The following is a 57,671-nucleotide window of genomic DNA, read 5'->3' on the forward strand; positions in this document are numbered from 1 at the left end:
GGGCTGATATCAACTCCTAACCGTTTAAACCGTTTGCATCTTCAAGGACTCTAAATAGCTACGTATGTTGGTTACATAGTCCATGCACTGGACATAGCGAGAGTTCTGACTGGCATGGTCTGACATATAGGCGTATACATTTGACCAACTATTTGGGTTTTTGCCGTCTTTCTCGATTTTTTTCTGAATGCTTTTGACCGCATTGGGACCCATGTTATAAGAGGCCAAAGCAAACCATAGGCGGTCTGGATTGGGCACTTCTGCAAAAGCCTCTTTCATCTGCTCTAGATAACGAGCACCACCGCCAATACTTTGATAGGGGTCTACTCGGTCTGATACGCCCATGGCTTTAGCGGTATTATTGGTCAACATCATCAGACCACGTACCCCAGTGGGAGAGATGGCATTGGCATCCAAATGCGACTCTTGATAGCCCATGGCCACTAATAGCTGCCAGTCATGATTATAGGCGCTGGCTTGCTGCTGAAATGAGGACTTATAGCTTGGCAGATTAGCTGTTAAAGTTTGTTCAAAATGCTTACGGTTATAATCATCTTTTAATAAAGTTTGATCATAAAAATTGGCAATTTTGGTGGTATTGATTAACTGACCATCGTCACATAAGAAGTGACTGGCTTTTACCGCTAAAGGGTCAGTGCTGCTTCTAAAGCTCCAATTGGTTTTGGGATGAAGTCCATTGGCGACCAAGGTGCTGTCAAAGCCGCAGCTAATATTAATGGAGGCCACACCAGACTCGGTGCTTAGCTTGGTACTGGCTGTGGTTAGAGCCATATCAGCCTCACCTTCGCGTACTGCAGCTAATGCGTCAGCATCAGAGTCATATTGTTTTACTTTTAAATCAACGCCCAAATCATGAGCGTAGGAGCGAGCGATATCAAAGCCAAACCCATGCTCGAAGCGGTCTGTTGAAAAATAAGTACTATTACCTTTTACCGAAGCTAGGGTTAAAGTTTGCGAGGCCATAACGGTCTCGTAAGCTTCCGCCTGAGTGGTGAATAGCGCTGTGGTCAGACTTTTCGCTGGCAACGATAACAGAGCAATGCCAGAGATTTGCGCTAGCATTTTGGTCTTAGCAAACTTCTTGTTCGCTGCAGGACGTTTGAAATTAGGTAGACTACGATGTAGGGGAGTTAAAAAATGACGAACATTTTTAGAACGGTTTAAAGGTGTGGTAAATACATAAGATGAGATAGAATGGTTGTCTTTGCGATTTATCCAATTCGATAGTCGTTGCATGGATGGCTCCGTTGTCCAACTATCCACACTGTGTAGAGTTTAATACACCATTGTATTAAAGTCTCTTTAAGCCACAGTCATGAGCAATATAGACGTTATATACAGCTTTTAGCCATCAAGCTACCTAGGGCCATTCAGCATCAATAAAGCGGGCAAAAACACAAATAGCCCTTATTATTGATCATATAACGTTTGATTTATCAAAGACGATGTGTGAGTAAAGCTATAGCTTATACCCTTTTGAAAAATCAAAAATATTGCTAACAAGACGAATTAAAGCACTCCTAAGCTAAATACCATAACTCATATCAATTTATGGTAAAGCCCATCCAGATATAAAGCAGCCGCTGTCTTGTCTCAACAAACGGCTAACTCTATAAATATAGGGTTTATGACCCAGTATTGAATATATTTAAATAAAAATATGTCTTTCTAAACTTACCAATACTGGATGGATTTAATGTTTGTTAAATCCGTTGTCACTTCTCTTAGGTTTACTTTTAATTATTGATTTAAGCGCTGACTATATAAGCTATATTTAATTAACTTATATGGTCAGTGCTAGACATCAACAATCACAAACCTACTTAAATAAAATCCCGCTCAACCCCGAGGCTCTAAGATAAGTACGTCATTTTATAATTTATAAGAGACAGTACCTTATGAAGCCAAGTGTCGAGATGTAATTTTATTTAAGCCAGGCTAAACCCGCGCTTGCGATAGTTTATTAAATTTGGCGGTCTTATCTTAATTATATTGTGCTATTAAGATAAAAATTCAACATTAAATCGCCAATTACTGATGAAAATATCAAAAGTTACCAACAATTGTTGATTTAATGAGGGGCGTCACATTTAGAAAGGCGCATATTATACTAAAAATTAGGTTTCAGGTATGTATGATAATATTTATCAGCTCATTCTAATTTTTTAATAGAGCTACATAAATGCTATTCCATAAGCTCTAGCCGCACAAATCTCAGATCATATAAATCACAGGTAAATAAGATCAAGTTAAGCAGGGTTAGGGTCATCAACAAAGCTAACTTGCACTCCCAAAGTGCTTTCAATCACCTCTCCTAAAGCTTGGATGCCGCCCATTTCGGTTGCATGATGACCACAAGCCAGATAATCAATTCCTAACTCTCGGGCTGAATGCGTAGTACGCTCTGAAATTTCTCCAGAGATATACAATTGACAGCCCATATTGGCAGCTTGTTCAATCATGTCTTGGGCGCCGCCAGTGCAGATCCCCACCTTTGAAATTACTGAGTTACCAGCACTAATATGGGTGGGGGTTCGCTGTAGTTTTTCACTAACTTTTTTAATAAAGTCTTCAATAGAGATAGGATCACACTGGGCAATATTCCCCACCGGATGCTTTTCATCTGGGTATAAGGCACCCATAATTTGTAGATCCAAAAGATTTGCCAGCACTGCATTATTACCAATGACTGGATGAGCATCTAGGGGTAGGTGGTAGGCCAGTAAGGAGATATGGTTTTGCAGTAGGCTACGGATACGTTTGCCCTTCATACCCGTTAGTGGCTCAGGCTCACCCTTCCAAAAATAGCCATGATGTACCAATATAGCGTCAGCGTTTTGCTCGATAGCCGCATCAATAAGATTTTGAGTAGCGGTAACTCCGGTAATGATTTTTTTGATAGGAGCATCAGCATCTACCTGTAAACCATTAGGGCAGTAGTCTTTAAATTCTTTGGCTTTTAGGTAATCATTGCACCATTGCTCGAGGGCTATTGGGCTTAGTTCGGTCATTACAAACTCCTTAATTAGAAATACTGTGTTAATAAATTTTCAATCAAATAATAAAGGACTTAACTTAGAATTATTTTATAAAATGAGCCGTTCAAAATGGGCTTAGTGGGCTACAAGTAACATGAATTGAACAATATAGCGGTGAAAAATAGAAAGGGGTGGGACAGTAAATGGCTAACAAATGTTAAACTAATACCATTTTAAGTGATTCTTAATCCATTAAACCATCTAAATATCCACCATCGCCTTAAAACGTAAAATATTGGTTGTCGCTAAAGTCATCTAAATTTATTTAAGGTTTGGTGTTCGTGCTATTTGCACGTTTTGACATTGAGGAGTGACATGTCTGCATCATCAAAAACCAGCGTTATCTGGAAGATTCTACCCTGGTTATTATTGATCGCTGTATTAGCAGCATTTATCTGGGTCTATATTGGGCAAAAAACCAGTCAACAACCCGCTTGGGAGCCGCCACGTAATGAGTCTGACTCTATTGCGCTAAACACCGGTAGAAACTCTGATAAGCCTGAGCCTATTGTGTCATATCATAATGCGGTTGCTAAGGCGTCACGCTCGGTAGTTAATATCTATACTACGCAGACCATTCAAAACCCTTATATGAATGATCCTATCTTGCGTCGTTTCTATGAGTTTCATGGCCAAAATCCTCAAGCTGGTCAAGAGACCAACTTAGGCTCAGGGGTGATTGTCTCAAAAGATGGCTATATTGTAACCAATGCTCATGTGATTGCCAAAGCGGATGAGATTGTTGTGGCACTTAATGATGGCCGTAAAGCTGTGGCTACAGTAGTGGGCACTGATCCTGACAGTGATTTGGCGGTTATTAAAGTCGACATGACAGGACTAGAGCCTTTGGCATTTAGAGAAACGCCTATTGAAGTAGGCGATGTGGCCCTGGCCATTGGTAACCCCTTCGGTGTGGGACAAACCGTGACTCAAGGTATCATCTCAGCTACAGGACGTACCGGTCTCGGGGTTAACACTTTTGAAGACTTTATCCAAACTGATGCAGCCATTAACCCAGGTAACTCCGGTGGCGCCTTAGTAGATGCTCGCGGTGAATTGGTGGGGATTAATACCCTAATATTCTCACGCTCAGGCGGCTCTATGGGGATTGGCTTTGCGATTCCAACCGCTTTAGTAGAACAAGTTATGAATGCCATTATCAAAGATGGTAAAGTCAGTCGTGGCTGGCTAGGTATCGAAGTACTGTCTCAGCTGCGCGATCCTTCACAACTTGAAACTACCACAGGGGTGGTAGTGCGTAACATTATCCCAGGTAGCCCTGCTGCTAAAAGTGGGCTGAAGGTAGGCGATGTTATTCTATCTATCGATGGGGTAGAGATGACCGATTCTAACGCACTGATTCAGCATGTCGCTCGCAAAATGCCTAATAGTGTATTGAAGGTACAAGTGGTACGCGGTTCAGAAAACATGAATATTGATATAGCTTTGGCGGAACGTCCTACCCAAACTGATGTGGTAGCGCCTATGGAAATGCCAACAGATCCAGAGCTGTTAGTTGAGCCTGAAAATGGACCCCCATTAACAGATGAGCAACGCGCCCAGCTTAGAGAAGAGTTGATTGAATTATTTGAAAATGGGGCCCGACCAAAAGTAGACCCGTTACCGCAATAACATTTTGTGAGTAGCTGAAAAGTTAAAGCTATAAGTACAAAAAAGTCCGCTATAAGGCGGACTTTTTTTTGGCTTTATAATTTTATATTTCTTTGTTTTATACAGTATATAGCCAGGCTATTACTTGACTTCTTTTAGATGAATCAATCCTTTGACTTTGCAACAGCAGGCAAGAATCTCTCCTTGCTCAATCATTGCTAAAGGGGGCTCTGCATAAGTCACTGGAAAGGAGGCGTGGCTCAAGGTAACCCGGCAGCTACCGCAATAGCCTTCACGACATTGATAATTAATATCATGCCCAGTACGTAATAAACCATCCAATAAAGTTTCATCATCATGCAGATAAAAACGTTTTTTTGAGGTAAATACCCAAGTCATAGTATTGAGTCACTTATTAATTGTTTATTTATAGAGTGATGCGTCTTAGCTTAGATAAAAAAATAGGGCAAAAAAGCGTGCGGTCATTTTCACAACAACGGCACGCTATTTTAAATAAGTTATTAAGCCTGTCGTCTCGATAGCCCTAACATGCTTATTACTTCTATCGAAAATTATAGTTCGAAATCATCAAAATCACTGTCTGATAAATCAGAATCAATCTGACCTACTAAGTAGGAGCTGATTTCTGTCTCTTGTGGCGCAACTTGAACGTTGTCAGAGGATAACCAAGTATTGATCCAAGGAATAGGGTTGCTCTTAGACTCTGGGAAGATGCCAGGTAGACCCACAGCTTCCATGCGTAAGTTGGTAATGTACTCGACATACTGACACAAGATGTCTTTGTTCAGACCAATCATAGAACCATCTTTGAATAGGTAGCCGGCCCATTCTTTTTCTTGTTCTGCTGCTTTACGGAAGATATCGATACTCTCTTCATAGCACTCTTCAGCAATTTCAGCCATTTCTGGATCATCTTTACCTGAGGCTAAGATGTTAATCATGTGCTGAGTACTGGTTAAATGTAGCGCTTCATCACGGGCAATAAGCTTAATAATTTTGGCATTACCTTCCATTAGCTTACGCTCAGCGAAGGCGAACGAGCAAGCAAATGACACATAGAAGCGAATGGCTTCTAGGACGTTAACCGCCATCAAGCATAGGTACAGCTGTTTTTTTAGTTTTCTTAAGTCAACATACTTCTCTTCACCATTAACGATATGAGTGCCTGGACCCAATAAGCTATATAGCTGTGAATGTTGGTACAAATCGTCATAGAAGAAAGCAATGTCTGAGGCACGTTGTAGGATATGCTCGTTCTCCATAATATCGTCGAATACCACACCAGGATCGTTAACGATATTACGGATAATATGAGTATAACTGCGAGAGTGAATGGTCTCTGAGAATGACCAGGTCTCGATCCAGGTTTCAAGCTCAGGGATAGAAACCAGTGGCAACAGCACCACGTTTGGGCTGCGACCTTGAATCGAATCAAGCAAAGTTTGATACTTTAAGTTACTGATAAAGATATGTTGTTCATGGCTCGATAAATTACTGTAATCGATACGGTCTTTTGAAACATCAACTTCCTCTGGGCGCCAGAAAAATGACAACTGCTTCTCAATTAGCTGTTCAAAAATAGGATGCTTTTGTTGGTCATAGCGCGCCACGTTTACGGGCTGACCAAAGAACATCGGCTCTTTGAGCTGATCATTTGGAGTTTGGCAAAAAATTGAGTACGTCATGATTCTACCTTTTATATTTATGAGAAGTTTTAAGTTTTAATAGGCAGCTGCGATAAAGTCGGATAGATTTTATCGCATAGTAGAGTTACAAAACTTAATGAGTAAAAGTGTTTTTTATATCCGAAATAACCCCCTTAACTTAAGGGGGTATTTCATTTAATTAACCATTGCTAGCTACGTAGGCTTTGAAATATTAAAGCTTACACGCACCGCTGGCACAGCCGTCATCGATATCGGCTTGAGCATCGTTAGCCCCATCACGAGTGTTGTGATAGTAGAGGGTCTTAACGCCCAGTTTATAAGCGGTCAACAAGTCTTTTAGCAGTACTTTCATTGGCACACGGTTGCCTTCAAAGCGGGTTGGGTCATAGTTGGTATTGGCAGAGATACTCTGATCAATAAACTTCTGCATAACCGCTACCAGCTTTAAGTAGCCATCATTATTTGGCATTTGCCACAACAGCTCGTAGTTGTCTCTTAAGTTTAAGATATCAGGCACTACTTGCTTTAAGATACCATCTTTTGATGCTTTCACAGACACTAGACCACGAGGTGGCTCAATACCATTAGTTGCGTTGGCGATCTGACTTGAAGTCTCAGAAGGCATTAACGCTGATAGAGTAGAGTTACGTAGGCCGTGCTCCTTAATCTCACTACGCAAGGCTTCCCAGTCCAACTGCAATGGCTCATTACATACTTGGTCTAAGTCAGACTTATAGGTATCAATCGGTAAGATACCTTGTGAATAAGTGGTCTCATTGAAGGCAGGACACGCGCCTTTTTCTTTCGCCAACTTGTTCGATGCTTTTAGTAAATAGTACTGTAGCGCTTCAAACGTTTGATGGGTTAAGCCCAGTGCTGAACCGTCTGAGTATTTCACTCCATTTTTGGCCAAGTAGTAAGCGTAGTTAATCACACCAACCCCTAGGGTACGGCGGTTCATACTGCCGTTTTCAGCGGCTTTAACCGGATAGTCTTGGTAATCTAATAGGGCATCCAAAGCACGTACGATTAACTCTGCTGGCTCTTCAATGTCTTTTAGGTCTTCAACTTCACCTAAGTTCACCGCAGATAAAGTACAAAGAGCGATTTCACCTTTTTCATCATTGATGTTATCTAGTGGCTTAGTCGGTAGGGCAATTTCCATACATAAGTTTGACTGACGGATAGGGGCCACACTTGGGTCAAACGGACTGTGGGTGTTACAGTGGTCAACGTTTTGGATGTAGATACGACCGGTGCTGGCACGCTCTTGCATTAATAAGCTGAATAAGTCGGCGGCAGGAACATGGCGCTTACGGATATTCTCATCTTGCTCATACTTGGTGTATAGCTCTTCGAACTTGTCTTGATCCGCGAAGAAAGCTTCGTATAGACCGGGCACGTCTGATGGTGAGAATAAGGCAATGTCTTGGCCTTTAATCAAGCGGGTATAAAGAGTACGGTTGATTTGCACCCCGTAGTCCATGTGACGTACACGGTTGTCTTCTACACCACGGTTGTTTTTTAGTACCAGTAGTGACTCTACTTCTAAGTGCCACAATGGATAGAATAGGGTCGCTGCACCCCCACGGACGCCGCCTTGAGAGCAGCACTTAACCGCAGTTTGGAATAGCTTATAGAAGGGGATACAGCCAGTGTGCTGTGCTTCACCGCCACGGATAGGGCTACCTAGGGCACGGATGTTACCAGCGTTGATACCAATACCGGCGCGTTGTGATACGTAACGTACAATAGCGCTGGTAGTAGCGTTAATAGAATCCAGGCTGTCACCACACTCAATCAGTACACAAGAGCTGAATTGGCGTGATGGGGTGCGCACACCTGCCATGATTGGAGTAGGTAGTGAAATCTTGAAAGTAGAGGCAGCGTCATAAAAGCGTTTGACGTAGTCCATACGTTCAGACTTATCGTAAGAGGCAAACAGACACATACCCACTAGCACGTATAAGAACTGAGGGCTTTCGTAAACCTTCTTGGTAACACGGTCTTGTACCAAGTATTTACCAGCCATTTGCTCAGCAGCAGCATAAGCTAGAGTCATGTCACGCCAGTGATCGATATACTCGTTTAGCTCGTCAAACTCTTCACGAGAGTAGTCTTGCAAGATATGCTGATCATATTTGCCAGACTCAGTTAAGTTGACCACATGGTCGTATAGATGGGGCGGCTCAAATTGATTGTAGGCAATCTTACGTAAGTGGAAAATCGCCAAACGGGCAGCCAAATACTGATAGTCTGGAGTGTCTTCTGAAATAAGATCTGCTGCCGCTTTTATGATGGTTTCATGAATATCACGAGTCTTAATGCCATCATAAAACTGGATATGAGATTTTAGTTCTACTTGAGAAACGGAGACGTTATCCAATCCTTCTGCGGCCCAAGTGATGACCTTATGGATTTTATCTAAATCGATTGGCTCCAGGCGGCCGTCTCGTTTCATTACTTTAATATTATCCATATTTGTCATTGCTGTCTCCGCTAGTTATTGCTCAGTGACACGATTATATCGTCTCACCACTAAAAAATATTACCTGGTACCTATAGTGCCTGTGTTTCAGATAAAACACAAGATATAGGGTGGTTTCTATGATGTAGGCACAATATAAAGGAAAAAAAGAAAATTTACTATCTTGACAAAGCGGCAGTTACTAGTTCAATTGAGAGAATTGAAATGAATAATTAGCCATGAAAAATGCTTGCAAATTTGCAACTACCGATAGGCTATTGCTTAGCGGTTATGTCAAGAAATTTAGTGGCTAAAAAAAGCTGAAAAAAACTTTTTTTACTAAATTGTAAACGAGAGTAAACGGGTTTAGATTTGTTCAGGTAAAAGTTTTAACCTGTAAATTAATTCAGTTTGAGTGGCTAAAATAGAACCTAAATAAAATCCAAATAAAAAGAGCAGGGAGGATGCCTGCTCTTTTTTTTAGCTATATTTTGAAGCTATGTTTTGGAAGTTCAGCCGTGGCTAATAAATAAAATAGTGACTCAGTTAATGTATTGTAGACTGTAGACGTAAAATATTTACACCACAGTACGAACTGTTTTTGCCTTGTCTAGAGCCGCATAAAGCTCATTCACTTGGTCTGCTTCGGTAAAGTATAACTTGGCACGGACTGAAGTGAAACGGCCGGTACTTGATTTTTTCACGGTTAGACTCTCAGTATCAAAGTCAGGAAACTGAGTACCTAAAATAAGCTTAACCTCATTCAGTAGAGTGTCATGCTCACCTTCGTGGCCAATAATACTCATAGGGTAGTCCATTGGGAATTCCCATAAGTGTAGATTTTGGATATCGGTCTTTTTGGCAAAAGGATTTCTGTTAAGAGTTAAGCTTTGAGTCATATCAATTTTTTTGTTAGCCATAATTGGCATCTCCCATTGTTTTTAAAGTATAAAAAAAGCTGAGAACCCCCAGCTTTTTTTAGTGAATAAGTAATGGTGTGGCTAATACTTAGTCATTTTCTAAAAATGAGCGTAGGTGCTCAGAGCGTGAAGGATGGCGTAGCTTACGTAAAGCTTTGGCCTCAATCTGACGGATACGCTCACGGGTAACATCAAACTGCTTACCGACCTCTTCTAGAGTATGATCGGTTGGCATATCAATACCAAAACGCATACGCAGTACTTTGGCTTCACGTTCTGTTAGATTACTCAACACATCACGAGTGGCTTCTTGTAGGCCGGCTGAAGTAGCATCTTCAACAGGGCTTGAGATGGTTTGGTCCTCAATAAAGTCGCCTAAGTGTGAATCTTCATCGTCACCGATTGGTGTTTCCATAGATATGGGCTCTTTGGCAATTTTCAAGACTTTACGAACCTTGCCTTCATCCATCTCTAAACGTTCGCCTAATTCCTCAGGAGTAGGTTCACGGCCCATCTCTTGTAGCAACTGACGCGATACACGGTTTATTTTGTTTATGGTTTCAATCATGTGTACCGGGATACGAATAGTACGAGCCTGGTCAGCGATTGAACGGGTAATGGCCTGACGAATCCACCAAGTGGCATAAGTTGAGAATTTATAACCACGGCGGTACTCAAACTTGTCTACAGCTTTCATCAAACCAATGTTACCTTCTTGAATTAAATCCAAGAACTGCAAACCACGGTTGGTATATTTTTTGGCGATAGAGATTACCAGACGTAAGTTGGCTTCAACCATTTCTTTTTTGGCACGGCGCGCTTTTGCTTCCCCAATGGCCATACGGCGAGCGACTTCTTTCATCTCGCTGATTTGCATGCCGAGTCTGTTTTCATGGTCTTTGATACGGCGCTGTAATACCACCACATCATCAACCACTTTGGCTAAGCTCTCAGCAAATTTAGGATTGCCTTTTAGACGGTCGGTTAGCCAATCAACGTTGGTTTCGTTGCTTGGGAAGGTCTTACGGAATTCAGCACGTGGCATTTTACCGCGGCGGATAACCAAACGCATGATTTGACGCTCTTGTTTACGCACATCATCATACACATCATGCATGATAGCCATTACGTTATCAGACATACGGTTATTAAGCTTTAATAGCATAAAGCGATCGGCCATTTTGGCATAGGCTTCTTCCGCTTGCGGACTACCACGACCATACTCTTCTAAAGCTTGTTTGGCAGTAGTGAATAACTCGCGAATCTCTTCGACACGCTGACGCACAAGCTCTGGATCTAGACCACCAGCCTCTTCTGCTTCTTCTTCCTCTTCTTCCTCAGCGTCTTCTTCCTCGTCATCATCCACATCTTTGGCTTTAGATTTGGTGGTAATAACGGGTACTTTTTCTTCGTCTTCTTCAACCGGCTCAAGCTCTTCTGGATCTAAGAAACCAGTGATAACGTCAGAAAGCTTCTTCTCGCCAGCTTCTACTAGGTCATATTCATCAAGAATAAACTGTACAGTGCCAGGCCAGTAAGCCATAGCATGCTGCACATCACGGATACCTTCTTCAATACGCTTAGCGATAACGATCTCGCCTTCGCGGGTTAACAAATCAACGGTACCCATTTCACGCATGTACATACGCACAGGGTCAGTGGTGCGGCCTGGTTCAGTTTCTACAGCGGCTAATACAGCGGCTGCTTCGTCAGTGGCCATTTCATCATCATTGGCCCCATCGTTCATCAAGATATCATCAGCATCTGGTGCTGATTCAAAAATTTTAATACCAACATCCGTAAGCATTTGAACGATGTCTTCAATTTGGTCGCTTTCGGTAATTGAGGCGGGAAGTTGGTCGTTCACCTCAGCATAAGTCAAATAGCCTTGCTCTTTACCCATTTGAATTAGGGTGGCTAGTTGAGAGGTAGATTGAGAGGCTGCCTTATCGGTCATAATATCTCGCTTGCAATAGAAGATGTGGGTTAAAGGTAGAGTGGGGGTGCATTCGCTTTTTAGTAGGCCAGATTGTTGTCTTATTGTTTTAGTTTTTGCAAAAGCTATTTACTGTAGGTTGAGCAACCAAATCTGCAGCCAAAGATTAAAAGATTTTAGTCCGATATTATAACATAATATCCAAATCAGCACCGCAAATACGACCCTCAGTGAGAAAAACTAACGCTGATAGGGGGTTAATATTTGCTTAGGTACTACCCGGTGATACTAATGATATGGGGCCATCCCCCGATTTTTAAAGCCTTAGGGCTCATTGTTTGCGTAAACAATAGGTTAATAAAGTTTTTAAAAGCCAAATACGCCACCTTAAGCCATCTTACTTGACTGCTCAGCCTGTTGCTGCTTGGACCAATTCAGTAAGGTCTGGCGTTGGCGGTTTAGATAGGAGGTAATAATAATATTTTTAAATTGTGACATTTGTTTTGATAGGGCTTGTAGCATCAGCTGAACCAATAAATCATCGAACAGCTCATCGACATCAATGATACCGCGCTTATTTAAATTGGACCAAAAAGGAAACCAGCGCTTAGCTAAGGTATGCTGCTGATTGGCCGGTAAATTGGCTAGGATGAAATGGGCAGCGGCATTGGTATCTTTGGGTAGATGAGGTGCCAGAGCGTTTATGGTCTCAGTGAGCTGCACCAAGCTAGGACTGTCAAAATCCTGCCAACTTGGTAGAGGCGGTGGCTGAATAGCTCCTTTAGCGGGAGACTTAATGGCAGAGTCAGAAACTTTGGCTGTTGGCTTGACAGGCGCCTTAGCAGAAGCTTTATCAGCATCAGTACTATTCTTATTTTTTTGTTTTGGGCGTGGAGGATACAGTTCAATATCTGCCACGCCAGACTCTTGCCATATGCGTGCGATAGGGTCTTCTTGCATTAAATTTGGTGAAAACAGCAAGCACAGCTCAAGCATGCGGCTGACCGTCATGTCGCTATCAAAATCTAACAATACATCATGAGCTGAGTTCTTTTGACCTTTTCGGCCCCCCAGTTTTTGATAGATGTCATTGTTAAGCAAGTATTTAAAGCTTGAGCCCTTGGGCAAGTTATTGGTCAACTGCCTAACTTGAGACATCAGTTTGGCTTTACCTTCAGCCAAGCTTAAATCATATCTCTCACTTAAGTAGGCGAAAATATATTGTGACAAAGGCATGGCATTTTTGATCTGCTCACGCATGGCCTCCACGCCTTGTAAGGCAATATAAGTATCTGGGTCGTGTCCACCAGGCAATGTTAAAAAGCGCAGCTCTTTGTCATCACTTAGCACGGGTAAAGCAACCTCTAGAGTACGCCATGCGGCTTTTTGACCCGCACTATCCCCATCAAAACATAAAGTTAGGGTAGGGTTTAATTGCAATAAACGCGAGATTTGGCTTTCATTAATGGCCGTTCCCATAGAAGCAACCGCGCCGTAGATACCTGCTTGATATAGAGCAATGACATCCATGTAACCTTCGACCACTAACCAGTCGTTGGCTCTATGTTGCCTAGACTCATAATAGCCATAAAGCACATGCTGCTTATGGAAGATAGGGGAGTCGCTAGAGTTGATATATTTAGGGTTTACCTCATTGTCTAGGGCACGTCCGGCAAACGCGATTACTCGGCCTTGATTGTCTCGAATGGGGAAAATAACTCGATCACGCAGCAAATCATAACCCCGTCCTTTTTCAGAATTACGCACCAAGCCCAAAGCTTTAAGACCCTCTATATCTCGAGGGAAAGCTTGCTCTAAATGTTGCCAGCCGCTTGGAGCATAGCCCAACTTAAACTCATCGATAATGCTATCGGTTAAACCCCGCTCTTTAAAATAAGCCATGGCCCGTGAGTTATTACGCAAGTTGTACTGATAAAACTCACTGATACTCATCAATAGGTCATACAGATCCCCTTCTTGACTATCTTGTTGACTGTCTTGAGGCTGGCTGTAGGGAGCACCGGAATGATAGTCAGGGGCAGAGCCCATGTCAGGGTCAAAGTGGGCAATGTCTTCAGGATAGAAGCCTGAATTCCAGTCGGCAGGAGGCGCAGAGTTATAATAGCTGGCCTCATCGAAGTAGCCGGTACTGTCATCAGAGACAGGGGCCGAGTTAGGGCTATTCGAGCTGCTATTACTTAGATTGTTATTATTATTAGGCCCATTATTAGTCTGAAAGGTAATGCTACTACCGTTTGAATTACTTGAGCTACTTGTCGTAGAAGGTGCTTTAGGCTGTGCGACTGGCGGCTGAGGTGGTGGTGGCGCACTTTTCTTGGGCGTTCTTTTATAGCGTAAATTTCTATTGTCTTCTTTGGGTATTTCGATGCCTGTCTGACGTGAAAGCTCTGTTACGGCCTCCATAAAGGTTTGGTTTTCGTAGTCACGCAAAAAGCTAATGGCATTGCCACCCACACCGCAACCAAAGCAGTTATAGACGTTTTTTTGGGGATTGACATAAAAAGAGGGGGTTTTTTCACCGTGAAAAGGGCAGTTGCCTTTAAACTCTTTTCCGGCGCGTTTTAAAGTAGTGTGCTTCCCAATAATCCCTACCAGATCGGCTTGGCTATTTAGTTGATCAAGAATATGGTTAGGGATGCTCATAATTGCGTTTGGCCTTACCAAATAAAAACGGATTCTTTAGACGGATAAGCCACTTTAAAGGGGTTAGCTTATAAAGTGGCTCAAAGGTATTGCTTAAACAATGTAATTTTAGCTAAGTGTTTTTAGCTAAGCAGTTACTTATTCATTGTTGCTGCTATCGGGATACATCTCTTTTGGACTAGAAATGCGAGTCTGTGGCTGAGTGCCTGTTGCCTCATCAGGTAAGCCAAGACCTAGGTTAACCCCACGGCGACCGGTATTGATTGTCGGTAAAGTTTGGTCAGATAAAGTAGCATTGTCTGTAGGCAGCTGTAGTTGAGCCGCTTCATAAATGACTTGCTGCTTAGTTGGCCCCGTATATTCAGAGTTTTGAGTAGCATTAGAGTCTGTACGCTTGTCTGAGCGACCCAGCTTGCCATAAGTCATTCTGCTTAATAAGCTACCCGCACGATTATTGCTAATACGTACTTTACCATCAGCAGTTAACCATTCAGGATAGTTGATTTGTAACAAAGTTTTGTATTGCTGTGCCAAATCATTTAGACCTAATTGCTCATTGCTATAAGCCAAAATTGCAATGGCTTCGGGAATTTGTTGGCTTTGAGGATAGTATTGGAATACCCATCTTGCACGGTTAGCAGCGGCAACATGAGCTTCACGTTTAATATACCAGCGTGCTGCTGTTAGCTCACTTTCAGCAAATTGGTTATAAATATAAATCATACGCTGAGCTGCGTCTGGAGCGTAGCTACTATTTGGGAATTTGGTCAGTAACTCTTGGAAGTTGCTAAAGGCCAAACGATAGTAAGAAGTATCACGATGGGCTTGCTGCAATTTCACCGCATTTAATAAGCTACTAGTGCCGGTTTGCATATTGGCTACGCCGCGGACATAGTAGGCATAGTCTACTTGAGGATTGCGAGGATATAGCTTAATAAACTGTTCAGCGCTGGTCACTGCTAAGCCATATTCATCCGACTGAAACTGGCTGTACATTAAATCTAATAAAGCTTGTTCGGCATACGGGCCAGTAGGATAAAAAGTACGTAGTTCCGATAATTGCTCTGAAGCATAGATATAGCGTCCTTTTTCCATAGACTCTACTGCTTCTTTATAGTACTGAGCATCCGATTTCTCTGCAGAAGCTACTGCGTCAGTGTCTTTGCCAGTAATATTTTTTAGAGTCTGACAACCAGATAAGCTAAGCATACCGGCAGCTAATAGTGCCAAAGTGAACTTAGTCTTACGAGAAGAATGAGATGGATTAGGGGTTAATGCAGTAAATAAAGAAGTTGAAGCACGCTGCATGGAAATCTCCGCAGAATATTTTAGTAAAATTTTAGTGGCTCTAGTGTAGCACGCTACACTAATATTTTGGTATAGGATTGTAGAGTGAATGCTACCTTAATGTTGTTAGCGCTTCAATTTTGACAGTTATGAGGCGTTATTGCGGACATAATTAACAGATTTTGGGTACTAAATACACTGTGTTTAGGGGGACAGTTATTACGCTAAAATAAGGAGAATAAGTCAAACCATGCTACACTTAGCTTATTAATAAAAAACTCAATTTGGTCCAAATAACTATGTCGTTTAATATGTCCTCTAAAACCCTCTCCTCTAATATGTCTTCTGAAGCGTCATCTATACCTTCGGAAAATAGCCCAAACCTGAGCAACAATCAAGCAGGAGTTGTAGATAATACAGCTCAGAATGAGCCGGATAGTCAGTCAACCCTTGCTAACCATACTATAGAGGGTAAAGCTATGGAGGATAAAGCCAACTCTATGCCAAGCTCGGCAATTGAAAATTCAGAGTCCTCTCAATTGTCGTCAATAGCAGATTATGAGGCAGAGATTGAGCTGGAAGATTTCGATGAAGACGAAGAAGAGAGCAGCGATAATCAAACGTTAGAAGTACATGCTGAGCATATAGTGACTAAAGATGAAGCCGGTCAGCGTATTGACAAGTTGGCAGCAGAGCTTTTTGCCGATCACTCTCGTGCTCAGCTGCAAGAATGGCTGAAGTCGGGTAACTTGACTATCAATGGCAAAGTAGAAAAACCGAAATATCGGGTCAAGGTCGGAGATAGCTTGTTGCTACAAGCTAAACTTGAGCAACATGGTAATGATCAGCCAGAAGACATAGCTTTAGATATTGTTTATGAAGATGACAGTGTGTTGGTGGTGAATAAACCGGTGGGTATGGTGGTTCACCCTGGTGCTGGTAATTGGACAGGAACTTTAGTTAATGGACTGCTGTTTCATTATCCCAACCAAGCGCATTTGCCGAGAGCTGGCTTGGTACACCGTATTGATAAAAATACGTCAGGATTATTGGTTATTGGTAAAACCAAAACAGCACAGCTTGAGCTGCAAGAACAGCTAAAAGATAAGAGCGTCTATCGTCATTATCAGTGTATTGTCGCAGGGGATGCAGCAAGTCTAGCCCGCCAGCGCACAATAGATGCCCCAATAGGTCGCCACCGTACCCAGCGTACGAAGATGACAGTGACCAGTGTGGGCAAGCCTGCTGTGACCCATATCATGACTATTACTCCGTTAAATGAAAACTATAGTTTGCTTGATGTGCAATTAGAAACGGGCCGTACCCATCAAATTCGTGTCCATTTAAGTCACATAGGCCATCCTATCATTGGCGATGATGTCTATGGCAACCGTCAGCAGCTTAGAGCAGGACTGACCCAAGAGCAGCGTGATGCCATTCAAAACTTCCCCCGTCAAGCGCTACACGCGTATCAATTAGGGTTTATACATCCAGAGACTGGGGAAGATATCGAAGTCACAGCGCCTTTACCGGATGATATTGTTGAACTGGCAGAAATCTTGAGTGAGTAGTGCTTATGACGTCCAATCCCATTACATTAAATATAAGCCATAAAAAGCCGTTTCAAGTGTTGGCTCATACCGATGAGATATTAATCATTCAAACCAATGCTGGAGTTGACTTGGCTGCTGCTGACACACAAACAGCGGCTAACAAACAAAAAGGCCAGAACAACAGTTACGGTTGCTTTAATTTAGGTCTGCATGTCAATGATGATCCGGCTCAAGTGCTGCATAACAGAGCGCAGCTACTTAGTCTGATTAATGAATATTTGGCTCAGCAAAACAAAGACTCTGGGGTTGAAGCTATTTATTGGTTAAGTCAGATTCACAGTAACCAAGTGATTCGTATCGAGGATGAGTACTTAGATAACTTGTCCTTAATCCCACCTGCAGCGGATGCTTTGGTCACAGCTAAGCCCAATCAAGCCTTGGCCATTATGACCGCAGATTGTGTGCCCATTGTGATTTATGACCCAAACTCGCAGCAAGTTGCAGCGATTCATGCCGGCTGGCAGGGGCTGGCCAATGGGGTTGTTTTTGAGACTTATAAAGAGCTTAATAAATTTAAATCGCCAGCTACTAATCCAGCCTCTGAGGATTTGTTAGATACTAAACCTATGCAAGCTTGGATAGGCGCCTGTATCACTCAAGCCTGTTATGAAGTGTCTTGTGAGGTAGTGGATAAGCTGCTGCTTGGCTGTGAAAAAATGGGCATGAAGGCAGAGGATATTAGGTCTCAAATTGTCGCGGAGCATGAGGAAGCCAATAAAGCTTGGTTAGACTTGCCTAAGCTGGCACAATTACAGCTCAAGCAATTAGATATCTCAGTTGAGCGACTTACAACTTTGGGATATGAATCAAAAGCTAGTCCTGCTTTGGCTTGTAGCTATCAGGATAGCAAATATTACTCTTATCGTAGAAAGACTCATTTAGGCGAGGCCAATACCGGCCGTATGGCGCTATTAATTGTTAAACTTAACAGCTAATCTTTTAGTCTAAGCGGTTAGTAAAAACAGAACCAGCCATATACTTGAGCCTATTGTGTTGTAGATTGTTGGCTAAATTTGCAAATTGGGTCTAGGTTAGGTTAAATAGGCTCTTTATCTAATATTAGGATGTTTACCACTCATGACTGATAAAGCTAGTATTGTAAACTCCAGTCCGCTGGATGAAGGGCTGAAGATGGCTGTTATCTACCATAGTAATTATGGACATACCCGTAAAGTTGCCCTGGCTATCGAACAAGGTGCCCGAGACTATGCCCAAGATAAAGTAGAAGTCCGAGCGTTAGACGTAGATGATATGGACTGGGAATTTGCCGATGCTGCCCAAATGATGGTCTTCGGTAGCGCAGTTTATATGGGCAGTATTACCGCTGAGTTTAAGACCTTTATGGACAGTACTTCTAAGCGCTGGTTTCATCGTAAATGGCATGGTAAGTGGGCAGCAGGATTTGCCAACTCGGGCGGGCTAAGTGGAGATAAGTTGGCTGCCCTACAACAGATTTGTGGCTTTAGCATGCAACATGGTATGAATTGGGCAGGCTTTCCGGTAATGCCTACGGGTCATAGCGAGCAAGACATCAACCGTTTATCAAGTTTTATGGGCTTAATGACCCAGTCGGGTAACGACTCACCAGAGGTGACCCCAGGGGAGGGAGATATTAATTCAGCCAAGTTATTTGGCGAGCATCTGGCACAAACCTTGATTAATCAGCCCCCAAAACTGCAACTGAACAAAGAAGACTAGCCTCTAATTATGGTTTAGAGCTAGAAACCAGCGGTAGTTCTTGGTTGTCAGTAGGAATTAAATTTGGATTTGATGGGCTACTGACGATTAAAGGACTAGGAAAATCGGCAGTAACAGGAATGGGGCTTTCTGCCATTTGAATGTTTTGACACCCAGTCATAATGACGGTCAAACCCGTTAGCCCTAGTAATAATATAGATTTTTTTAGCAATAAAAACATAAAGAATCACTATCATAGATTATTGAAAAGTGTTGTAGCATCAAAAATATTTTAATTCTGCAACCATTGAACATAGTAAGCGTTAAGTAAGACAGAGTGCAATGGCTTTCTCCTAGTCTGATTAAATAAAAGTCTGATTAAATAAAAAAATCTCAGTTCAAAACTGAGATTTTTTTTGCTTAACTGAAAACGAGTATAACTAAAAAAGGGAAATACTAGCTATTTGGCGCTAGGGACCCAAGTTGGAGATTTGGCAATCCCCTCAGTAGGTAGAGTAATTACTTTGCCGCCTTCTACATAACGGATAACCAAGTTACCTTTTTTGGCCCCTTGAGAATACACCACACGCTCCCCACTCGGTGAGAATCTAGGCGCTTCATCTAAGCCAGTAGCCCCAAAGTTGGCAATAATAGAACCATTATTGCTCATGATGGCTGCACTGCGTCCACTTAAGAAGCCAATTTTTGTGCCATCAGGACTGTAACTGGGGTTGGTAGCATAGCCGCCTCGTGAGATTCGTACTGGTGAGCCGGAGAAGTTATAGCGATAAATGCTCGGGCGGTTAGGGCTGGCGTGATCCGAAGCATAAACGAAGCTGCCATTAGGTGCATAGCTTGGCGTGACCTGCTCATAAGGGCCAGACATCACCAACTCTGGTTTACCGCCATTGCTATTAACGCGATAAATGTCTGCATCCCCATTCACTGTGCTCGAGAATAAAATCTTTGAGCCATCGGAGGAGAAGCTAGGGTTTAAGCTGCTGCCTTTCATGTCAACTAAGCGAGTCAGTTGGCTGTTCTGAAGATTATACTTCCATAAGTGAGCACTGTTGTTTTTTAACTGCACAGAGTAGGCAACTGAACGACCATCAGGAGACACAGCGGGGCTATAAATAGTAGCATCAGTGACGCGGGTTAGAACACGTTTGTTACTGCCGTCAGCATCTATTAATACCAAAGCAGAAGTTTTTGATTTACCGCTGCCTTGTTCTTCTACATAGATGATTCGAGCATTTAGGTCTAACTTCTTACCGGTAATTAGCTCATAAATAAGGCTTGAAGCTTTGTGAGCAGCTGTCTTACTGTCAGCTGCTGTGACTGTCTGAGTGCCTTTGATAATTCTACCTTTGGCCACTTCAATAACTTCAAAAGTAATGGTGGTATTCCCAGCCACACTTTTGCTGCTACCAATCACCATATAAGGAATGCCCAGTTGCTGCCAAGCCGGTAGTGTTGCCGCTAAATCATCGCGAGTGTGGGGTTGACCAATTAAGCCTTCGCTGGTCACTTTTAAAGGAGTGGCCTGTAAATCTTTTTGGATAATTTGAGAGGTATTGCTATCACCAGCAAAAGGGACGAAGGCCACTTGGTTTTGATTGACTTCTCCTTTTTTGGAGATGGTAACCTCTAAGTCGTAGTCTTCTTCTGCGTGTGCGGTTACGCCGCCTAACAGGCCTAGTGATGCCAAGAGGGCACAAGACAAGCTGGTAGTTAAGTGTTTTTGAGAGCGAGGGGTTAGGGTCTCAGCATTTATCATTTTATTTTTTTTCATGGAGTTATAAAGCCTATCTTAAAATTTGAATAAGAGGAGCATATAAAGGACAGAGCAAGAAGTAAAGCTAAAAACAGTAACTTACAACCTCCGCCTGCGTCAACCAATCCACATACTAAGGATATATTATAAGTCCTTAATATTACCCGCTTTAGCAAAGTAGAGTATCAAGAAATTCGACTTGGCAAGATAAGCAGTTAAAGACAATCTGATTGAGGATAAATCTTTTAAGGGTTAAATGTTAAATATTAAAAGTTAAAGCTAGGCCTAAACCCTAAGTTGCTATTTAAGCTATCCATTTAACTGACTTATCGAACGACGAAGTTAAGTTTCAGTCTACGTTTGTTGGTGCCGATAACTGGGGTAAGTGGACTTGCTCGGTTGACTGCAGATTCTAAAGACTCCTTTAGTGCTGCATCAGAGGTATTGGCATTAACACTCAATACATTCCCGTTTTCATCTACCGTTACTGAAACCGAGACAGCAGCGCCAACCTTGCCTACTGGTGGGTTCCAATGTGGTTCAATTAAGCTTACCAAAGCGCCACTGACATCACCACTACTGGCTTTGCTGTTACCACTGCCTGTTGATTGTGAGGCAGTTCCTGTGCCAGAAGTGGATTTGTTTTTATTGCTATCAGTCCCAGAGGGGAAGGTGGCACTAAGCTGACCTTGGTTGGTGGTGTTGGCAGTCACTTTTGGGGCGCTGTTTATCGGTTTTGACTCCTCAATAGCAGAGGTCACTTCTGTAGTATCTGAAAAATCTTCTGCGCCGCCAATATCCGGAAGTTCATTTAATTCACTAAAGACAGGGTCACTACTGTCATTAGCCCCCATAGGCTCAGGGGTAGGCTCTACTGATCTATTAAAGATAGAAGATATGCCTCTTGAGAAGGCAGAATCACTACCAATATAAGATTGGTCATTTTGGGTAGCTGGCTGTTGCTGGCTAATTTCGGGAGTCGCAGGAATCCCGCCGGCAGCAAGAGTCTCGCGATTGGCTTGAATGTCCGCTTGCAAGCTTGCCAACTCCTCAGGGGTGATGATAGTGGTCTCAATAGCCTGATTGTCTTCAATTTTAGGCACTTGGTAAGACAAAGCAATAAATGCCAATATAGAGCCATGCACGATTAAGCTTAAGATAGCTGGCAGGGCGATGCCATTATCTTCAGGCTCTACAGGAACGTAAACACTGGGCGCTCGATTTAGCAAGGTAATAGTCTCAAAATTTTAGTTTATATTACTAGGTAGGGGCTGACCGGTTAATAAGCCTACTTTTTTCACCCCTGCTTTTTGAAGGTTGGCCATCAACTGCATCACCATACCATACTGATTATTTTGGTCAGCATTAATCATGACTTGCACCTCATTGCCTTGCGCATTGTTTTGTAAACCAATAAGGGTTTCAATCAATGCTTCTTCAAGTACAGGGGTATCGATGTTATTCTCATAGCTCATATAAATCTCCCCATTACTTTTTAGGGAGATAATCACCGGCATTTGAGCCCCCGTGGCAATGTTTTCGGTACTGGCTTTGGGCAAGTCAACGTCAACGCCTGTGGTCAGCATTGGGGTTGTCACCATAAAGATGACCAGCAACACCAACATCACATCAATGTAGGGCACTACATTCATTGAGGCATTTAGCTCTTTTTTATGTCTTGAAAAGGGGCTGGCTTTCATAACGTGCTCCTTTTATACCAGAGGGGACTGAACATTTTGAGCAACAACCGCAGGATCATCTTGAGTAGAGGTAGCTGTTTCGTGAGTCTCACGCTGTAGCATACCGGTCATTTCGTCACAGAATAGGGCACGGCTGTCATAAATACCAGCAGCCTTACCTGTAAAATGGTTGTAAGCTAAAACGGCTGGGATAGCCGCAAATAGACCCATAGCGGTGGCAATCAAGGCCTCGGCAATACCTGGGGCAACCGCAGAAAGACTAACTTGAGACGCTTCAGATAGACCAATAAAGGCATTCATAATCCCCCAAACGGTCCCAAACAAACCAATGTAAGGCGACACTGAACCGATACTGGCCAACACGCCTAAGCCTGATTCGAGTGATTGTTGTTGGCGACCCAGTCCCACACGAAGTTTACGCTCAACGCCATCAATAATATGATCTTTAGGTTGACGTTTTTTATTCATGCGTAAGAATTCAGAGAAACCGACATAAAATATGTTGGCCAGACCATGACGATCCGGTGAGTTCTGAATGCCTTGATACAACTTCGCCAAATCTTCTCCTGACCAAAACCAGTTTTCAAAATGCTGATCTTGGCGTTTGGCTGTCCCCAGTCGTGCGCTCAAACGGAAAATTAGCACCCAGCAAATAATGGAGGCTAATAATAAGATACCCATAACAATTTGAACCAATAAGCTGGCATTGGTGATAAGACTAATAAGGTTGATAGAATCTGACAGCTCTGACATGAATAACTCACTTGAGGTTATAAAGGCTAAATAAAATAGAACGTAAGGGAAAATAGTGGAGATAAGGCTAAATTTGGAGTAGCTGCTAGTATCATTTTAAATATGATTTTTTAAGTACCGGTTGTAGTTATAAACGTTAGTAAAAATAAAAATACAAGCGGGTCTAATATAGCAGGGCTACATTATACCTTAACCAAGGCTGATTCTACTACTTTCAAATAACCTTATAAACTAAAGCAATAATTAGATTCCCTTCAAATACTGCTCCTACTGATTAATAATATAAAAATTTGCATAGAATTTGATGAATTGTTGGTCAAAGGTGTACTAGTTTTAACGCGAATCCTATATAATCTGTCCTTTTTTTATTATATTAATGCAGTATTTCTCATTGTCTGTTTTTGGTTAATCAAAAAGCAAGGTTATTTTATTTTCCCTAAGCAGCACCACCTTTTGGTTTTTCAACGCAAATATACTCAGGCTACTACCTATGAATGCAATTGAGCGCTATTTTGGCATTGACGGTCAAAACACCACGATAAGAACCGAAGTTCTAGCAGGACTTACTACGTTTTTAACGATGGCATACATTATTTTTGTTAACCCAAACATTCTTGCAGATGCAGGCATGGATAGAGGGGCAGTGTTTGTGGCCACCTGTTTGGCTGCAGCAGTAGGCTGTTTCATTATGGGTATTTATGCCCGTCTTCCAGTAGCTTTGGCGCCAGGTATGGGGCTAAATGCCTTCTTTACCTATGGCGTAGTACTGGGTATGGGGTATACCTGGCAGACGGCCTTAGGGGCGGTCTTCTTATCAGGCTGTATCTTTGTTTTCTTAAGCTTATTCAAAATTCGTGAGTGGGTTATTAATGCCATTCCAAATAGCTTAAAGCAAGGTATTGTTGCTGGTATTGGTGCTTTCTTGGCTTTTATTGCCTTGAAGAGTTCAGGCGTTATCGTAGCTAATGAAGCCACTTTTGTCAGTCTAGGGGACTTACAACAGTTCTCTCCTATGATGGCGGCTTTGGGCTTCTTTTTAATCATTGGTTTGGTCTATCGTAATATCCCAGGTGCGGTAACTATTGGTATTTTGGCAGTGACCGTTATTGGGGTTATTACTGGGAATGTGCCCTTTGATGGTGTAATGTCCATGCCACCTCCTATTGCACCTACTTTTATGCAGCTAGACATTGCGGGTGCGTTTGATATTGGCATGATCAGTGTGATTTTTGCTTTCTTATTCGTAGACCTGTTTGACACCTCAGGCACCCTAATTGGGGTAACCAACAAAGCAGGCTTAGTGGATAAAAATGGTGACATCCCTAACTTAGATAAAGCTTTATTAGCGGACTCTACGGCGACCGTGGCCGGCTCATTACTAGGAACGTCTTCAACCACGAGCTTTGTTGAAAGTACAGCAGGTGTAGCGGCTGGTGGTCGTACAGGGCTTATGGCTGTGACGGTAGGCGTGTTGTTCCTATTAAGTATTTTCTTTGCTCCATTGGCTGGCATGATTCCCGCTTATGCTACCGCAGGCGCTATTTTCTATGTTTCGGTACTGATGTTATATACCCTGAAAGACATTGATTGGGAAGACTTAACTGAAGCGGCTCCTGTGGCAGTAGTACTGCTATTGACTCCATTAACTTACTCAATTGCGGATGGTATCTCGTTAGGCTTTATTACTTATACCGTGGTAAAAGTATTAACTGGTAAGTTTAATCAAGTAAGTGTGGCAGTCTGGGTACTGACCATTATCTTATTGGCGAAAATTGTATTTTTATAATCAATAGCCTTTTCTAGCCATGGGCTTGGTAACTATGCTAATATTTGGTTATCAAGCTCATAACCTCAAGCAACGCCGTAGAGGTTTTTCTTTTTAGGTAAGTTTCGACGTTCTGTTGATAACTTAACCTTCATCAAAAAAAGAAGAAGGCATTAGTGAGTTTGTTATTACCTATTCACCTTTGAGTATTTATTACGATAACGTATTAATTACCCAGTGGTTAAAAAGTAAGACAGCTTGAGTTCACTAAGCCGCAACATTCTTAATTCCCTATTTTTAATTCCCCTTAGAATGAACTAGAACCGCCGTCTTACCTCCTAATTAGGTTGGGTATGAGTTTGGCGGTTTTTTTATGGGCATTCTACTTGATTTAAGAAATTAGCCTTAGCAGTTCTCGCATTAGCTGTAAAAATAGCTTGGCATTTTGCCTGTAATATCAATATTTTTTAGTATCAATGGAGTTGATATGAGTTTGAACAATCCTTTTTATCCACAAAACCCTATTCAGTTTTCAGCGCAGGAAGTATTGAATCCAGAATTCATCGACCGCCCCTCAAGGGAGTTATTTAAATTAATATCGCCTCTTTATAGTGCCGATGAAGATGAGTGGTTGGGTCATTTATTGCCTTTAGCAGAGCCTAGAATTAATAACGGCGTTAGTGAACGTGAGACCATTAGTGAGCAAACCAAAAGCTTGGTTGAACATGTTCGCAGCAATGACAAAGCTGTGAAAATGGTAGATTCATTACTATTAGAATACAGCCTTGATACCCAAGAAGGTATTCTATTGATGAGTCTGGCTGAGGCTTTGATTCGAGTGCCAGATAACGCCACTGCAGATGCCCTGATTCGTGACAAAATGAGTGTGGCAGACTGGAAAAAACATCTAAAAGATGACAACGGCTTTATCGTCAATGCTTCAACGTGGGGCCTAATGATGACAGGCCGTGTGGTGAGTATTGATAGCTCGACCACAGCCGCCGGCTTCTTGGATCGTATGACGAAGAAAATGGGTGAGCCGGTGATTCGTAGCGCCATGCAAAGGGCTATGAAGATTATGGGTCACCAGTTTGTCTTGGGTGAATCTATTGAAGAGGCCAACCGCAACAGCCAGCCTTATCGCAATAAGGGCTATACCTATTCATTCGATATGCTTGGGGAAGCTGCGGTTACTCATAAAGATGCCGAGAAGTACTTTAGTGACTATCTACACGCCATTCGCTCTACCGCCAATATCAAAGTTAAAGAGGGCATGCCTAAGCCTTCAGTATCTATCAAGCTGTCGGCACTCCACCCTCGTTATGAAGCCACACAGATCGATCAGGTCTTAGGCTTATTGCGCCAACGCTGTATCTTGCTGATTGAAGCTGCGCGTGAAGTCGATGTTGATATCAGTATCGACGCAGAAGAGGCGGATCGTCTTAAGGTATCTTTAAAACTATTTGAATCCTTATATCGTGACACCATGACCCAAGGCTGGGATGGCTTAGGACTGGTGGTACAAGGCTACTCAAAACGAGCTTTGTCTGTATTAACTTGGCTGGCCAGCCTGGCAAAAGAGGTGGGTGACCGTATTCCAGTACGCTTGGTAAAAGGCGCTTACTGGGACTATGAAATTAAGTTAGCACAGCAAAAAGGAATTACCGGCTATCCGGTGTGGACCCGTAAAGAAGGTACAGATGTGGCTTATCTGGCTTGTGCCAGATTCTTATTAACCGAGCAAATTCGTGGGGTGCTTTGGCCACAGTTTGCCACCCATAACGCTCATACTTTGTCTTCGGTAATGACCATGAGTCCGCACAGAGACTTTGAATTTCAGAGACTACATGGCATGGGCGATGCTCTTTATGATCACATTCTGCAAGCCTACAACATCCCGGTGCGTATCTATGCGCCAGTCGGTGCGCACAAAGACTTGCTGCCTTATTTGGTTCGTCGTCTATTAGAAAATGGTGCTAACAGCTCATTTGTGCATCAGTTATTAGATAAGAGTCACCCAATTGAGCCGTTGACTGTGCACCCGTATGACACGCTGACCCAGCATGAGACGCTGCATAACCCACGTATTGCAATGCCATTGGAGATTTATGCTGATAGGCAGGCAAGCTTTGGTCCTAATATCTTCGTTGACTCGCAGTGGCAACCGTTTAGAGCTCAAGTAGACAGCCACCTACAACATAGTTGGTCAGCCAATCCTATTGTTAATGGTCAGCAAATTGATAAGACAGTAGCGCAAGAGCTCACCACTCATACTGTAGTAGCCCCTTGGGATCATGAGGTGGTAGCTGGTGAAGTGGTCTACGCTGATGCGCAGCTTGCAAGCCAAGCGATCGAGGCCGCAATAGCCGGTCAAAGCCAGTGGCAGCAAGTGCCTGTCGCTGAACGCAGTGCTATCTTAAAGCGCATCGCTGACTTGTATGAACAAAACTACAGCCAGCTGGTAGCTATGTGTCACAAAGAGGCGGGTAAGACATTACAAGACAGTATTGATGAGATTCGTGAGGCCGTAGATTTTTGTCGTTATTACGCTAATGAGGCTGAGCGCTTAAGTCAACAAACCCATACTTTTACCGATATTGCAGGCAATGAAGTTAATCAAAAGCGCACTGCTCGCGGTACAGTAGTGTGCATTAGTCCTTGGAACTTCCCATTGGCAATTTATACCGGACAAATTGTCGGTGCCTTGGCCGCAGGCAATACTGTGGTTGCTAAGCCTGCGGAGCAGACCAGTTTGATCGCCTATTTTGGGGCACAGCTGATGTATCAAGCCGGTGTTCCTGAATATGCCTTACAGTTTGTCACTGGGGCAGGCGAGGTAGGCGCAACATTGACCTCATCACCCTTAATTGATGGCGTGGTATTTACGGGTTCTACCCAGACTGCGCAACACATTAATAAGTCGCTGTATTCTACTGAGCGAGTGGTGCAGGCCGGCTCTGAGCAAAATACGGCTAAAGAATTGCCTATTTTGATTGCAGAAACGGGCGGTCAAAACGCGATGATCGTTGACTCAACCGCACTGCCTGAGCAAGTGGTAAAAGATGCGGTGTTATCAGCCTTTGGTTCAGCAGGGCAGCGTTGTTCAGCGTGTCGTGTGTTGTGTTTACAGCAAGACATTGCTGATTCTGTCATTGAGCTGCTAAAAGGCAATATGGCTGAGTTGGTGGTAGGTAATCCTTCAAATGTGACCACTGATGTGGGGCCAGTTATTGATAAGGATGCTCAAAAAGGTCTACGTGCTCATATTGAAGCCATGCGTAATGACAGTCGAGCCCGTGTAATTGCTCAAACCCCTATTAGCTCAGAGTCTGCAAATAATCTAAGTAATAGTACTTTTGTCTTGCCGACCGCTATTGAAGTGGACGGTATTGACGTGATTGGCGGTGAGCATTTTGGACCCATCTTGCATATCTTACGTTATGAGGCTAGTAAGCTAGATGAGCTTATAGAGGAAATTAATGCCACAGGTTATGGGTTAACTTTAGGCATCCACAGTCGTATTGAAACCGTGGCTGATCATATTGAAAGCCGCACTAAAGTGGGCAATACCTATATAAACCGTAACCAAATCGGGGCCGTAGTAGGTGAGCAGCCCTTTGGTGGTTGTGGGTTATCAGGGACAGGACCTAAAGCAGGCGGTCCACGTTATGTGGCTAGACTGATGAAGTGGCAAAACGTTTAAAACAACGCCAATCCACTTTTGATGTGACACAAGATATCTCATAACAATAAGTAATGACATTAAGGATAAGCTCATGAATAAAGTATTTAAAGAAAATCAGGCCCAGCAGTGTGAAGCTTGGGCGCAATTAGGGGCTGTAAAGCGCAGCATTATTTTGACAGAAGCGAGTAGAAAGTTAGCCGATATCAGCCCTAATGGAGAACAGGCACAACATCTATTTAATCATTTGTTGGCTCAAGCCCAAAAACTAGAAGAGGTCATGTGTTTAGAGGGCGCCACAGGGGAGTCTAATGATTTGTATTTAGCTCCTCGCGGAAAAACTATGGTATTAGCCACTGAGTCGGCCAATCCTATTGCTTTCTTGGGTACCCTGGTCGCAGCCTTGTTGACCGGAAACGAAGTGTTTTTGCGTTATCCAAGTCGTCAGCAGCTTTGCGAAGAAGCTATGGCTGTTCTTAATGAGTCTGGGGTTTATGCTGGTGTAATGAGCATTACCAACGACTCAGAGCTGACCACACTACTCAATATCAGTCGTTTGGCCGTTGTGGGTGCTGTGGGTACGCCGCAAGAGCTATTACAAATTGGCAAAGATCTGTCTGAAACAGATGGGATTTTAACGCAGCTGGTAGCAGTAACCGATCTAGAAGGCTGTAGCGAAATGTTCCAACCAGACTATCTAGAACGCTTTTGTACCGAGCGCGTTAAGACTGTGAATACCACAGCCATCGGGGGTAATGCGAGCTTAATTGAGTTAGGTATGGGCTAGCGGTTTTAGGCGATGATTTATTTTTAGCCTATGATTTATTAAGCTGAGGTCGCAAGACTGGACAAGCTTAATAAATAGCCTAAGCAAAAAAAGCAGCCATAATGGCTGCTTTTTTTAATTAATTCTGCCTGACTTAAGCAATTAGGCTCTGCGAGCAGGCTTCTCTAAGGTGATATTTAGGAAGTGCTCTAAAGAGTCATCCATAATTTTTAGCCAAGGCTTAGGTAATTCAGGGGCCAAGGTACCGGTTAGAGTAGAACGGTAAGATTTCTCGCGGAAGGTCATGATGCCTTCTTTTTTGTCTTTCTTCCACTGTTTGAAAATCTCGCCCTGCTTTTCAACCTCAAACTCTGGGTAATCTGTGGCGTTATATAAATCACGGATATAGCTGGCTTGAAAGTCAATTTCGCTGTCAGCATCGGTCAGCTTAGCATGACGCTCTAACCACAGTTTTTCATCTTTTTGACGCTCCTCTAAGCTAGGCAATTCAATCTTACCTAGGATGACATCACGAGCGTACCAAGCTTGCGCATCAAACATATTAAAGGTGAAGTACTGATCTTGCATGCCTAAATATATAAGCTGTGGGTTAGGCTGCCAGAAGATACCTTTGTATAGGTTTGCCGGATATAAACAGTTGTGAGTCTGTAGACGAAGCTCATCGGGTAAGAATGGGAAGTGGAATAAATACCCGGTGCACATAATGACCGCATCAAACTTTTGGTTGGTGCCGTCTGAGAAATAGGCTTTGTCGTCTTCAAAATGGGTAACTAAAGGTTTTTCAGAGATGCCTTCAGGCCATTCATAGCCAAGAGGCTGGGTACGATAGCTGATGGTGACTGATTTTGTCCCATATTTATAGCACTGGGTACCGATGTCTTCAGCCGAATAGCTACTGCCAACCAGTAGAATGTCTTGACCTTCAAATTCTAAAGCATCACGGAAGTCGTGAGCATGTAGCACCCGTCCAGTATAGTGCTCTAAGCCTTCAAAGTAAGGCATGTTTGGGGTCGAGAAATGACCTGTGGCCACGATGACATGATCGAACTCATTGGTTTCTTGTTCGCCTTTTTTGTGATCCATGACCGTGACCGTAAACTTCTTGGTCTCATCATCGAAGGTCACCCAACGTACAGGACACTCAAAGCGGATGTATTTGTTGATATCTTGTTTTTCTAGACGACCCATAATATAGTCGCGCAGAACTTCGCGAGGAGGGTAAGAAGGGATGGGGGCGCCAAAGTGTTCTTCGAATGAATAATCGGCAAACTCTAAACACTCTTTTGGGCCGTTTGACCATAGGTAGCGATACATACTTCCGTGCACAGGCTCACCGTTTTTATCTAAGCCAGTTCTCCAGTTATAGTTCCACATGCCACCTATTGCATTTTGTTTTTCGTAACAGACGATTTCTGGTAGGTTTTTAACGCCTGCTTTACGAGCAGCTTCAAAAGCTCGCAATTGAGCCAGACCACTAGGACCTGCACCTAATATTGCAATCTTTTTATGACTCAAAATTATCTCCTATATAATTAAAGTTTATTAGTGGGGTTTGTAACCATAACATTTTTGCAACAGTTTTTTTAGGGTAATGACTGCCCAGTTTTGACTTGAGGTCGAATAAATCTTGAGTTATTTCTGACGACACTTGCTGACGCAAATAAACCAAAGTTAACGATTGTTCTCTTGTTTACTAACTAGAAATTGCTTAACCTGATAGCCATACGTAAGGTTAATAATACGAAATAATAAAAAAAGATAAGGCTAAATTATGGAATTACTTTCATTCATCCCTATGACTCTAGCATCGGTCTTAGCATCGTTTTCGACAGACAGTGCCAATATAGAAGAGGCGGTTATTAGCACTCATGTCAGTCCGGAAATTGCAGGGGTGTGGGAATTGGATCTTACGGCCGCGCCTGATTTTGCTTTGCCTAATCCCACCATTAAGAGTCAAGATAATAAAAGCAATGCTAAAAATGAAGATTTAGAAAATCTAATACTGGCCATTCAAGAGTCCAGTCGCATTGCTTATGAGGCTCAAGCTGCTGCTGATGAAGCAGAGGCTATGAGTGGTTACCAAGAGGGTGATCTTGATAATAGGGTGGATGAAATTAACAGCGCTACCCAAAATACGCAGTGCCGTGAGCGTTATAACTTTGGGGCCGATAATGTGGTACTGACCACCAGCGGTGAGGAGTGGACCTATGGTAAGTATGTGTATCACCATCAAGAAGAGGGCCTACCCATTATTGCCATTACCACCACTTATGATAATAATGAACCTGATTGCTCGGGCATGCAGGTTGATCAAAAGGGTGAATCTATCATTGCCTACGTTGATTATCAGCCTGAAAAAAATAAAATGCGTTGGTGTATCGATGGAGAAGGGGATAACTGTTTCTTAACTTTTAGACAGTTACTGCCTTAGTAAATGCCAATCTAGTAAGCCAGCCTATGAAGCTTATCAGGTTAGTGTTATAAGCTTTATGACGATTTAAAGATTTGGCTTTATAGCTTGTACTTTAGACTTAGTGCTTTAAAATGGGCTTTTCCCTAAAAACTATCATTGACTACTAGGCCCTTATAACTAGCCTTTGGCGCTATATGGTGTCGGCGAATTCCTCACTTTTACGAGGGAGGTCAAGTAGAAATATTTTATACTCCATAATATAAGATCGTACTCATGAAACAAGCGACCGCACTCGATATTTTAAAAACCGGAAAAAATGTATTCTTGACAGGTTCTGCAGGCTCCGGAAAAACCTATACGCTAAATGAGTACATCCATTATCTACGCGCCCGACGTGTGCCAGTAGCCACGACAGCGAGTACTGGTATTGCTGCCACCCACATGAACGGCATCACCATTCACAGCTGGTCGGGTATTGGTATTAAAGATGAGCTAAGTGAGCGAGATCTTGCCAACTTATCACGTAAGAAGATTCTAAAAGACCGCTTGAGAGAGACAGCGGTGCTTATCATAGATGAAATCTCCATGCTGCATGCCAAGCAATTGAATGCGGTCAATCAAGTGTTAAAACACATGCGTCAGAGCGAAGAGCCTTTTGGCGGTATTCAGCTGGTGGTCGCGGGAGACTTCTTTCAGTTACCTCCTGTGGGCAATCGCGGTGAGACCAATCGTGAAAAGTTCGCCTTCATGTCTGAGGCTTGGTTAGAGGCTGGGTTTAAAATTTGCTATCTGAGTGAGCAGCATCGTCAAAATACTGATGAAGAAGAAAGTAACATTAGTCTTGATAATATCTTGAATCAAATACGAGGTGAGGAAGGGGTAAGCTTTGAAGCCATTGAAGCTCTACAAAACACCTTTTACCAAGATGTGGATATCAATAGAACTCGACTATTCACCCACAACGTCAACGTCAATAAGATTAATGAGCATGAGCTGGCCTTATTAAACGGAGAGACGGTTACCTATAATGCGATAGCTCACGGGGATAATAAGCTGGTCGAAACCCTTAAGAAGTCAGTACGCACTAGTGATGAGCTGACCTTAAAGGTGGGCGCTAAAGTTATGTTTATCAAAAATAATAACGAGCTTGGCGTCTCTAACGGTACCATGGGGGAGTTGGTAGGATTTACCACCATAAAGCCGTTGAAATCTAGCAATGATCATAGCGCCATAAGTGATGATTCAGAATCTGATGACCTAGAAGTTGAGACTACGGATATTGATAATGAAGAAACAGACGAGACGATAGTTGCGATCGATGGCGAGGAAGAGTCAGAGAGCACGGCTTTGGTTTCTACAGATCGTTATCCGGTTATTAAGCTCAACAATGGCCGGCAAGTTATCGCTGAGGGAGAGGAGTGGGTAGTAGAGGATGAAAATGGCGAGATTTTAGCCAGCTATACCCAAATACCCCTAACACTGGCTTGGGCGATTACTATTCATAAGTCTCAAGGGATGACCCTAGATGCCGCTGAAATTGATTTGTCTAAGACTTTTGAGCTGGGCCAAGGCTATGTAGCCCTGTCCCGTCTTAAATCTTTAGAAGGGTTGAAACTGTTGGGTATGAATGACCTAAGTTTACGCTTAGACCCTCTGGCTCGAGGAGCAGATGCAAGGTTTAAAGTTCTCTCTTCCGAGGCTGAGCAAACCTTTGAGAAGATTAAAGTAGAAGTGTTAGAAGAGTCACATGAGCGATTTGTCTTGGTATCAGGTGGTACTTTGAATAAAGCTTATATTGAAGCTTTTGAGAAGAGTTTGAAAAGCCGCAAAAAGAAACAAGCTCAAATGCTGACACAAAAAGACAAATTGAGTAATCAGTTAAATGATCACTCAGACAGTACCTTAATGGCTACCAAGTTATTGTTAGAGGAGAGCTTAACCATTGCTGAGATTGCTGAAGCTAGAGGTCTGGCTCAGGCGACCATTATGGGACATGTAGCCCGCTTAAAGCGTCAATATCCAGAGCTAAACTGTGAGCACTTACGTCCTGATGTGCTGACCTTAGATAAAGTGAGTGAGGCTGTAGAAGCGATTATAGCCGCGGCTGATCCTAATGACTTTCAAGAAGGTTCTGAAGACAGTAGCGCTACTGCTGACAGCAAGCAGGGTATCAATCCGTTTAGTAAAGACAGAATTAAGCTTCGTCCTATCTATGAATATTTAAAAGAGCAAATAGACTATAATACTATTCGCCTGGCTCTAATTTTCATTGATTAATCCTCAATATTTCATGGCTTTGTTGTTTTGTTTACTTCTTAATTTTAAGTAGCTTCTATGTCATTTTCTGCAGTATCAGCGGTTAACCTTACTAATAAAAAAGCGCCTTTGCGTGTCGCCATCAATGGCTTTGGACGTATTGGGCGTAATGTGCTTCGGGCTCTAATTGAGCGTTTTGAAGTGCTAGGTACCTTGGTGCATATTGTGGCCATTAATGATATTGCAGATGCCGATACCTTGCTGCATTTACTGAAGTTTGACAGTACCCATGGCAGACTCAGTAGGCTAGGGGTAGAAGCAAGCATACAGTCAACTGAGTCAGGTACGGCTCAACTGTGTCTAACGAAAGAGGGTGAAACCTACTGCATAGATTTACTGGGGCTATCGGCTCCAGAACAGCTGCCTTGGCAAGCTTTGAAGGTGGATGTGGTGCTTGAGTGTACCGGTCATTTTAGATCTTATGAGGATGCCAGTCGTCACCTTAGTGCCGGTGCCAAGCAAGTTATCATTGGCGCTGCTCCCTTTGATAAAGTCGATGCCAGCATCGTCATGGGCGTCAATGATGATTTATTGACGCGAAATCTGCCTATTATCTCCAGTGTCTCCTGTACCACACAGGCACTGGTACCGCTGATTTATGTGCTGGATAAGGCCTTTGGCACTCAGTCAGTGATGATGACCGAGATTCATGCGGTAACTGCTGACCAAAATGTGCTAGACCAACCGCACCGAGACAAGCGTAGAGCGCGAGCCTCAGGGCACAATATCATTCCCACTACTTCCAGTAGTATCGCTGCCACAGAGCGCACCTTGCCCAATATGCTGGGAAAAATTAATGGGCACTCAATTAGAGTGCCGACCATTGATGTGGCCGCAATCGATGTGAATTTCATTTTTGAGAAGCAGGTGACCTTAGAGCAAGTTAGAGAGGTGTTAAAAGCCGCCTGTGAGCCAGACAGCTCTCTTTATGGCATTATGGGTTATACCGACCTGCCATTGGTCTCTAGTGACTTTATACACCAGCCTGAGTCGCTCATTGTAGATGGTCAGCAGTTGATGCAAGTCGGATCGCAGGTGAAAGTGTTTGCTTGGTATGACAATGAGTGGGGTTATGCCAATAGACTGCTAGATATGTGTCTGTACTTACATCAAGCTAAATAACCATCAGGCTAAATAGCAGACGAAATAGGGTAGGGTTCACGTTTGCTTAAGGTGTAAAGATGAAACGTTCTATAATTACAATGATTGCTAAAATCTAGACCATAAAAAAGGGCCAACTTATCACTAAGTTGGCCCTTTTAATATCTGGCGGAGTCGGAGAGATTCGAACTCTCGAAGGGCTATGAACCCTTGCCGGTTTTCAAGACCGGTGCATTCAACCGCTCTGCCACGACTCCAATAGGTTGACTATTATAAGCATTTTTCGAATGAATGCAAGGGCAACAGACCCAGAATTTTAATAAAAATTTATTATGGTTTATAGGGAGCTCATCACCCAAATCTTGGGCATAAAAAAAGCCAACTTATTGCTAAGTTGGCTTTTTAATATCTGGCGGAGTCGGAGAGATTCGAACTCTCGAAGGGCTATGAACCCTTGCCGGTTTTCAAGACCGGTGCATTCAACCGCTCTGCCACGACTCCGTAGGTGCAGTATTATAGAGGGTTTGAATTTGATTGCAAGTGTTATTTTTGATTTATCACAAAAAAATAATTTTTACTTGTTATTTTTAGGCTCAAGCTGTTCTTCTAATAAGCCTTTGGTTGCAAAACTGCTGTGGGTATCAATAATCGCCTTTTCAATAATTGAAGCACTTACTCCATTGGCACGAAGTTTTTCGATGAAGACTTCATCATCGGCTAGGGTATAACCATCATTATCACGGTCTAAACCCTGGCGAATATATAAACGAATCAAACCCTGGATACGCTTAAAGCCATGCTCTTCTGCGGTCTCTTTTAGCAGCCTGATCATCTCTTCGGATAATCTGATGCTAATTGGACGGGTAATCTTTTGCGGATGGTCAGAGAACTTATTACGAATATGTGGAGGAATCATAGCCATGTCATTTCTTATAGTAAATTTGAGTCAATTGAATAAATTATAAACTAACACAATCTGTCAGTCTTAACTACCTAAGGTGACAGGTTTTAGGGCATAAAAAAAAGTCCTAATCAATGATTAGGACTTTTTATAAGATTTTAAATTGATTTATAAGTCTTTAAAATCTTTTAGAATTTGGCTCCCTAACCTGGGCTCGAACCAGGGACACACGGATTAACAGTCCGATGCTCTACCAACTGAGCTATTAGGGAAGAACTTGTTTGACGCCTATGTTTTGCAAGGGGTCTTAACTAAGTGATGCGTATTCTAGGCAATCTTCGGATGGGTGTCAAGCCTTAAAGTCAAAAAAAATGCAAAATCTTCTATTTTTTTGATTTTATCCTCAAAATTAGGGGTTATTGCTTGATTTAACAAAGATTTTTGACCAATTTGGTATCGCTGTCTCAATAATAGCAAAAGAGAAATCACTTAAAAGATTAATCTAAACAAAGATTGCGCTGAATAAAAACCATCTCACTCGCCAAGCTAAATAAATGACTTCATAATTAATAAAGTGGCTGAATAACATAGCCAGGGTATTGCACTTAAATTAGGAGTGCTTTAAAGAAAGCAATTTGTTTAAAAAGCAATCTGGTTTTACAACAGCTCGAATTGTGGCCAAGACTAAATTCGGCACAAAAAAAAGTCCCTATCTATTAAGATAAGGACTTTGGCATATGCCATAAAAGTATTGCTTGGTAGCAATGTAGCATGAGGTAAAATAAAGAGTCATGCTAGAATTTGGCTCCCTAACCTGGGCTCGAACCAGGGACACACGGATTAACAGTCCGATGCTCTACCAACTGAGCTATTAGGGAATAGCTAGGTTAACGCGCTTATGTGTTAAGCTGTTTGCGTTAAGTGGGGCGTATTCTATCAAATATTTTTTATCCGTCAAGCCTTTTTTGAAAAAAAATTGAAAATTTATCAAATTTTATCGATTTTGACGGTTTTTGGACTTTTTAGCTATAAATTAGCAGGTTTTGATTGCGGTAAAGCAGTTTTAGGTGCTCTGTCTGTATACAGCCTAGTATAGCAGATAAGCCGCGACAGTCAGTAGAGTTTAGCCTCAGTTTTGATAAAGTAGTATACTTGAAAGCATAAAGTGCGGTAAATCAATAGAGCCTTACCCCATATTTTTCGTTTATATATAGGAAGATTATGTCACAAATTAATACCTCAACCAGTTCAGTTAGAGCTCCTGTAAAAAATGAGTTATACATGTCAGTATTAATGACACCAGATATGGCTAACTTTATTGGCAATGTGCATGGGGGTGATTTACTCAAGATGCTCGATCAGGTGGCTTACGCTTGTGCTAGCCGTTACAGTGGCGGTTATGTTGTGACTTTATCTGTGGATCAGGTCATGTTTTTAGAGCCTATTTATGTGGGTGAGTTGGTTACTTTCGCCGCCAGTATTAACCATGTGGGCAGAACTTCGATGGAGGTGGGCATTCGAGTAGAAGCTGAAAATATCCAGCAGCGTACTGTACGTCATACCAACAGCTGTTATTTCACTATGGTTGCAGTTGATGAGAACGGTAAGCCAACCCCTGTACCGCCGCTAGAGATTAAGAATGAGCTAATGCAGTGTCGATTTGAGGCAGCGGAACAGCGAAAAAAGATGCGCATGCAACAATCCAATCGTCCCAGTTGTGAAGCTCATAAATCGCCCAACGAAGAGTTAACAGGGGCTCATAAACCTAGTGATGATTTAAAGGACGAGTAAGGTGTTGAGTAGTAGTCATTGCCTGATGCTTTTTAAAATCTAAAACAATCCAAAGGTATTACTTAATTACTAAAAGGTACAACGAGGTATTTATGAAGCATTATTCAAAAAGTATTAGTTTTTTGAAGCTATTTACTATCGCTAGTTTTAGTATTATGGCTTGGCAATTACCTGCGCATGCAGAGCTCAAAAATAATAGCTCTACTGTCACTATTACTCATGTCGGCTCTGTCAATACTAAGAGTATTATAAATGGTAAAAATAAACAGCAGGTACCTTCAGATACCTCGTTAATTAAGCTACTTGAAATCACTCGTATGGCAGATATGATGCAGTCGGTATCTGGTACACAAAGTGATATGATGGCGTCTATCATCGAATCTACGCTTAAGCAAGAAGACTTAGAGCAGATGACACCAAAGCAAAGACAGGAAATGATGCGAGTGCTAACCCAATATTCTCAGCAGATGCTTGCAGAGACCAACAAAGCGACACTAGAGATGGCACAAAAGCACTTTATTACTGTGGCAAAAAATCACTACACTCAAGCTGAAGTGGATGCTCAAATAGCTTTTTACAGTACGGAGGTGGGTCAAAGCATATTGGATAAACAGCCTAAACTGATGCAAGAATATATGAAGGTTCTAACACCTGAAGTTATAAAAATAGCCAATGCTACCCGTGAGAAGCTAACCCCGCAGTTGGAAAAAGACTTAGAGGCTATTTTTAGATAGATTTTACTGTAATAGTTTCCAATAGCGTTAATATTTGAGCAGCAAGATATTGTAACTGTCCTTCAGTAGTAAAATGAACAGTGACCCCCTAAAATTGAGCACAAACTCTGTAATAAAATTATTTAGGTCATTATTTATGTCAACTTCTCGTCCATTTTTAAAGTCTGCTTTTAAGCCACTGCTATCTATAAGTGCGATGGCATCTCTAACTGCTGCATTGGTAATGCCTGCGCAAGCTGAGCTTATTATCAACAGTGGTGCAGGCAGTTCTGGTTCTGCTATAACTGCGACTACAAACTCTCAGAATACTGCTTCTATGCAAAGCAATATGGGGGTTAGTCAGCAAAGACCTACCGATGCTTCAGTTGTTAAGCTTATGCAGGTTATGCATGTGGATGAGCAAATAGAGACAATCATAAATAGCCAACAAGCTATGGCGGATATCCTTGAGCAGCAGGGAGATAAGGCCTCTGTAGACGACAAAAAGCTCAATAAACGCCAGCGTGAAATGGCTCAAAGTATGCAAGGGGTCTTAGAGCAATACACCAAAATCTTAGCAGGTGGTATTCAAAGTACAGTGACTAAAGAGGAGATGGTTGAAGCTTATAATGCAGCTGCCAAAGCCCACTATACTCAGCAAGAGGTTACTGCCTTAATCGACTTCTATGACACGCCGATGGGTCAAAGTATTTTAGAGAAAAATCCCAAGGTAACTTCCCAGTTTCTAAAAACGTCTCTGCCAGATGAAGATGAAATGAAGCAAACGACTAAACAGCTTGAAGAATTAATGCCTCAAATAAAAGATATTTTTAAAGGCATCTTTTAAACAAAAAACTTTTAAGCAAAAAACTCAAAATTTGTTGTAGAACACAAAAGGAAGGTAGCTATTTGGCGCCTTCCTTTTTTATAGGTTTAATTATAGAAGTTGACGTTATGTAGAGGCAGTAAAGGGCTTTAAATTATTGGATTTATCCCCATAATAACAACTATAAACAAACATAATAAATTAAAAGATACTCATTATGCGAATGCCTGAACCAAGATCTTCAAGACAATTAAACCAATTGGCGACTCAGCTACAAGACGAAGCTGAAATTACTGGAGTCAATGCCTCCGGTACCTTAATCTCCAGCCGTGCTTTTGAGATGGTAACTGACTTTGAGCCTGCCGGCGATCAGCCTCAAGCCATTGAAAAATTGGTAAAAGGGGTAGAGTCGGGTATGGATGCCCAGCTGTTACTGGGGGTAACCGGTTCTGGTAAGACTTATACCATGGCCAAAGTGATTAGTGAAACTCAGCGTCCGACCATTATCATGGCGCATAATAAGACATTAGCGGCTCAGCTGTATGGCGAATTTAAGTCTTTTTTCCCCAATAACGCGGTTGAGTACTTCGTTAGTTATTATGACTATTACCAGCCCGAAGCTTATGTGGCCGCCAGTGATACTTTTATTGAAAAAGACAGTGCCATTAATGATCACATTGACCAAATGCGTCTGTCAGCTACCCGAGCCCTACTTGAGCGCCGTGACGCAATTATTATCTCCTCGGTATCCTCAATATATGGTCTAGGGGATCCAGAAAGTTATCTAAAAATGCTATTGCACATTGTGGTCGGTGATGTCGTGGATCGTAATGCCTTAATTAAGCGATTGGTGGCCTTACAATATACTCGCAATGAGTTAGATTTTGAGCGTGGTACTTATCGTCTGCGTGGCGAGCTATTGGACATATATCCTGCCGAATCAGAACAATTGGCTGTGCGTATCAGCATGTTTGATGATGAAGTGGAGAAGATCAGTTGGTTTGATCCATTAACTGGTAAAACCGTACGCAGTGTGCCGCGCATTACCATTTATCCTAAGTCGCATTATGTGACACCGCGTGAGAAGCTTGAAGCGGCCAGTAAAACCATTCGGGCTGAGCTCGATGAGCGTCTCAAGTATTTTCGTGATAATGATAAGTTGATCGAAGCTCAGCGTATCAAAGAGCGTACCCAGTATGATTTAGAGATGATTCAGCAGTTAGGGTACTGTAACGGCATTGAAAACTACTCACAGCATTTATCAGGTCGTCCTGCTGGCGAGGCACCCCCAACTTTGTTTGATTATATTCCTCCTGATGCACTGCTATTCATCGACGAATCTCATGTGACTGTGCCTCAAATCGGGGCGATGTATAAAGGAGACCGCTCGCGTAAAGAGAACTTGGTTAATTATGGCTTCCGCTTGCCGAGTGCCATGGACAACCGTCCTATGAAATTTGAAGAGTGGGAGAAGATTAAACCAGCTACTATTTTTGTCTCGGCGACACCCGCTCAATATGAGCTTGAACACAGTGAACAAATTGTTGAGCAAGTAGTGCGTCCGACCGGTCTGATTGACCCTGAGATTGAAATCCGTCCAGTATTAACTCAGGTCGATGATGTGTTATCAGAGATTACTAAGCGTCGAGCTGTTAATGAGCGGGTATTAATTACCACGTTAACCAAACGCATGGCTGAAGACTTGACGGATTATCTAAAAGAATATGATGTCAAAGTGGCTTATCTGCATTCAGACATTGATACAGTAGAGCGGATGCAGATTATTCACGAACTGCGTACGGGTGTTCATGACGTATTGGTGGGTATTAACTTGCTACGTGAGGGCTTAGATATGCCCGAAGTGTCTTTAGTCGCCATCTTTGACGCGGATAAAGAGGGCTTCTTACGCTCAGAGCGTTCACTGATTCAGACCATTGGCCGAGCAGCGCGTAACTTAAATGGTAAAGCCATTTTATATGCGGATCGGATTACGCCAAGTATGGAAAAAGCGATTGAAGAGACTGATCGTCGCCGGGAGAAGCAGATTGCCTTTAATGAGGAGCATGGCATTATCCCCAAATCGGCCACGCGTAGTATTACCGATAAGATTGATACCGGTGAGGACGAGGAAGATCTGAATGACAATCAGGCCATTCCAAGCAGCAGTGGTTTGCCAGATGTGGATATTGAAATTCTACGTAGCCCAGACTTGTTGGCAAAAGAAATCAATCGTTTAGAGAAGCAAATGAAGCAGCTGTCTCGTGAATTGAAGTTTGAGGAAGCTGCCAAAGTGCGCGATACTGTGCTACAGCTCAGAACTTATATTGTTCAGTAGTATTTAGGTTTAACGATATCAGGTTTAACAGTATTAAAAGACGTACCTAATTAATTAGGTACGTCTTTTTTTATTGTTTTTACTTTTATTGTTTCTATAGCTCTTCAATCTGTCTGGCCAAAGCCTGCAGGTGCGGCACAATATAGCTTATATAACTGTCGGCTTCCCACAACGCTCGCGGCACACTGGCATTCAAGGAGTGAGTGTATTTACCTTTAATACTGTCATATAGCGGAATTGCCACTGCCAAAATATCGGGTGAATATTCCCCATCGGATAAACTATAACTATGTTGATGATAAAAGTCAGCTGCTATATTAAGCTTATCTATGGCTTCGATCTTTTGCTGAGAGTCATCAGTGTAAGGTAAGCTGTTTATAACTTGCTGCTGCATAGATGGGGTAATTGCAGCATAATAAGCTCTACCCAAAGCCGTCCTCTCAAGTGGCACCGTCGAGCCCACTGATAAATTTACCGCTAATCGTGCCGGACTGCGATAACAAGCCACATAGCGCATTTCGCCCTCATCTTCGGTAGCAATATTGACCGATACCTGATGGGTGAGTGCAAACTCTCGCAGTAACGGTAGCGCCTCTTCAACGATATCTTGTCCTTGCCAGACACTACTGCTTAGTTTGAGTAGATTTTTGCCGAGCTTATAGCTGTCATTCTTATTACGCTTGATAAAGTTTAACTGTTGCAAAGTATGCAATAGGCGGCTGACAGTGGCTTTAGGCAGAGCGGTCTTGTCACACAACATCTGATGGGTCAGTTCTTGCTCATCTTCAAAGGCACTTAGCAACAGCAGCCCTCGTCCTAAAGCGGTAATAAAGGCTTTGTCATCCTCCTGTTTGGCTGTGTCTAAATGATCTTTTATTTCTGAAATTAATGTATTTTTCATCAGCCTTATATCCATTGTATTGTTTTTTATAGAGATAAAGAATAGGTTTTTTCGACTATTTAAGCTCTTATCTTTTTAAGCTCTTAGTTCTTATATTCGTAAAAAACAAAAATATCTTTACTTCAATAATTAATTCTGTTTTAATTAATTCAATAAATGAAACAAAGTTTCACTATGCGAAACAGGATTAAGTTTAGCAGTTTTATTTGAACTAATCTAGATTTATTAAAACTAGATTTATTTGAAGTAGACTTATTAAAAATAGCTAGCGCTTTTGATTCGCAGTCTCATCAAGCCAAGTTGTACAAATGACAGTTTATAAAAACAAGGAGTTCGTTATGTCAAACAATGCCCACGCCACTCACAGACCTTCTTTTGAATGGTCAGACCCTTTTTTATTACATGACCAATTAACCGAAGAAGAGCAAATGGTGCAAAGATCGGCGCATGATTTTTGTCAAAGCGAGCTTATGCCAGGGATTTTACAAGCCAACCGTCATGAGAATTTTGATCGCAATATCATGCGTCAAATGGGTGAGCTGGGTCTACTGGGTGTAACCATTGAGGGTTATGGGTGTGCCGGTTTATCAAGCGTGGCCTATGGGGTGATTGCCAAGGAAGTAGAAGCAGTCGATTCAGGCTACCGCTCTGCCATGAGTGTGCAATCAAGCCTAGTGATGCACCCAATCTGGGCTTATGGTACAGAAGCACAAAAAGAGAAGTATTTACCTAAGCTTGCCTCAGGCGAATACGTGGGCTGTTTCGGACTAACTGAACCAGACGCTGGCTCAGATCCAGGCTCAATGAAAACCCGTGCCAAAAAGGTAGATGGTGGCTATCAGCTTAAAGGCAGCAAAATGTGGATTACCAACAGTCCAATTGCTGATGTGTTTGTGGTGTGGGCCAAAGACGATGAAGGTGATATCCGCGGCTTTGTATTAGAAAAAGGTATGAAAGGCTTATCGGCACCGAAGATTGAAGGCAAGTTTTCACTGCGAGCTTCTATCACCGGTGAAATCGTAATGGATGATGTGTTTGTTCCTGAAGAAAATGCTTTCCCAGATATCCGTGGTCTAAAAGGACCGTTTGGCTGCTTAAATAAAGCGCGTTATGGCATTGCTTGGGGCTCTATGGGCGCAGCAGAGTTTTGTTGGAAAGCGGCCCGTCAATATACCTTAGATCGCAAACAGTTTAACCGTCCATTGGCTGCCACTCAGTTAGTACAGCTAAAGCTTGCTGATATGCAAACTGAGATTGCGCTAGGATTGCAGGCAGCACTACGTGTCGGCCGTTTGATGGACGAACACAATGCTGCGCCTGAGATGATCTCCCTAATTAAGCGTAACAACTGTGGTAAGGCGTTGAACATTGCTCGTGTGGCACGTGATATGCACGGTGGTAATGGTATCAGTGATGAGTTCCACGTAATTCGTCATGTGATGAACTTAGAAGCAGTGAATACTTATGAAGGCACACATGATGTTCATGCGCTTATCTTAGGCCGTGCTCAAACGGGTATTCAGGCCTTTGGCTAGATAGCTTTTATTTGGCTAAATAGTTTTTATTGGCCTAAATAGCTTTTATAGCCATATAGATGGAAGGCAACAGCCGCCATAAGAGAGGTTTTGTTTCGGCTGTCATCAGCTGGCCAATCCTAACTTATGGCGGTTTTTTTATCGCCAAAACAGACATGAGGGATGATATGTTAAACAGTCAATCAACTGAGCCAGAGAGCACAGGGCAAAATTCGCAAGCCTTAAGTGGGATTAAGGTTTTGGATTTATCGCGGGTATTGGCAGGGCCTTCTAGCACCCAGATTCTTGCAGACTTAGGTGCTGAGGTAATAAAGGTAGAGCGTCCTGTGGTCGGTGATGAAACTCGGCACTGGAATCCGCCAAGTTTTATCGATGACAACACGGGGGAGCAGACAGCCGCTTATTTTGCCACTGTCAATCGTAACAAGAAGTCTATTACCGTAGATATCACCACGCCTGAAGGTCAGCAACTGATTAAGAAATTGGCAGCAGACAGTGATGTGTTGGTAGAAAATTTCAAAGTTGGGGGCTTAAAAAAATACGGGCTAGATTATGAGTCCTTAAAATCAGTCAATAAAAGGCTGATTTATGCCTCATTAACAGGTTTTGGACAGACTGGTCCTGAAGCGCATAAGCCGGGTTATGATTATATTATTCAAGGCTTATCAGGTCTGATGAGTATTACTGGCCCTAGTGATGGTGAGCCGCATAAAGTAGGTGTGGCTGTGGTAGATTTGTTCGCCGGTTTGCAGCTGACTGTTGGCATTCAAGCCGCACTTTTGGCACGCGCCAATACGGGAGAGGGACAGCATGTGGACGTGGCTTTACTCGATAGTGCCATTGCCATGCTTGCCAATATTGGTATGAATCAGCTGGCGTCAGGCAAAACACCCCCAAGATTGGGTAATGCGCACCCCAATATCACGCCTTATCAAGTATATGCCACTGCCGATGACAGTCATTTTATTCTGGCCTGTGGCAATGATGTCCAATTTGCCAAAGTCTGTGCGGTCATTGGTGTACCGCTGCATGAAGACAGCCGATATAGTACCAATCCTGCACGAGTGGAAAACCGCGACAGCTTACAGCAAGTACTCACTGGGGTTTTTAAAACTAAAACTCGCGAGCAGTGGCTACAGTTGCTGCAGCAAGCTGGCGTGCCTTGTGGTCCTATTCATAATGTCACGGAAGCGCTGGCAATGCCACAAGTACAGGCTCGCGATATGATTGTCAGTTTTGAAGGCAGTCCAGTGCGTGCTTTAGGCAGCCCGATCAAGCTATCTGGCACACCGGTTAGCTATCACAGTGCTCCGCCAGCCCTCGGTGCAGATACCGAAGCAGTGTTACAGAGCATGGGACTTAGCGGTGAGCAGATACAGCAGTTGCGAGATAAGCAGATTGTTTGAGTGAGTAGCTGTATGGATGGTCTAAACTGAACTATCAACAAACAACATAGCCAACAAGCGTTTTCTTGTTGGCTGTGTTTTGTGATTCTACCTTACACTTATGCCCAGTCTTAAAGAGATATCTTTAGCCAGTGATAATAAGGCTTGACTCACCGCTTCACGATGCAGCTCAAATTCCTCTTTTACGAAGCTGATGGCCATGCCAGCCAATGGGTTGCCGTCACTATCGACCACACAAGTTCCTAAACAGTACATTCCCTCTCTTAATTGCCCATCATCTAATGAGATACCCGTTTTACGGATTTCATTCAACTCATCAATTAGCTTCTCAAGCGTTTGTACACTGCGCGAGGTATAGGCTTCAGGCATGTTTTGTCCAAATAATTGAGTCAGTGTTTCATCATCATAAGTTGCAAGCATGGCCTTACCTGTGGCTGCAAATGGTGCAGGTATACGCACCCCAGAGCGGAAAGTAAAACCAAGGGGAGCAGGAGACTCATGACAGGCTAAGAAAACGACCTCTTTGCCATCAATCTTAGATAAGGTGACGGTGTGCTGCAATAAGAGGGGGTGATTGACAATTAAGTCGTGAAATACATCAATAATACTGTGCTGCTTTTCATACTTTCCTGCCCAGTAAAGTAGGTATGAGCCAAGGTGAAAGCGATTGTCACGGTCTTTAAACACCAAATGCTTAGACAGTAGGCTCTGCAATATATTGTGAGTACTACTACGAGGGAGCTGTAATTGTTCGGCGATTTCTGCAGAGGTTAAAGGGTAGTTGGTATCGGTAATTAGGTCGAGAATTAAACACATTCTGTCTATAGCAGGCACGCTAACAGTGGATTTCTGGTCGCTAGATTTCAAGTCGGTCATCCTTTAAAGCACTCAAATAATGATTAAGTTAAGTCCATTTAATATAGTTTGAACATAATAGCCTATCGCATGACTCTATGGTTTAACTTTATTTAAGTTAGCTTGCAAATTAGAAAGATTTGAAATCTGTAACTGGAGTATTGCAATTATGCTCAAAGTAAACTTATAATAAGTTATCTCGTATATGAAATGCAAATTCATTATACTGAATTACAAGGATAGGTAATTTAAATACCTCGATGATGCAGTTATGAAGATTGCGACATCAAGTATTCACTGATAGAGGCAGTAAAGAACTGCACTATACAACAAGGATGGTTTACATGGTTACTTTGCAAAACTCTGATCTATTAAAAACTCAGTGCTTAGTTGGTGAGGGCTGGGTAGATGCCGAAGATGGCTCAACAATTGAGGTCACCAACCCCTTCAATGGTGAATTGCTAGGCAGTATTCCTAGTTTAAGCCAGTCTCAAATTGAAAAAGCGGTTGCTTATTCTGAGCAAGCACAAATAAGCTGGGCTGCCAAAACTGCCGCTGAGCGTGCTGTATTATTACATAAATGGGCCGATCTGATTGATGAAAACCATGAGGATTTGGCGGTATTAATGACGGCTGAGCAAGGCAAGCCTCTTAAAGAATCCCGTGGTGAAATCACTTATGCCAACAGCTTTATTCGCTGGTTTGCCGAAGAAGGCAAGCGTGTTTATGGCGATGTTATCCCTTCTACCAAGTTAACTCAACGAATCACGGTTCTAAAGCAACCCGTCGGTGTCTGTGCGGCGATTACGCCTTGGAACTTCCCCTCAGCTATGATTACCCGAAAAGCCGCCCCTGCTTTAGCGGCTGGCTGTACCATGATTGTTAAGCCTGCTACTGAAACGCCTTTTTCTGCATTGGCCTTAGGTGAGCTTGCGATTCAAGCGGGTATTCCCAAAGGCGTACTACAAATTGTCACTGGTAAGTCTTCTGTGGTGGGCGGCGTACTGACCTCTGATAAACGGGTTCATAAGCTGTCGTTTACAGGGTCTACAGAGGTGGGTCGTACCTTGATGGCACAGTGCGCACCGACTATCAAAAAACTATCTTTAGAGCTAGGTGGCAACGCTCCATTTATTGTGTTTGATGACGCTGATTTAGAAAAAGCAGCTGATGGTTTAATTGCAGCCAAATACCGTAACGCCGGCCAAACTTGTGTTTGTGCCAACCGTATCTATGTTCAAGACACTATTAAAGATGAGTTCTTAAAAATATTCTTGAAAAAAGTGGCTGAGTTATCAGTTGGAGATGGTCTAAAAGAGGGCGTAGATATCGGTCCTTTAATCAACCAAGGCGCCCTAGAGAAAGTCACCGCTTTATTAAAAGATGCGTTAGATAAAGGGGCCAAATTATTGGCTGGGGGAGATGTGAATGATGTTTCCCCATTAACCATGAATCCTACAGTTATTAGTGATATCACTGCCGACATGGACATTGCTCACGAAGAGATATTTGGCCCAATTACTACTATTTTTACCTTCAGCGATGAAGCAGAAGTCATTAAACATGCCAACGATACCATTTATGGCTTGGCTGCTTATTTTTATAGCAATGACTTAGCGCGTTCATGGCGTGTCTGTGAAGGCCTAGATTACGGCATGGTGGGTCAGAATATCGGTATTTTATCGACTGAAGTGGCACCGTTTGGTGGGGTCAAGCAATCAGGCTTTGGCCGTGAAGGGTCTAAATACGGTATTGATGAGTACGTCACTATTAAGTACTGGGCCCAAGAGTTAGGCTAGCAATCGGTTGCATAGCCAATTAGTTACTATTCAGTGAACAATAAAAGTCTGGTTAATATCAGTGTTAGCCAGCCAAATTAAATCATAGTTGGGCTAACCAACGACATTTCATAGCAATGTAATTGCCTCAATACAAAGGATGTAGATATGAGCAAACAAACCAATCAATCATTATTAGAGCGCCGTCTGGCTGTATTACCAAAAGGTCTTGGTGTGGCCTTTCCAGTCTTTGCCGAAAAAGCGTTGAATTCAGAGCTTTGGGATGTAGAAGGCAACCGTTATATTGATTTTGTCGGTGGTATCTCAGTATTGAATACGGGTCATAACCACCCAAAAATTACAGCCCGTGTACGTGATCAGCTAGATAAATTTACCCATACTGCGGCTCAAATTGTTAACTATGAAAGTTATATAAGCCTTGCCGAGAAGCTGTGCGAGCTGGCCCCGATTAGTGGCGATAAAAAAGCTGTGTTTTTTACTACCGGCGCTGAAGCGGTTGAAAACACCATGAAGATTGCCCGCGCTTACACGGGTCGTCATGGCGTTATCTCATTCGCCGGTGGTTGGCATGGTCGTACCCATATGTGTATGGGACTAACGGGTAAAGTTATTCCTTATAAAAACAACTTTGGTCCTATGCCAGCCTCTATCTATCACGCCATGTTCCCAGCCCCAGAGCTTGGGGTAACTGAAGAGCAGGCACTAGAAAGTATTGAGATGATTTTTCAGTCATCAATTCACCCCAGTGACGTAGCAGCCATGATTGTTGAGCCAGTGCAGGGTGAGGGTGGTTTCCATCAAGTGACACCCACGTTTGCCAAAAAACTGCGTGAGATCTGTGATGAGCATGGCATCATACTAATCTTTGATGAAGTACAAACCTGCTTTGGTCGTACCGGTACTTTATTTGCCACTGAGCAATTGGGGGTTGAGCCAGATTTAATGACCAGTGCCAAGAGTTTGGCGGGGGGTTATCCTCTCTCAGCAGTTATCGGGCGTGCTGAAGTAATGGATGCCCCTCAGACAGGCGGACTGGGCGGTACATATTCAGGGAACCCACTGGGCTGTGTGGCTGCCCTTGCTGTGATTGAAGTTATCGAAGAGGAGGGTCTGCTTGAGCGCAGTAAAGTTATTGGCCAAACCATTGCTGACTTCTTAAAAGGCTTAAATAGCGACAAGATTGGTAATATCCGCTACAAAGGCGCGATGCTAGCTTTTGATCTAGTAGATGCAGAGGGTAATCCAGATGCAGAAGCAACCGCCAAGCTACGTGCCGATGCTTTTGATAAAGGCTTGCTGCTGGCTTCCTGTGGCCGACACGGTAACGCCATCCGTATTATGGTGCCATTGACTGTTTCTGATGAAGTGCTACAAGAAGGTCTAGACATCATCGGGGCATCTTTGTAGCGCTAAAGATTATCAGCAAGAAGTCACTGGATCTAATAATGTTATTCATAGGAAAGTGGGTGACATTATTAGATGGGGTTTAAATCATCAGATAAAATCAGGGAGTTGATATGTCTGGATTAAAAAAATCATTAGGCATGATAGATATCATTGCACTGGCATTCGGTGCCATGGTAGGTTGGGGCTGGGTAGTGCTAGCAGGGGGCTGGGTTATTTCAGCTGGCATTTGGGGCGCAGTACTGGCCTTTTTAATTGGGGGTCTAGCGGTTATCTTTATTGGCTTTGCTTATGCGGAGCTGGCAGCTTCTATGCCCATAACCGGTGGGGAGCACACTTATACCCATAGGGCACTTGGGGTGCATGTCTCCTTTATTTGCTCATGGAGTATCTTATTTGGCTATTTATCGGTCGTGGCCTTTGAGGCAGTTGCACTACCGACCGTTATTGAATATCTGATTCCAAACTTCAACCAAGGGTTGCTCTGGAATATGGCTGGCTGGGATGTCTATGCCTCTTGGGCAGGTGTGGGGATGATTGGCTCGATTGTGGTCACTTGGTTGAACATTCGAGGTATGGAAGTTAGTGCCTGGTTCCAGAAACTAGCGGTTGGCGGTATTTTAATCGTAGGTACTTTATTAATGATAGGGGCCATTTTATATAACCCTGCCAACTCTGATGCGGTTCAAGCACCGGCTTTTATTGGTGGTATCGGTGGCATGATGGCGGTCATTGTAATGGTACCGTTTATGTTCGTTGGATTTGACGTTATTCCACAAGCCGCAGAAGAGATCGATTTAACGCGACCAAAAATTGGCATATTTTTATTGTTGTCTTTGGTAGTGGCTGTCGCTTGGTATGCAGGCGTGGCTTGGAGTGTGGGTAAAACCTTGCCTTTGATTGAAGCTCAAAACTCAACGCTTGCCACAGCCGATGCCATGACCAATGCTTGGGGCGGAAAATGGGCCGGTATATTATTGGTTATGGGCGGTGTGCTGGGTATTTTGTCGAGCTGGAATGCCTTCTTGGTAGGCGGTAGCCGTTTGATGTTTGCGATGGCCAAGTCGCACATGTTACCTAGCTTCTTAGCTAAGCTTCATCCTAAATATAACACCCCAGTTAATGCTATTTTACTAATTGGTGGTTTGGCTACTTTTGCCCCATTATTTGGTCGCCAAATGTTAGTGTGGATTGTTGATGCCGGTGGCTTTGGGATTGTTATTGCTTATACCTGTGTCGCGATCTCCTTTTTGGTATTGCGTTATCGTGAGCCCGATATGGTCAGACCATTTAGAGTGCCTGCGGGTAAATTAATAGGGGTGGTAACCATTATTTTAAGCTCTGGCTTGTTGTTGCTATATTTACCGGGGATGCCTTCGGCGCTTACTGGAATTGAATGGGTTATTTTCTTAGGTTGGACCTTGTTTGGTATCCTGTTATATGTCTACTCTATTTCAAAAAATCCTGGCAAGAGTAAAGCCTATATGGATGCTGAGATTGTCGCTGTAAAAGAGATGAATGTGCAGTGGTTAAAAGACAATAAGCTACTTTAAGTGATTTTCCTAACCCAATAAATGATTTAATAAAATCCAATGAAAAAGCTCTGCCAATTGGCAGAGCTTTTTCATATGTATTTATAGCCAAAGACTAGTTAGCCTAAGCATAAATCTCTTCTAAGCGAATACAAGATACGAGACGACCTTTCCATTCTCGCAGTTCAGGCTCCGCTTGACTGCATTCGGTTGTCGCATAAGGGCAGCGTTTATGTAGTGCACAGCCTGAAGGTAGATTGAGGGGGCTAGGTAACTCGCCATGCAATTTCAGCTCTTTTTTGGCTTCACCAATGCTTGGCGCAGCGGACAACAGAGCAATGGTATACGGATGCTGCGGATCATTATAAATGGCTTCTTTAGGACCATGCTCGACCACTTTGCCGAGATACATCACCATCAAGTCATCCGCTACGTGACGCACTACAGATAAGTCGTGCGAGATAAATACATAGGCGGTTTGATACTCATCTTGCAGATCCATGAATAAGTTTAATACCTGAGCTTGAATCGATACATCTAAGGCTGAGGTGGGTTCATCGGCCACAACGATTTTTGGATTGAGCATCATCGCCCGAGCCAGCGCAATACGTTGACGCTGACCGCCAGAGAACATGTGCGGATAACGACCTGAGTGTTCAGGACGTAGGCCCACCAAGCGCATCATTTCATGCACCCGCTCTTTTTTGTCGCTAGAAGACAGCTTAGTGTGAATATCTAGCGGCTCTGTCAGCTGATAGCCGATGGTGTGACGGGGGTTAAGACTGCCATAAGGATTTTGAAAAACCATTTGAATTTCGGTACGCAGTTGTTTTAGCTCACGTCGACTATAGCGGGTCGTACCCTCACCATTGATATACAGCTCACCATCCGTAGGCTGTTCGATTAGCGTTAATTGTCGGGCTAGTGTGGATTTACCACAGGCAGATTCACCAACCACAGCCAATGTTTTACCAGCGCGCAGCTCAAATGAAATACCATTTAATGCCTTAACTTGGGCTTTGGGTTTACCAATACCTTGAGACACCGGATAGTGCTTGTGTAGGTTGTCCGCTTTTAAGACTATTTTGGCGTTCTCTGGCATCTGAGCGTCCTGAATACTGGCATTAGAAGCTAAGTTGGTAATCATAAAGAACTCCCCATGAATTCAGTTTCAGAGTGTGGCTTAAGGGTTGAAGTACGCGCTGGAAAGTCGGTCTTAATGCAGCGCACTTTGCCATTGGGTGTGGGCAGTATAGGTGGCGGCGTCTCACATTCAGGCTGCTTATAAGGACAGCGTGGGGATAGTAAACAGCCTTTCGGTCGATCGTATTGACTCGGGACCACACCAGGTAAGCTGTTCAAACGCTTTTGACCAATAGCCAATTCCGGGATTGCTTGCAGTAAAGCTTCAGTATAAGGGTGCGAGGGCTGTTCAAATATTTCTGGTACGGTGTTGGTTTCTACCATTTGACCGGCATACATTACCGTGACATCACGCGCATTTTGAGCAACCAACCCTAAATCATGGGTGATGAGTACCATGGCCATTTTTTTTTCATGCTGCAGGCGAGCCAGTAAGTCCATAATCTGTGCTTGCACGGTCACATCCAGCGCAGTAGTCGGTTCATCCGCGATTAATAGCTTGGGCTCACAAGCCAGTGCCATAGCAATCATAACCCGTTGACTCATTCCCCCTGAGAGCTGATGAGGATAGACCTTAAGACGGTTTTTGGCATCCGGGATTTCTACCAATTCTAGGAGCTCTAAAATACGCTGGCGGGCGGCATCGCCTTTAAGACCTAAATGGGTCTTTAATACTTCTGCCAATTGGTACTCAACAGTAAAGCTTGGATTTAAGCAAGACATCGCATTTTGAAAGATCATAGAGATGTCTTTACCAATAATCTTACGCCGCTCTTTTGGCGATAAGGTCATCATGTCCTTACCATCAAACTGCATTTTATTAGCACCGACTGTGGCTGTAGAGGGTAATAGACCCATTAGCGCCATCATGGTCACTGATTTACCAGAACCTGACTCACCAACGACCGCTAATACTTCACCTTGTTTCAGTTGCAAAGACACATCATCGACTGCGCGGAAAGCGCGAGTGCCTTTACCAAAGGTGACTGAAAGATTTTCGATGTCTAGCAGTAGAGAAGATTCATTAGAATGTACATTTAAGGGGTTCATTAGCTCACCTGCTTTAATTTAGGATCAAGAGCGTCACGTAGCCCATCGCCTGTTAGGTTGATAGATAATGCAGCTAAGAAGATAGCTAGACCTGGCCAAATAGCTAACCAAACATTACTTTGGATGTATTGGCGAGCGGTACCTAGCATAGCCCCCCATTCAGCATCCGGTGGCTGTACGCCAAAGCCTAAGAAGCCAATAGCACCGGCTTCTAAAATGGCCGATGAAAAAATCATAGTGGCTTGGACAATAAGTGGTGCCATACAGTTGGGTAAAATGGTGATAAATAATAGCCTAAGCACACTTGCCCCCATAACTTTTGAGGCGACGTAGTACTCTCGCTGTAACTCAACCATCGCCGTGGCTCGGGTTAATCGAATAAAGGGTGGGGTACAGACTAGGGCAATGGTAATAATGGTGTTGGTCATATTGGGCCCTAAGATAGCCGCAATGATAATCGCCAATAGCAAGCTTGGGTAGGACATTAGGATATCATTGACCAACATCACTGCCTTGCCCCAAACTTTGGGCCAAAATGCAGCACTAAGGCCCAAGCTAACACCGGCAATCATTGCCAAAGTGGTGGCGCTAAGACCAATAAATAATGAGTAACGGGCCCCATACATGACGCGAGATAAGGTATCGCGTCCTGCATCATCAGTACCCAAAAAGAATCTGGCATCGCCTCCACTTAAAAATGAAGGAGGCAGTTGCTCTTTGCCAGTGAATAGTTCATACGGGTCATGCGGAGCAATGCTGGGTGCAAGTAGGGCGACTATCACCATCAGTACTAATATCAATAGTCCAAGAACTGCTCCTCGATTGCGACAAAAAGTTGAGACAAAGAGTCGCATCGATGATGGTGGTGCTGCGGCAAGCTCGATATCTTCGGGAAGTACGTTGGTCTTCATTTGGATCTTCCTATTTCTCTAAGGCTATTTAATAATGAAAATTTTTGGTTATATAGGATGCATAAGCTCATAAACTGACCCCTATGAGGTGTGTCGGATACGGGGGTTGATTAGCCCGTATAAGATATCGACCAATAAGCTGACCAATATCAGAGCCGTCGCGACCAATAAAATGCCATTTTGAACAATAGGGTAGTCTCGCGTGAAGAACCCATCGAGAAGCCAGTTGCCGACACCAGGCCAGCTAAAAATAGTTTCGGTGATAATAGCGCCCGCTAGTAAAGTTGCCATTTGCAGTCCAACCACGGTAACCACAGTAATTAGTGCGTTACGCATAACGTGTATTAGAATGACGCGTTTGGGCGATAAGCCTTTAGCACGAGCGGTACGTACATAGTCTTCGTCTAGCACTTCAAGCATTGCAGAACGGGTCATACGGGCAATCATGGCCAAAGGAATGGTAGATAGAGCGATAGAAGGTAGAATGAAATGCTTAACCACGTTCCAAAATGCGCCTGGCACTCCAGAAGTTAACGAACCTAGCAGCCAAGAGCCATAGAGAGGTTTTACATCCAAAAACTGGGCAACAGAAATCACACCAGAGACAGGAAGTAGCCCTAAATAGTGAGCAAAAATACCGGTTAAGATAGGTCCTAGTAAATAAATAGGCATGGAGTAGCCCGCTAGTGCTCCTGACATTAAGGTGTAGTCGACCCAGCTGCCTCGGCGCAATGCCGCTACGATACCTAGACTTACGCCTACGATACTGGCAATAGTGATGGCACAGATTGCCAACTCCAAGGTAGGCACAAAGTGAGCAAAAAAGTCTTGTAACACCGGGGTTCGGGTTCTAAAAGATGCCCCAAAGTCGCCCTGCAAAATGCCAGTAATGTAGTCCCAATACTGGACAGGTAGAGGCTTGTCTAAACCCAGACGGGCCAATGCCTGTGCGTGCATGGCAGGATCGACCACACGCTCACCCATCATGATCTCTACAGCATCCCCTGGGACCAGTCGGATGAGGGTAAAGGTGGATAAGGTCAAACCAATATAGACAGGAATCAGAATGAGAATTCGGCGGATAATATACAATAGCATGGGCGCGCTCGATTTTTATAAGAAAGAGTTTGCTATAACACTAGGGTGAAAGCCGAGGGCAGCAGGGATAATATCGAATAGAATATTCCCTATTAGTTTTTAGATTGGGCTGTCCTCAAAATCAAAAAGGCTGGAACAGAAAGCTATCTGAACCAGCCACATTACCTAAATTATAGAGTTAGGTTCTTTACTGGTAGTCTAGTAAAGAGTTATTCGATATCTACACCGTCAAAGCGAATAGAGCCTAGAGGACTGATTTTGTAATCTTTAACATTAGGCGTGGTTAATACAGTCACAACCGAGTTGGCCACTGTGGTCCAAGGCAGATCTTGCTTGAAGATTTGTTGCGCCTGTTCATAGTTGGCGATGCGCTGCTGCTGGTCGGTATTAGAGCGAGCATCCATGATCAATTTATCAAAGTCTTTATTACACCAGCGAGCATAGTTATTACCATTAACCGCATCACAAGACAGCAATACGCCTAACCAGTTGTCTGGATCACCATTATCACCCGTCCAACCGGCTAGGATAATGTCGTGCTCACCCTTGTTGGCACGTTTTAGATATTCGCCCCATTCAAAGGTTTTTAGGTTGGCTTTTACCCCAATCTTAGACCAATCTGCTTGAAGCATCTCTGCCATCAGCTTAGCGTTAGGGTTATAAGGACGCTGTACCGGCATATACCATAAGTCAATCTCGAATCCATCTACACCAGCTTCTTGTAATAAAGCCTTGGCTTTTTCGGTATCATAAGGCGCATCTTTTAGTGAATCATTGAAGCCCCATTGTGAGGGTGGCATTGGGTTGGCTGTTCTCACCCCAGCACCTTGATAAACCGCATCAATTAAAGCATCTTTGTTAATGGCCATGTCTAAAGCGGCTCGCACTTTCACGTCTTTTAGCTCAGGGCGTTCAGTGTTATAAGCAATGTAACCCACGTTGAAGCCGGCGTCTTCTAGCACATTGGCTTTGCCAGAAGCTTTGGCTGATTCAACTTCAGAAGGGTTGGCATAGGCTGATACATGGCACTCACCCGCTTGCACTTTCTGGGCACGAACTGCTGAATCTTTTGTGATAACAAATACTAAGTTATCAATATGTATGTCATCTTTGTTCCAGTAGTCTGGGTTTTTGGTATAACGGATTTGTGAGTCTTTTTGATAAGAATTGAAGACGAATGGACCGGTACCTACTGGCTTGGTGTTTAGGTCTGCCGCTTTACCTGAATCCATGAGTGACTGAGCGTATTCTGCTGAGTCGATGTAGGCAAATGGCATGGCAAGGTTTTGTAAGAAAGGAGCGTTAACTTCGTTTAAAGTGATTTTTACCGTATAGTCGTCAATTTTTTCAATATTGGCAATATTATCAGGTAGACCCATGTCTACTGAATACGGGAACTCAGCAGGGTAAGCCTTATTGAATTCAAAATTAGGATCGGTTAGACGCTTAAGGGTAAATACCACATCGTCGGCATTAAAGTCACGGGTAGGGGTAAAGAAGTCTGTTTTACCAAATTTGACGCCTTTACGCAGATGAAGGGTGTAGGTCTTACCGTCTTCGCTGATGTCCCATTTTTCGGCAAGGGCAGGCTGAATTTCAGTCTCGCCGCGTTTGAATTCTACTAAGCCGTTATAGATAGGATAAGCACTGGCATCGAAGTCAGTACCTGCAGTGTACTGGGCTGGGTCAAAACCTGCTGGACTGCCTTCTGAGCAGTAGATTAAAGTTTTGGCGCCTGCTGCACCAGCATCGGTTGAAGCAGCTTTGTCGCCACCACCGCCACAAGCAGTAATACCAAAAGTAGCCGCAGCTAATAAACTAAGTTTAAAAATAGGGTGCTTCATATAGACGTCCTTTGTCACTAGTTGACCTGATTTTTCGGGTATTCAATCCAGTCAATCAAGCACCACCATACAGGAAGCATTTGTAGAGCCGATCAAATCCTTTTCGAACAGGCAAGTAGAAAAAATATGATTAATAATTGAAAGTAAAAGGCCTAAAACCGACCTTATTTATAACTAATAATTGGGGATTACCCAATTACTTATCATCGATGCTTTAGAATATACTATGTAAATGCTGTGTTACGCAAGGTATCTAGTCAGTAAATTTTATAAAAAAGCTAAAAATATCTTGGCATTGACCTAGATTTATAGGGTTGAAAGATAGCTATCAAAAGTTTGTATCGACATTATAAGAGGACTAAAATGACAAAAGCCCTGTCAATTGACAGGACTTTTTTTATCGAATGACCACTA

Annotated in this window: 42 protein-coding genes and 4 tRNA genes; 19 read left to right on the plus strand and 27 right to left on the minus strand. The window is 43.1% G+C overall.

The window, feature by feature from the left end; genetic code table 11:
• Nucleotides 1–24: 24 nt before the first annotated feature.
• Nucleotides 25–1,257: a transglycosylase SLT domain-containing protein gene (locus B3S92_RS01405; protein WP_296202041.1), complete on the minus strand. Its 1,233-nt coding sequence runs from the start codon at nt 1,255–1,257 to the stop codon at nt 25–27.
• A gap of 1,013 nt (nt 1,258–2,270) precedes the next feature.
• Complete coding sequence (locus tag B3S92_RS01410; RefSeq protein ID WP_296202044.1) at nt 2,271–3,032, minus strand: Nif3-like dinuclear metal center hexameric protein; 762 nt, start codon at nt 3,030–3,032, stop codon at nt 2,271–2,273.
• A 342-nt stretch (nt 3,033–3,374) separates the two neighbouring features.
• On the opposite strand from B3S92_RS01410, the gene B3S92_RS01415 reads away from it, so the two are divergent.
• Nucleotides 3,375–4,691 (plus strand): S1C family serine protease, encoded by a 1,317-nt coding sequence (locus tag B3S92_RS01415; RefSeq protein ID WP_296202046.1) that lies wholly within the window; start codon nt 3,375–3,377, stop codon nt 4,689–4,691.
• Nucleotides 4,692–4,811: 120 nt separating this feature from the next.
• On the opposite strand, the gene yfaE is transcribed toward B3S92_RS01415, so the two are convergent.
• From yfaE to B3S92_RS01450, 7 genes are all read right to left on the minus strand, one after another.
• Nucleotides 4,812–5,069: a class I ribonucleotide reductase maintenance protein YfaE gene (gene yfaE / locus B3S92_RS01420; RefSeq protein WP_077451480.1), complete on the minus strand. Its 258-nt coding sequence runs from the start codon at nt 5,067–5,069 to the stop codon at nt 4,812–4,814.
• 173 nt (nt 5,070–5,242) lie between these two features.
• Nucleotides 5,243–6,376 carry a class Ia ribonucleoside-diphosphate reductase subunit beta gene (nrdB, locus tag B3S92_RS01425; RefSeq protein ID WP_296202047.1) on the minus strand — a complete coding sequence of 378 codons (1,134 nt, stop codon included), beginning with the start codon at nt 6,374–6,376 and terminating at the stop codon, nt 5,243–5,245.
• 193 nt (nt 6,377–6,569) lie between these two features.
• Nucleotides 6,570–8,846, minus strand: a complete 2,277-nt coding sequence (gene nrdA / locus B3S92_RS01430; RefSeq protein WP_296202048.1) for a class 1a ribonucleoside-diphosphate reductase subunit alpha — start codon at nt 8,844–8,846, stop codon at nt 6,570–6,572.
• 557 nt (nt 8,847–9,403) lie between these two features.
• Complete coding sequence (locus tag B3S92_RS01435) at nt 9,404–9,724, minus strand: DUF493 domain-containing protein (protein ID WP_244156618.1); 321 nt, start codon at nt 9,722–9,724, stop codon at nt 9,404–9,406.
• A gap of 109 nt (nt 9,725–9,833) precedes the next feature.
• The gene (gene rpoD / locus B3S92_RS01440; RefSeq protein ID WP_296202050.1) at nt 9,834–11,702 is read right to left on the minus strand and encodes an RNA polymerase sigma factor RpoD; all 1,869 of its coding nucleotides are present in this window, start codon (nt 11,700–11,702) and stop codon (nt 9,834–9,836) included.
• Between the two features lie 366 nt (nt 11,703–12,068).
• Nucleotides 12,069–14,345, minus strand: coding sequence for a DNA primase (dnaG, locus tag B3S92_RS01445; protein WP_296202051.1), 2,277 nt, complete (start codon nt 14,343–14,345; stop codon nt 12,069–12,071).
• A gap of 138 nt (nt 14,346–14,483) precedes the next feature.
• Nucleotides 14,484–15,653, minus strand: a complete 1,170-nt coding sequence (locus B3S92_RS01450; RefSeq protein WP_296202053.1) for an outer membrane protein assembly factor BamD — start codon at nt 15,651–15,653, stop codon at nt 14,484–14,486.
• Between the two features lie 290 nt (nt 15,654–15,943).
• On the opposite strand from B3S92_RS01450, the gene B3S92_RS01455 reads away from it, so the two are divergent.
• From B3S92_RS01455 to B3S92_RS01465, 3 genes are all read left to right on the plus strand, one after another.
• Entirely contained in the window at nt 15,944–17,203 is a 1,260-nt protein-coding gene (locus B3S92_RS01455; RefSeq protein ID WP_296202054.1) for an RluA family pseudouridine synthase, read from the plus strand.
• A 5-nt stretch (nt 17,204–17,208) separates the two neighbouring features.
• Nucleotides 17,209–18,180, plus strand: a complete 972-nt coding sequence (locus B3S92_RS01460) for a polyphenol oxidase family protein (protein WP_296202055.1) — start codon at nt 17,209–17,211, stop codon at nt 18,178–18,180.
• A gap of 142 nt (nt 18,181–18,322) precedes the next feature.
• Complete coding sequence (locus tag B3S92_RS01465; protein WP_077451467.1) at nt 18,323–18,943, plus strand: flavodoxin family protein; 621 nt, start codon at nt 18,323–18,325, stop codon at nt 18,941–18,943.
• A 7-nt stretch (nt 18,944–18,950) separates the two neighbouring features.
• On the opposite strand, the gene B3S92_RS01470 is transcribed toward B3S92_RS01465, so the two are convergent.
• The 5 genes from B3S92_RS01470 to tolQ form a co-directional block, all read right to left on the minus strand.
• Nucleotides 18,951–19,163: a hypothetical protein gene (locus tag B3S92_RS01470; RefSeq protein WP_296202057.1), complete on the minus strand. Its 213-nt coding sequence runs from the start codon at nt 19,161–19,163 to the stop codon at nt 18,951–18,953.
• A gap of 219 nt (nt 19,164–19,382) precedes the next feature.
• Complete coding sequence (locus B3S92_RS01475) at nt 19,383–20,714, minus strand: hypothetical protein (RefSeq protein ID WP_296202058.1); 1,332 nt, start codon at nt 20,712–20,714, stop codon at nt 19,383–19,385.
• Between the two features lie 308 nt (nt 20,715–21,022).
• Nucleotides 21,023–21,925 carry a TonB C-terminal domain-containing protein gene (locus B3S92_RS01480; protein ID WP_296202060.1) on the minus strand — a complete coding sequence of 301 codons (903 nt, stop codon included), beginning with the start codon at nt 21,923–21,925 and terminating at the stop codon, nt 21,023–21,025.
• Between the two features lie 18 nt (nt 21,926–21,943).
• Complete coding sequence (gene tolR, locus B3S92_RS01485; protein ID WP_296202061.1) at nt 21,944–22,396, minus strand: protein TolR; 453 nt, start codon at nt 22,394–22,396, stop codon at nt 21,944–21,946.
• A 12-nt stretch (nt 22,397–22,408) separates the two neighbouring features.
• Nucleotides 22,409–23,149: a protein TolQ gene (gene tolQ, locus B3S92_RS01490; protein WP_414706971.1), complete on the minus strand. Its 741-nt coding sequence runs from the start codon at nt 23,147–23,149 to the stop codon at nt 22,409–22,411.
• Nucleotides 23,150–23,639: 490 nt separating this feature from the next.
• On the opposite strand from tolQ, the gene B3S92_RS01495 reads away from it, so the two are divergent.
• The 3 genes from B3S92_RS01495 to B3S92_RS01505 all read left to right on the plus strand — a co-directional run bounded on the left by B3S92_RS01495 (nt 23,640) and on the right by B3S92_RS01505 (nt 29,383).
• Nucleotides 23,640–24,935: an NCS2 family permease gene (locus B3S92_RS01495; RefSeq protein WP_296202062.1), complete on the plus strand. Its 1,296-nt coding sequence runs from the start codon at nt 23,640–23,642 to the stop codon at nt 24,933–24,935.
• A gap of 466 nt (nt 24,936–25,401) precedes the next feature.
• Entirely contained in the window at nt 25,402–28,617 is a 3,216-nt protein-coding gene (gene putA / locus B3S92_RS01500) for a bifunctional proline dehydrogenase/L-glutamate gamma-semialdehyde dehydrogenase PutA (protein WP_296202063.1), read from the plus strand.
• A 73-nt stretch (nt 28,618–28,690) separates the two neighbouring features.
• A complete protein-coding gene (locus B3S92_RS01505; protein WP_296202064.1) occupies nt 28,691–29,383 on the plus strand; it encodes a 1-pyrroline-5-carboxylate dehydrogenase in 693 nt (230 codons plus the stop codon).
• A gap of 141 nt (nt 29,384–29,524) precedes the next feature.
• Here B3S92_RS01505 and B3S92_RS01510 read toward each other — a convergent pair whose 3' ends face one another.
• Nucleotides 29,525–30,898, minus strand: coding sequence for an NAD(P)-binding domain-containing protein (locus B3S92_RS01510; protein WP_296202065.1), 1,374 nt, complete (start codon nt 30,896–30,898; stop codon nt 29,525–29,527).
• 256 nt (nt 30,899–31,154) lie between these two features.
• Between B3S92_RS01510 and B3S92_RS01515 the strand changes: the two genes are divergently transcribed.
• The 3 genes from B3S92_RS01515 to B3S92_RS01525 all read left to right on the plus strand — a co-directional run bounded on the left by B3S92_RS01515 (nt 31,155) and on the right by B3S92_RS01525 (nt 35,234).
• Nucleotides 31,155–31,814, plus strand: a complete 660-nt coding sequence (locus B3S92_RS01515; RefSeq protein ID WP_296202066.1) for a hypothetical protein — start codon at nt 31,155–31,157, stop codon at nt 31,812–31,814.
• A 255-nt stretch (nt 31,815–32,069) separates the two neighbouring features.
• Entirely contained in the window at nt 32,070–34,073 is a 2,004-nt protein-coding gene (locus B3S92_RS01520) for an AAA family ATPase (protein ID WP_296202068.1), read from the plus strand.
• A 57-nt stretch (nt 34,074–34,130) separates the two neighbouring features.
• The gene (locus B3S92_RS01525) at nt 34,131–35,234 is read left to right on the plus strand and encodes a type I glyceraldehyde-3-phosphate dehydrogenase (RefSeq protein WP_296202069.1); all 1,104 of its coding nucleotides are present in this window, start codon (nt 34,131–34,133) and stop codon (nt 35,232–35,234) included.
• A gap of 145 nt (nt 35,235–35,379) precedes the next feature.
• Here B3S92_RS01525 and B3S92_RS01530 read toward each other — a convergent pair.
• From B3S92_RS01530 to B3S92_RS01550, 5 genes are all read right to left on the minus strand, one after another.
• Nucleotides 35,380–35,470, minus strand: a tRNA-Ser gene (locus tag B3S92_RS01530).
• A gap of 153 nt (nt 35,471–35,623) precedes the next feature.
• A tRNA-Ser gene (locus B3S92_RS01535) sits at nt 35,624–35,714 on the minus strand.
• A gap of 73 nt (nt 35,715–35,787) precedes the next feature.
• Nucleotides 35,788–36,129 carry a CopG family transcriptional regulator gene (locus B3S92_RS01540; protein ID WP_296202070.1) on the minus strand — a complete coding sequence of 114 codons (342 nt, stop codon included), beginning with the start codon at nt 36,127–36,129 and terminating at the stop codon, nt 35,788–35,790.
• A 181-nt stretch (nt 36,130–36,310) separates the two neighbouring features.
• Nucleotides 36,311–36,386 (minus strand) — tRNA-Asn (locus B3S92_RS01545).
• A 530-nt stretch (nt 36,387–36,916) separates the two neighbouring features.
• Nucleotides 36,917–36,992: transfer RNA gene (locus tag B3S92_RS01550), tRNA-Asn, on the minus strand.
• Between the two features lie 343 nt (nt 36,993–37,335).
• On the opposite strand from B3S92_RS01550, the gene B3S92_RS01555 reads away from it, so the two are divergent.
• The 4 genes from B3S92_RS01555 (at nt 37,336) to uvrB (ending at nt 41,779) form a co-directional block, all read left to right on the plus strand.
• Complete coding sequence (locus tag B3S92_RS01555; RefSeq protein ID WP_296202071.1) at nt 37,336–37,905, plus strand: acyl-CoA thioesterase; 570 nt, start codon at nt 37,336–37,338, stop codon at nt 37,903–37,905.
• Between the two features lie 92 nt (nt 37,906–37,997).
• Complete coding sequence (locus B3S92_RS01560) at nt 37,998–38,639, plus strand: DUF2059 domain-containing protein (RefSeq protein ID WP_296202073.1); 642 nt, start codon at nt 37,998–38,000, stop codon at nt 38,637–38,639.
• Nucleotides 38,640–38,775: 136 nt separating this feature from the next.
• The gene (locus B3S92_RS01565; RefSeq protein WP_296202075.1) at nt 38,776–39,465 is read left to right on the plus strand and encodes a DUF2059 domain-containing protein; all 690 of its coding nucleotides are present in this window, start codon (nt 38,776–38,778) and stop codon (nt 39,463–39,465) included.
• Nucleotides 39,466–39,661: 196 nt separating this feature from the next.
• The gene (uvrB, locus tag B3S92_RS01570) at nt 39,662–41,779 is read left to right on the plus strand and encodes an excinuclease ABC subunit UvrB (RefSeq protein WP_296202076.1); all 2,118 of its coding nucleotides are present in this window, start codon (nt 39,662–39,664) and stop codon (nt 41,777–41,779) included.
• 94 nt (nt 41,780–41,873) lie between these two features.
• On the opposite strand, the gene B3S92_RS01575 is transcribed toward uvrB, so the two are convergent.
• Nucleotides 41,874–42,680: an IclR family transcriptional regulator gene (locus B3S92_RS01575; RefSeq protein ID WP_296202077.1), complete on the minus strand. Its 807-nt coding sequence runs from the start codon at nt 42,678–42,680 to the stop codon at nt 41,874–41,876.
• A 338-nt stretch (nt 42,681–43,018) separates the two neighbouring features.
• On the opposite strand from B3S92_RS01575, the gene B3S92_RS01580 reads away from it, so the two are divergent.
• Both B3S92_RS01580 and B3S92_RS01585 read left to right on the plus strand, forming a co-directional pair.
• A complete protein-coding gene (locus B3S92_RS01580) occupies nt 43,019–44,215 on the plus strand; it encodes an acyl-CoA dehydrogenase (RefSeq protein WP_296202078.1) in 1,197 nt (398 codons plus the stop codon).
• Between the two features lie 167 nt (nt 44,216–44,382).
• Nucleotides 44,383–45,621 carry a CaiB/BaiF CoA transferase family protein gene (locus tag B3S92_RS01585; protein ID WP_296202080.1) on the plus strand — a complete coding sequence of 413 codons (1,239 nt, stop codon included), beginning with the start codon at nt 44,383–44,385 and terminating at the stop codon, nt 45,619–45,621.
• An 87-nt stretch (nt 45,622–45,708) separates the two neighbouring features.
• Here B3S92_RS01585 and B3S92_RS01590 read toward each other — a convergent pair whose 3' ends face one another.
• On the minus strand, nt 45,709–46,488 hold the full coding sequence (locus tag B3S92_RS01590) for an IclR family transcriptional regulator (protein ID WP_296202081.1): 780 nt from the start codon (nt 46,486–46,488) through the stop codon (nt 45,709–45,711).
• A gap of 332 nt (nt 46,489–46,820) precedes the next feature.
• Between B3S92_RS01590 and B3S92_RS01595 the strand changes: the two genes are divergently transcribed.
• The 3 genes from B3S92_RS01595 to B3S92_RS01605 all read left to right on the plus strand — a co-directional run bounded on the left by B3S92_RS01595 (nt 46,821) and on the right by B3S92_RS01605 (nt 51,232).
• Nucleotides 46,821–48,275 (plus strand): NAD-dependent succinate-semialdehyde dehydrogenase, encoded by a 1,455-nt coding sequence (locus tag B3S92_RS01595; protein WP_296202083.1) that lies wholly within the window; start codon nt 46,821–46,823, stop codon nt 48,273–48,275.
• 147 nt (nt 48,276–48,422) lie between these two features.
• On the plus strand, nt 48,423–49,682 hold the full coding sequence (gene gabT / locus B3S92_RS01600) for a 4-aminobutyrate--2-oxoglutarate transaminase (RefSeq protein ID WP_296202085.1): 1,260 nt from the start codon (nt 48,423–48,425) through the stop codon (nt 49,680–49,682).
• Nucleotides 49,683–49,792: 110 nt separating this feature from the next.
• The gene (locus B3S92_RS01605) at nt 49,793–51,232 is read left to right on the plus strand and encodes an APC family permease (protein ID WP_296202087.1); all 1,440 of its coding nucleotides are present in this window, start codon (nt 49,793–49,795) and stop codon (nt 51,230–51,232) included.
• Between the two features lie 103 nt (nt 51,233–51,335).
• Here the strand turns inward: B3S92_RS01605 and B3S92_RS01610 are convergent, their stop codons facing one another.
• From B3S92_RS01610 to B3S92_RS01630, 5 genes are all read right to left on the minus strand, one after another.
• The gene (locus B3S92_RS01610; RefSeq protein ID WP_296202089.1) at nt 51,336–52,358 is read right to left on the minus strand and encodes a peptide ABC transporter ATP-binding protein; all 1,023 of its coding nucleotides are present in this window, start codon (nt 52,356–52,358) and stop codon (nt 51,336–51,338) included.
• Nucleotides 52,355–53,404: an ABC transporter ATP-binding protein gene (locus tag B3S92_RS01615; protein ID WP_296202092.1), complete on the minus strand. Its 1,050-nt coding sequence runs from the start codon at nt 53,402–53,404 to the stop codon at nt 52,355–52,357. Before B3S92_RS01615 ends, B3S92_RS01610 begins: the two co-directional genes overlap by 4 nt.
• Entirely contained in the window at nt 53,404–54,315 is a 912-nt protein-coding gene (locus tag B3S92_RS01620; RefSeq protein WP_296202093.1) for an ABC transporter permease, read from the minus strand. The genes B3S92_RS01615 and B3S92_RS01620 overlap by 1 nt, the downstream gene beginning before the upstream one ends.
• An 81-nt stretch (nt 54,316–54,396) precedes the next feature.
• Complete coding sequence (locus tag B3S92_RS01625) at nt 54,397–55,413, minus strand: ABC transporter permease (protein WP_296202095.1); 1,017 nt, start codon at nt 55,411–55,413, stop codon at nt 54,397–54,399.
• Nucleotides 55,414–55,622: 209 nt separating this feature from the next.
• Complete coding sequence (locus tag B3S92_RS01630; RefSeq protein WP_296202097.1) at nt 55,623–57,257, minus strand: ABC transporter substrate-binding protein; 1,635 nt, start codon at nt 57,255–57,257, stop codon at nt 55,623–55,625.
• Nucleotides 57,258–57,671 lie beyond the last annotated feature (414 nt).

This window comes from Psychrobacter sp. UBA3962, assembly GCF_002385225.1.
In the GTDB taxonomy this organism is placed as follows: domain Bacteria; phylum Pseudomonadota; class Gammaproteobacteria; order Pseudomonadales; family Moraxellaceae; genus Psychrobacter.

What these genes read in the sequence shown, in the direction of transcription:
- B3S92_RS01475 (WP_296202058.1), bottom strand. Translation starts at nt 20,714, where the DNA reads ATGAAAAAAAATAAAATGATAAATGCTGAGACCCTAACCCCTCGCTCT.
- B3S92_RS01620 (WP_296202093.1), bottom strand. Translation starts at nt 54,315, where the DNA reads ATGAAGACCAACGTACTTCCCGAAGATATCGAGCTTGCCGCAGCACCA.
- B3S92_RS01540 (WP_296202070.1), bottom strand. Translation starts at nt 36,129, where the DNA reads ATGATTCCTCCACATATTCGTAATAAGTTCTCTGACCATCCGCAAAAG.
- yfaE (WP_077451480.1), bottom strand. Translation starts at nt 5,069, where the DNA reads ATGACTTGGGTATTTACCTCAAAAAAACGTTTTTATCTGCATGATGAT.
- B3S92_RS01555 (WP_296202071.1), top strand. Translation starts at nt 37,336, where the DNA reads ATGTCACAAATTAATACCTCAACCAGTTCAGTTAGAGCTCCTGTAAAA.
- uvrB (WP_296202076.1), top strand. Translation starts at nt 39,662, where the DNA reads ATGCGAATGCCTGAACCAAGATCTTCAAGACAATTAAACCAATTGGCG.
- B3S92_RS01605 (WP_296202087.1), top strand. Translation starts at nt 49,793, where the DNA reads ATGTCTGGATTAAAAAAATCATTAGGCATGATAGATATCATTGCACTG.
- B3S92_RS01595 (WP_296202083.1), top strand. Translation starts at nt 46,821, where the DNA reads ATGGTTACTTTGCAAAACTCTGATCTATTAAAAACTCAGTGCTTAGTT.
- rpoD (WP_296202050.1), bottom strand. Translation starts at nt 11,702, where the DNA reads ATGACCGATAAGGCAGCCTCTCAATCTACCTCTCAACTAGCCACCCTA.
- dnaG (WP_296202051.1), bottom strand. Translation starts at nt 14,345, where the DNA reads ATGAGCATCCCTAACCATATTCTTGATCAACTAAATAGCCAAGCCGAT.
- B3S92_RS01575 (WP_296202077.1), bottom strand. Translation starts at nt 42,680, where the DNA reads ATGAAAAATACATTAATTTCAGAAATAAAAGATCATTTAGACACAGCC.
- B3S92_RS01410 (WP_296202044.1), bottom strand. Translation starts at nt 3,032, where the DNA reads ATGACCGAACTAAGCCCAATAGCCCTCGAGCAATGGTGCAATGATTAC.
- B3S92_RS01405 (WP_296202041.1), bottom strand. Translation starts at nt 1,257, where the DNA reads ATGCAACGACTATCGAATTGGATAAATCGCAAAGACAACCATTCTATC.
- B3S92_RS01525 (WP_296202069.1), top strand. Translation starts at nt 34,131, where the DNA reads ATGTCATTTTCTGCAGTATCAGCGGTTAACCTTACTAATAAAAAAGCG.
- B3S92_RS01495 (WP_296202062.1), top strand. Translation starts at nt 23,640, where the DNA reads ATGAATGCAATTGAGCGCTATTTTGGCATTGACGGTCAAAACACCACG.
- B3S92_RS01520 (WP_296202068.1), top strand. Translation starts at nt 32,070, where the DNA reads ATGAAACAAGCGACCGCACTCGATATTTTAAAAACCGGAAAAAATGTA.
- B3S92_RS01450 (WP_296202053.1), bottom strand. Translation starts at nt 15,653, where the DNA reads ATGCAGCGTGCTTCAACTTCTTTATTTACTGCATTAACCCCTAATCCA.
- B3S92_RS01580 (WP_296202078.1), top strand. Translation starts at nt 43,019, where the DNA reads ATGTCAAACAATGCCCACGCCACTCACAGACCTTCTTTTGAATGGTCA.
- B3S92_RS01505 (WP_296202064.1), top strand. Translation starts at nt 28,691, where the DNA reads ATGAATAAAGTATTTAAAGAAAATCAGGCCCAGCAGTGTGAAGCTTGG.
- B3S92_RS01435 (WP_244156618.1), bottom strand. Translation starts at nt 9,724, where the DNA reads ATGACTCAAAGCTTAACTCTTAACAGAAATCCTTTTGCCAAAAAGACC.
- tolQ (WP_414706971.1), bottom strand. Translation starts at nt 23,149, where the DNA reads ATGTCAGAGCTGTCAGATTCTATCAACCTTATTAGTCTTATCACCAAT.
- B3S92_RS01625 (WP_296202095.1), bottom strand. Translation starts at nt 55,413, where the DNA reads ATGCTATTGTATATTATCCGCCGAATTCTCATTCTGATTCCTGTCTAT.
- B3S92_RS01470 (WP_296202057.1), bottom strand. Translation starts at nt 19,163, where the DNA reads ATGTTTTTATTGCTAAAAAAATCTATATTATTACTAGGGCTAACGGGT.
- B3S92_RS01610 (WP_296202089.1), bottom strand. Translation starts at nt 52,358, where the DNA reads ATGATTACCAACTTAGCTTCTAATGCCAGTATTCAGGACGCTCAGATG.
- B3S92_RS01460 (WP_296202055.1), top strand. Translation starts at nt 17,209, where the DNA reads ATGACGTCCAATCCCATTACATTAAATATAAGCCATAAAAAGCCGTTT.
- B3S92_RS01465 (WP_077451467.1), top strand. Translation starts at nt 18,323, where the DNA reads ATGACTGATAAAGCTAGTATTGTAAACTCCAGTCCGCTGGATGAAGGG.
- tolR (WP_296202061.1), bottom strand. Translation starts at nt 22,396, where the DNA reads ATGAAAGCCAGCCCCTTTTCAAGACATAAAAAAGAGCTAAATGCCTCA.
- gabT (WP_296202085.1), top strand. Translation starts at nt 48,423, where the DNA reads ATGAGCAAACAAACCAATCAATCATTATTAGAGCGCCGTCTGGCTGTA.
- putA (WP_296202063.1), top strand. Translation starts at nt 25,402, where the DNA reads ATGAGTTTGAACAATCCTTTTTATCCACAAAACCCTATTCAGTTTTCA.
- B3S92_RS01565 (WP_296202075.1), top strand. Translation starts at nt 38,776, where the DNA reads ATGTCAACTTCTCGTCCATTTTTAAAGTCTGCTTTTAAGCCACTGCTA.
- B3S92_RS01630 (WP_296202097.1), bottom strand. Translation starts at nt 57,257, where the DNA reads ATGAAGCACCCTATTTTTAAACTTAGTTTATTAGCTGCGGCTACTTTT.
- B3S92_RS01560 (WP_296202073.1), top strand. Translation starts at nt 37,998, where the DNA reads ATGAAGCATTATTCAAAAAGTATTAGTTTTTTGAAGCTATTTACTATC.
- nrdA (WP_296202048.1), bottom strand. Translation starts at nt 8,846, where the DNA reads ATGACAAATATGGATAATATTAAAGTAATGAAACGAGACGGCCGCCTG.
- B3S92_RS01455 (WP_296202054.1), top strand. Translation starts at nt 15,944, where the DNA reads ATGTCCTCTAAAACCCTCTCCTCTAATATGTCTTCTGAAGCGTCATCT.
- B3S92_RS01615 (WP_296202092.1), bottom strand. Translation starts at nt 53,404, where the DNA reads ATGAACCCCTTAAATGTACATTCTAATGAATCTTCTCTACTGCTAGAC.
- B3S92_RS01585 (WP_296202080.1), top strand. Translation starts at nt 44,383, where the DNA reads ATGTTAAACAGTCAATCAACTGAGCCAGAGAGCACAGGGCAAAATTCG.
- nrdB (WP_296202047.1), bottom strand. Translation starts at nt 6,376, where the DNA reads ATGACGTACTCAATTTTTTGCCAAACTCCAAATGATCAGCTCAAAGAG.
- B3S92_RS01415 (WP_296202046.1), top strand. Translation starts at nt 3,375, where the DNA reads ATGTCTGCATCATCAAAAACCAGCGTTATCTGGAAGATTCTACCCTGG.
- B3S92_RS01515 (WP_296202066.1), top strand. Translation starts at nt 31,155, where the DNA reads ATGGAATTACTTTCATTCATCCCTATGACTCTAGCATCGGTCTTAGCA.